The 57,671-nt window shown below is 57.7% G+C and carries 48 protein-coding genes and 1 riboswitch (2 of these 49 only partly in view); of the genes, 34 read left to right on the forward strand and 14 right to left on the reverse strand.

Annotation, left to right across the window (positions count from 1 at the left end):
* From HRR99_RS13220 to HRR99_RS13230, 3 genes are all read left to right on the forward strand, one after another.
* Positions 1-933, forward strand: partial view of an efflux RND transporter periplasmic adaptor subunit gene (locus tag HRR99_RS13220; RefSeq protein WP_111840363.1) — the 3' portion only. The gene continues 276 nt to the left of window position 1, outside the view; 933 of the gene's 1,209 nt are visible here — the last part of the coding sequence; its start codon lies beyond the left edge, outside the window; its stop codon occupies positions 931-933.
* A gap of 44 nt (positions 934-977) precedes the next feature.
* Positions 978-4,067, forward strand: a complete 3,090-nt coding sequence (locus tag HRR99_RS13225) for an efflux RND transporter permease subunit (RefSeq protein WP_111840364.1) — start codon at positions 978-980, stop codon at positions 4,065-4,067.
* A gap of 144 nt (positions 4,068-4,211) precedes the next feature.
* On the forward strand, positions 4,212-5,663 hold the full coding sequence (locus HRR99_RS13230) for an efflux transporter outer membrane subunit (protein WP_233122051.1): 1,452 nt from the start codon (positions 4,212-4,214) through the stop codon (positions 5,661-5,663).
* A 129-nt stretch (positions 5,664-5,792) separates the two neighbouring features.
* Here HRR99_RS13230 and efp read toward each other — a convergent pair whose 3' ends face one another.
* On the reverse strand, positions 5,793-6,362 hold the full coding sequence (gene efp, locus HRR99_RS13235) for an elongation factor P (protein ID WP_111840366.1): 570 nt from the start codon (positions 6,360-6,362) through the stop codon (positions 5,793-5,795).
* Between the two features lie 249 nt (positions 6,363-6,611).
* On the opposite strand from efp, the gene epmA reads away from it, so the two are divergent.
* The 3 genes from epmA to HRR99_RS13250 all read left to right on the forward strand — a co-directional run bounded on the left by epmA (position 6,612) and on the right by HRR99_RS13250 (position 9,299).
* Positions 6,612-7,676, forward strand: a complete 1,065-nt coding sequence (gene epmA / locus HRR99_RS13240) for an EF-P lysine aminoacylase EpmA (RefSeq protein WP_233122052.1) — start codon at positions 6,612-6,614, stop codon at positions 7,674-7,676.
* On the forward strand, positions 7,673-8,725 hold the full coding sequence (locus HRR99_RS13245; protein WP_233122053.1) for a lysine-2,3-aminomutase-like protein: 1,053 nt from the start codon (positions 7,673-7,675) through the stop codon (positions 8,723-8,725). Before epmA ends, HRR99_RS13245 begins: the two co-directional genes overlap by 4 nt.
* 382 nt (positions 8,726-9,107) lie before the next feature.
* The gene (locus tag HRR99_RS13250) at positions 9,108-9,299 is read left to right on the forward strand and encodes a hypothetical protein (protein WP_112499112.1); all 192 of its coding nucleotides are present in this window, start codon (positions 9,108-9,110) and stop codon (positions 9,297-9,299) included.
* Between the two features lie 121 nt (positions 9,300-9,420).
* Here HRR99_RS13250 and HRR99_RS13255 read toward each other — a convergent pair whose 3' ends face one another.
* Positions 9,421-9,657 carry an Lrp/AsnC family transcriptional regulator gene (locus tag HRR99_RS13255; protein WP_111840370.1) on the reverse strand — a complete coding sequence of 79 codons (237 nt, stop codon included), beginning with the start codon at positions 9,655-9,657 and terminating at the stop codon, positions 9,421-9,423.
* Positions 9,658-9,897: 240 nt separating this feature from the next.
* Here HRR99_RS13255 and HRR99_RS13260 point away from each other — a divergent pair, with 240 nt between their 5' ends.
* The 5 genes from HRR99_RS13260 (at position 9,898) to modC (ending at position 14,816) form a co-directional block, all read left to right on the forward strand.
* The gene (locus HRR99_RS13260) at positions 9,898-11,181 is read left to right on the forward strand and encodes an NAD(P)/FAD-dependent oxidoreductase (protein WP_233122054.1); all 1,284 of its coding nucleotides are present in this window, start codon (positions 9,898-9,900) and stop codon (positions 11,179-11,181) included.
* A 187-nt stretch (positions 11,182-11,368) separates the two neighbouring features.
* Positions 11,369-12,022, forward strand: a complete 654-nt coding sequence (locus HRR99_RS13265; RefSeq protein ID WP_233122055.1) for a histidine phosphatase family protein — start codon at positions 11,369-11,371, stop codon at positions 12,020-12,022.
* Between the two features lie 152 nt (positions 12,023-12,174).
* The gene (gene modA, locus HRR99_RS13270; RefSeq protein ID WP_233123504.1) at positions 12,175-12,945 is read left to right on the forward strand and encodes a molybdate ABC transporter substrate-binding protein; all 771 of its coding nucleotides are present in this window, start codon (positions 12,175-12,177) and stop codon (positions 12,943-12,945) included.
* Positions 12,946-13,041: 96 nt separating this feature from the next.
* Positions 13,042-13,743 (forward strand): molybdate ABC transporter permease subunit, encoded by a 702-nt coding sequence (gene modB, locus HRR99_RS13275; RefSeq protein WP_233122056.1) that lies wholly within the window; start codon positions 13,042-13,044, stop codon positions 13,741-13,743.
* On the forward strand, positions 13,740-14,816 hold the full coding sequence (modC, locus tag HRR99_RS13280; RefSeq protein WP_233122057.1) for a molybdenum ABC transporter ATP-binding protein: 1,077 nt from the start codon (positions 13,740-13,742) through the stop codon (positions 14,814-14,816). Before modB ends, modC begins: the two co-directional genes overlap by 4 nt.
* On the opposite strand, the gene HRR99_RS13285 is transcribed toward modC, so the two are convergent.
* The 6 genes from HRR99_RS13285 to thiC are packed head-to-tail and all read right to left on the reverse strand — an operon-like array spanning position 14,810 to position 19,993.
* The gene (locus tag HRR99_RS13285) at positions 14,810-15,175 is read right to left on the reverse strand and encodes a winged helix-turn-helix domain-containing protein (RefSeq protein WP_233122058.1); all 366 of its coding nucleotides are present in this window, start codon (positions 15,173-15,175) and stop codon (positions 14,810-14,812) included. The genes modC and HRR99_RS13285 overlap by 7 nt on opposite strands.
* Positions 15,172-16,188 carry a P1 family peptidase gene (locus tag HRR99_RS13290; protein WP_233122059.1) on the reverse strand — a complete coding sequence of 339 codons (1,017 nt, stop codon included), beginning with the start codon at positions 16,186-16,188 and terminating at the stop codon, positions 15,172-15,174. Before HRR99_RS13290 ends, HRR99_RS13285 begins: the two co-directional genes overlap by 4 nt.
* Before the next feature lie 41 nt (positions 16,189-16,229).
* The gene (locus HRR99_RS13295) at positions 16,230-17,003 is read right to left on the reverse strand and encodes a thiazole synthase (protein ID WP_233122060.1); all 774 of its coding nucleotides are present in this window, start codon (positions 17,001-17,003) and stop codon (positions 16,230-16,232) included.
* 3 nt (positions 17,004-17,006) lie between these two features.
* Positions 17,007-17,204, reverse strand: coding sequence for a sulfur carrier protein ThiS (thiS, locus tag HRR99_RS13300; RefSeq protein ID WP_111840378.1), 198 nt, complete (start codon positions 17,202-17,204; stop codon positions 17,007-17,009).
* The gene (gene thiO / locus HRR99_RS13305; protein ID WP_233122061.1) at positions 17,173-18,168 is read right to left on the reverse strand and encodes a glycine oxidase ThiO; all 996 of its coding nucleotides are present in this window, start codon (positions 18,166-18,168) and stop codon (positions 17,173-17,175) included. The genes thiS and thiO overlap by 32 nt, the downstream gene beginning before the upstream one ends.
* Before the next feature lies 1 nt (position 18,169).
* Positions 18,170-19,993, reverse strand: a complete 1,824-nt coding sequence (thiC, locus tag HRR99_RS13310; protein ID WP_233122062.1) for a phosphomethylpyrimidine synthase ThiC — start codon at positions 19,991-19,993, stop codon at positions 18,170-18,172.
* Positions 19,994-20,099: 106 nt separating this feature from the next.
* A riboswitch (TPP riboswitch) is annotated at positions 20,100-20,211 on the reverse strand.
* Positions 20,212-20,380: 169 nt separating this feature from the next.
* On the opposite strand from thiC, the gene HRR99_RS13315 reads away from it, so the two are divergent.
* From HRR99_RS13315 to HRR99_RS13355, 9 genes are all read left to right on the forward strand, one after another.
* Positions 20,381-20,632, forward strand: a complete 252-nt coding sequence (locus tag HRR99_RS13315; protein WP_233122063.1) for an acyl carrier protein — start codon at positions 20,381-20,383, stop codon at positions 20,630-20,632.
* Complete coding sequence (locus HRR99_RS13320) at positions 20,632-21,813, forward strand: acyl-CoA dehydrogenase family protein (RefSeq protein WP_233122064.1); 1,182 nt, start codon at positions 20,632-20,634, stop codon at positions 21,811-21,813. Before HRR99_RS13315 ends, HRR99_RS13320 begins: the two co-directional genes overlap by 1 nt.
* A gap of 4 nt (positions 21,814-21,817) precedes the next feature.
* A complete protein-coding gene (locus HRR99_RS13325; protein ID WP_112499100.1) occupies positions 21,818-22,726 on the forward strand; it encodes an amino acid--[acyl-carrier-protein] ligase in 909 nt (302 codons plus the stop codon).
* Between the two features lie 7 nt (positions 22,727-22,733).
* Positions 22,734-23,720, forward strand: a complete 987-nt coding sequence (locus HRR99_RS13330; RefSeq protein ID WP_233122065.1) for a DUF1839 family protein — start codon at positions 22,734-22,736, stop codon at positions 23,718-23,720.
* Positions 23,717-26,182: a glycoside hydrolase family 2 protein gene (locus tag HRR99_RS13335; RefSeq protein ID WP_233122066.1), complete on the forward strand. Its 2,466-nt coding sequence runs from the start codon at positions 23,717-23,719 to the stop codon at positions 26,180-26,182. The genes HRR99_RS13330 and HRR99_RS13335 overlap by 4 nt, the downstream gene beginning before the upstream one ends.
* 199 nt (positions 26,183-26,381) lie before the next feature.
* Complete coding sequence (locus HRR99_RS13340) at positions 26,382-29,099, forward strand: ABC transporter ATP-binding protein (RefSeq protein ID WP_233122067.1); 2,718 nt, start codon at positions 26,382-26,384, stop codon at positions 29,097-29,099.
* A gap of 41 nt (positions 29,100-29,140) precedes the next feature.
* Positions 29,141-29,596, forward strand: coding sequence for a cyclic nucleotide-binding domain-containing protein (locus tag HRR99_RS13345; RefSeq protein ID WP_111840386.1), 456 nt, complete (start codon positions 29,141-29,143; stop codon positions 29,594-29,596).
* 192 nt (positions 29,597-29,788) lie between these two features.
* Positions 29,789-30,649 carry an MBL fold metallo-hydrolase gene (locus tag HRR99_RS13350; RefSeq protein WP_233122068.1) on the forward strand — a complete coding sequence of 287 codons (861 nt, stop codon included), beginning with the start codon at positions 29,789-29,791 and terminating at the stop codon, positions 30,647-30,649.
* A gap of 150 nt (positions 30,650-30,799) precedes the next feature.
* A complete protein-coding gene (locus tag HRR99_RS13355; protein ID WP_233122069.1) occupies positions 30,800-32,458 on the forward strand; it encodes an adenylate/guanylate cyclase domain-containing protein in 1,659 nt (552 codons plus the stop codon).
* Between the two features lie 5 nt (positions 32,459-32,463).
* Here the strand turns inward: HRR99_RS13355 and HRR99_RS13360 are convergent, their stop codons facing one another.
* Both HRR99_RS13360 and HRR99_RS13365 read right to left on the reverse strand, forming a co-directional pair.
* Positions 32,464-32,946, reverse strand: a complete 483-nt coding sequence (locus HRR99_RS13360) for a class I SAM-dependent methyltransferase (RefSeq protein WP_233122070.1) — start codon at positions 32,944-32,946, stop codon at positions 32,464-32,466.
* Between the two features lie 16 nt (positions 32,947-32,962).
* Entirely contained in the window at positions 32,963-34,303 is a 1,341-nt protein-coding gene (locus tag HRR99_RS13365) for a nucleotide sugar dehydrogenase (RefSeq protein WP_338422819.1), read from the reverse strand.
* A gap of 123 nt (positions 34,304-34,426) precedes the next feature.
* Between HRR99_RS13365 and HRR99_RS13370 the strand changes: the two genes are divergently transcribed.
* Complete coding sequence (locus tag HRR99_RS13370) at positions 34,427-35,524, forward strand: glycosyltransferase family 4 protein (RefSeq protein ID WP_233122072.1); 1,098 nt, start codon at positions 34,427-34,429, stop codon at positions 35,522-35,524.
* Positions 35,521-36,264 carry a polysaccharide deacetylase family protein gene (locus tag HRR99_RS13375; RefSeq protein ID WP_233122073.1) on the forward strand — a complete coding sequence of 248 codons (744 nt, stop codon included), beginning with the start codon at positions 35,521-35,523 and terminating at the stop codon, positions 36,262-36,264. Before HRR99_RS13370 ends, HRR99_RS13375 begins: the two co-directional genes overlap by 4 nt.
* On the opposite strand, the gene HRR99_RS13380 is transcribed toward HRR99_RS13375, so the two are convergent.
* On the reverse strand, positions 36,256-37,218 hold the full coding sequence (locus HRR99_RS13380; protein WP_233122074.1) for a glycosyltransferase family 32 protein: 963 nt from the start codon (positions 37,216-37,218) through the stop codon (positions 36,256-36,258). The two genes, HRR99_RS13375 and HRR99_RS13380, sit on opposite strands and share 9 nt — an antisense overlap.
* A gap of 199 nt (positions 37,219-37,417) precedes the next feature.
* On the opposite strand from HRR99_RS13380, the gene HRR99_RS13385 reads away from it, so the two are divergent.
* The 7 genes from HRR99_RS13385 to HRR99_RS13415 all read left to right on the forward strand — a co-directional run bounded on the left by HRR99_RS13385 (position 37,418) and on the right by HRR99_RS13415 (position 47,112).
* Positions 37,418-39,310: an ABC transporter ATP-binding protein gene (locus HRR99_RS13385; RefSeq protein ID WP_233122075.1), complete on the forward strand. Its 1,893-nt coding sequence runs from the start codon at positions 37,418-37,420 to the stop codon at positions 39,308-39,310.
* On the forward strand, positions 39,307-41,208 hold the full coding sequence (locus tag HRR99_RS13390; protein WP_233122076.1) for an ABC transporter substrate-binding protein: 1,902 nt from the start codon (positions 39,307-39,309) through the stop codon (positions 41,206-41,208). The genes HRR99_RS13385 and HRR99_RS13390 overlap by 4 nt, the downstream gene beginning before the upstream one ends.
* Position 41,209: 1 nt before the next feature.
* On the forward strand, positions 41,210-42,208 hold the full coding sequence (locus tag HRR99_RS13395) for an ABC transporter permease (RefSeq protein WP_111840394.1): 999 nt from the start codon (positions 41,210-41,212) through the stop codon (positions 42,206-42,208).
* On the forward strand, positions 42,205-43,380 hold the full coding sequence (locus tag HRR99_RS13400) for an ABC transporter permease (protein WP_233122077.1): 1,176 nt from the start codon (positions 42,205-42,207) through the stop codon (positions 43,378-43,380). The genes HRR99_RS13395 and HRR99_RS13400 overlap by 4 nt, the downstream gene beginning before the upstream one ends.
* 70 nt (positions 43,381-43,450) lie before the next feature.
* Positions 43,451-44,659, forward strand: coding sequence for a glycosyltransferase family protein (locus HRR99_RS13405; protein ID WP_233122078.1), 1,209 nt, complete (start codon positions 43,451-43,453; stop codon positions 44,657-44,659).
* 36 nt (positions 44,660-44,695) lie between these two features.
* Entirely contained in the window at positions 44,696-45,943 is a 1,248-nt protein-coding gene (locus tag HRR99_RS13410; RefSeq protein WP_233122079.1) for a glycosyltransferase family 4 protein, read from the forward strand.
* A complete protein-coding gene (locus tag HRR99_RS13415; RefSeq protein ID WP_422387272.1) occupies positions 45,925-47,112 on the forward strand; it encodes a glycosyltransferase family protein in 1,188 nt (395 codons plus the stop codon). Before HRR99_RS13410 ends, HRR99_RS13415 begins: the two co-directional genes overlap by 19 nt.
* On the opposite strand, the gene HRR99_RS13420 is transcribed toward HRR99_RS13415, so the two are convergent.
* Together HRR99_RS13420 and HRR99_RS13425 are read right to left on the reverse strand one after the other, a co-directional pair.
* Positions 47,102-48,328 carry an FAD-dependent oxidoreductase gene (locus tag HRR99_RS13420; RefSeq protein ID WP_422387273.1) on the reverse strand — a complete coding sequence of 409 codons (1,227 nt, stop codon included), beginning with the start codon at positions 48,326-48,328 and terminating at the stop codon, positions 47,102-47,104. The two genes, HRR99_RS13415 and HRR99_RS13420, sit on opposite strands and share 11 nt — an antisense overlap.
* Positions 48,325-49,017 (reverse strand): phosphatase PAP2 family protein, encoded by a 693-nt coding sequence (locus HRR99_RS13425; protein ID WP_233122081.1) that lies wholly within the window; start codon positions 49,015-49,017, stop codon positions 48,325-48,327. The genes HRR99_RS13420 and HRR99_RS13425 overlap by 4 nt, the downstream gene beginning before the upstream one ends.
* Positions 49,018-49,244: 227 nt before the next feature.
* Here HRR99_RS13425 and dxr point away from each other — a divergent pair, with 227 nt between their 5' ends.
* Both dxr and HRR99_RS13435 read left to right on the forward strand, forming a co-directional pair.
* Positions 49,245-50,441: a 1-deoxy-D-xylulose-5-phosphate reductoisomerase gene (gene dxr, locus HRR99_RS13430; protein WP_233123506.1), complete on the forward strand. Its 1,197-nt coding sequence runs from the start codon at positions 49,245-49,247 to the stop codon at positions 50,439-50,441.
* Positions 50,442-50,625: 184 nt separating this feature from the next.
* Positions 50,626-51,270, forward strand: coding sequence for a ZinT family metal-binding protein (locus HRR99_RS13435; protein ID WP_233122082.1), 645 nt, complete (start codon positions 50,626-50,628; stop codon positions 51,268-51,270).
* A gap of 72 nt (positions 51,271-51,342) precedes the next feature.
* On the opposite strand, the gene hemA is transcribed toward HRR99_RS13435, so the two are convergent.
* On the reverse strand, positions 51,343-52,560 hold the full coding sequence (gene hemA / locus HRR99_RS13440) for a 5-aminolevulinate synthase (protein WP_112499086.1): 1,218 nt from the start codon (positions 52,558-52,560) through the stop codon (positions 51,343-51,345).
* A 372-nt stretch (positions 52,561-52,932) separates the two neighbouring features.
* Between hemA and HRR99_RS13445 the strand changes: the two genes are divergently transcribed.
* From HRR99_RS13445 to HRR99_RS13455, 3 genes are all read left to right on the forward strand, one after another.
* Positions 52,933-53,184, forward strand: a complete 252-nt coding sequence (locus HRR99_RS13445; RefSeq protein ID WP_042620082.1) for a YMGG-like glycine zipper-containing protein — start codon at positions 52,933-52,935, stop codon at positions 53,182-53,184.
* A gap of 168 nt (positions 53,185-53,352) precedes the next feature.
* Entirely contained in the window at positions 53,353-55,278 is a 1,926-nt protein-coding gene (locus tag HRR99_RS13450; protein ID WP_233122083.1) for an autotransporter assembly complex protein TamA, read from the forward strand.
* 44 nt (positions 55,279-55,322) lie between these two features.
* Positions 55,323-57,671, forward strand: partial view of a translocation/assembly module TamB domain-containing protein gene (locus tag HRR99_RS13455; protein ID WP_233122084.1) — the 5' portion only. 1,812 nt of this gene lie beyond the right edge of the window; only the first 2,349 of its 4,161 coding nucleotides appear in the window; the start codon lies at positions 55,323-55,325; the stop codon falls past the right edge of the window.

Genomic DNA, 57,671 nt, shown 5'->3' on the forward strand with positions numbered 1-57,671 from the left:
GATCTGTTGTACAAGATCGATGACGACACCTATCAGGCATCGTTTGCAGAAGCGCAGGCCGCCCTGGAACGAGCAGAGGTCAGCGTGCCCGCTGCGGAAACCAACCTTCAGCGCTATGAGCGTCTGGCCAATTCCGGCGCCTCGCAAAAAGAATTCGAAGACGCGCGCACGACACTGCTGCAGGCGAAGGCCTCCGTGGCCGAGGCCCGCGCAACCTTGCAGACGGCCCAGATCAATCTGTCCCTCACCGAAGTGCGTGCGCCCTTCGATGGCGTGACATCCGCCACCAACTTCTCGATCGGAAACGTGGTCACGGCCAGCCAGGCCGACTCGTTGATGACGCTGCGCAAGATCAATCCGATCTACATTCAGCTCAACGAATCGAGCGTCAACCTTCTTCGTTTGCAGGCTGCGATCAAAACCGGAAAACTGGAGCGGAGTGACAATAGCGAAACGACGGATATTCGGCTGAAGCTGGAAGACGGCTCGGAATACCCTGGTGTCGGTAAGCTCGACATGTCCGAAATGGCCGTCAGCACCACGACTGGCACCGTTTCGATCCGCACCCTCTTCGATAATCCTGACAACATCATCCTTCCGGGCATGTATGTTCGCGCAACCATCACGATCGGCAAGGAGATCGGTTACCTCATTCCGCAACGCGCAGCAGGGCGTAACGCCAGTGGCGAACTGACCGCGAAATTCGCGACGGCGGAAAACAAGGTGGAAACCAGAACATTTCCGACCAGCCAGCTCTCCGGCAACAACTGGCTCGTGACCGAGAATGTGTCTGATGGCGACAAGCTGATCGTCGATGGATTTCAAGGCATTGCCAACAACGCTGTGGTCAATCCTATCCCAGCCGAGATCGACGACAAGGGATTCATAATAGAAAAGCAGAGCGCCCAGCCCGCTCCGGCGCCGAAATCATGATGTCTCAAGACATGCTCGGCAACATCGTGATCAGGAACTAGATTATGGCACACTTCTTTATTCGGCGACCGATCTTTGCTTGGGTCATCGCCATCGTCATCATGCTGGGCGGTGGCCTTGCAATCACCACGCTGTCGATTTCCCAATATCCGGAAATTGCGCCCCCGACGGTGCGCATCAGCGCAAGCTACACCGGGGCAAGCGCCGACACTGTGCGCAAAACCGTGACGCAGATCATCGAAGACGCAATGACCGGCCTTGACGGGCTGACCTACATGACATCGTCGTCAACCACAGGGTCTGCAAGCGTCACCCTGACATTCGACAACAGCGTCAACTCCGACATTGCCCAGGTTCAGGTTCAAAACAAACTGCAACTTGTTACCTCGCAGTTGCCTTCCGTGGTTCAGGACCTCGGCATTTCAGTCACCAAATCCACGTCGAGTATCCTGCTCGTCGGCGCACTTGTGTCGACGGATGGCAAGCGCTCTTCCGCTGATCTCGGCGACATCTTCTCCACGCAGATCGAAGATCAGGTGAAGCGCCTGGAAGGCGTCGGCGACATCAATGCGTTCGGCTCCGCCTATGCCATGCGCATCTGGCTCGATCCGTTCAAGCTGAGGAAATTTCAGCTGACGCCAGCCGATGTGACCTCGGCGATCCAGTCGCAGAACACCCAGGTTTCCGTTGGTTCGGTCGGCGGGCTTCCCGCCGTGGAAGGCCAGCAGATCAACGTCACGATGACGGCACAGAGCCAGTTGACGACGGTACCTGATTTCGAGCGCATTCTTCTCAAGGCGGACACGACGGGTGCAAATGTCCGCCTCAGCGACGTTGCACGCGTCGAGATCGGTCAGGAAACCTACTCATCGACGTCGCGCTCGAACCGCCAACCCGCGTCTGGTTTTGCGGTGAACCTTGCAACAGGAGCCAACGCGCTCGATACGGCGGCACTCGTCAAATCCAAGCTGGACCAGCTCGCACCGGCGCTGCCGCAGAACGTCAAGATCATCTATCCCTACGACACCACGCCTTTCGTTTCGCTTTCCATCGAGAAGGTCGTTCACACGCTCATCGAAGCCATCGTGCTCGTCTTCGTCGTGTTGCTCGTTTTCCTCCAGAACCTGCGCGCCACCTTCATTCCGATGATTGCCGTTCCAGTGGTACTGCTGGGTACGTTCGGAATTTTGGCCCTGACCGGATATTCGATCAATACGCTGACGATGTTTGCGATGGTGTTGGCTATCGGCCTTCTGGTCGATGACGCAATCGTCGTCGTCGAAAACGTCGAGCGCATCATGTCGGAAGAGGGCCTGGGGCCGCTCGAAGCGACTGAAAAGTCGATGGGGGAAATTACCGGTGCCATCATCGGCATCGCCCTTGTTCTCACCGCCGTGTTTATTCCGATGGCCTTTTTCGGCGGCTCGACGGGTATCATCTACCGCCAGTTCTCCATCACCATCGTTTCGGCGATGCTGCTGTCTGCACTGGTTGCCATCGTGCTCACGCCTGCGCTTTGCGCAACGATGCTGAAGCCGATCAATCACGACAAAAAGGGCCGAGGCCCCGGTGCATGGTTCAACAGGGGATTCGATCGCACGACGAACGGATATGTCGGTTCGGTTGGGTATTTGCTGAAGCGGCCTTTGCGTGTCCTCATCATGTTCGCAATCGTCATGGGCGGATGCGCATGGTTCTTCACCCGCCTCCCCACGTCCTTCCTGCCGCAGGAAGATCAGGGCGTCTTGATGACGATCGTCCAATTGCCGAATGGTTCGACCAGCCCGCAGACCGCCAAGATCATCGAAAAAGTCGAGAACTATTATCTCGACGATGAAAAGGACGTCATTGAAAGCGTGTTTGCGGTCAATGGCTTCAGCTTTACCGGCAGTGGCCAGAGCTATGCGATGGTTTTTGCCAAGCTGAAGGACTTCGATCTGCGCACCGACCCGAAAATGGCGGCCTCCGCCATCGTGCAGCGCGCCATGGGTAAATTCATGACCTTCCGCGAAGCGCAGGTCTTCCCGATTCTGCCGCCAGCGATCCAGGGAATGGGCAACTCCAGCGGCTTCTCCATGTATCTGGTCGATAGCGGAAACCAAGGCAGCGACGCGCTCGTTGCCGCCTCCAAGCAGGTCATCCAGACTGCAAATTCCAGTGGCAAGGTGGCCGCAATGCGCGCCAACGACCGCGATCAGGAAAGCCAAGTAAAGCTTGATCTGGACCAGGAGAAGCTCGGCGCGATGGGCCTGAACATTTCCGAGGTCAATTCCATGCTGACCACGATTTTCGCCGGTAGCCGGGTCAACGACTTCACGCTCAACAACAAGATCAAGAAGGTCTACGTCCAGGCGGACGCGCCTTACCGTATGCAGGCGGAAGATCTGAAATACTGGAATGCCCGCAACGCGGGCAGCGAGATGGTGCCGTTTACGTCCTTTGCGACGGCGAAATGGGTGAATGGTCTGCCATCGGTATCCGCTTTCAACGCGGCCAACGCCTTCTCGATGGAAGGGGCAGCACCTCCTGGCGTCAGTTCGGGCGATGCCATGAACGAGGTGGAAAAGATCGTTTCGCAGATGGAGGGTGGTTACTCGGTTGCATGGACCGGCATTTCCTATCAGGAACGCCTGTCGGGCTCGCAGGCGCCGTTGCTTTACGCCCTCTCCGTTCTCATCGTCTTCCTCTGCCTTTCGGCGCTTTACGAAAGCTGGTCGATCCCGTTCTCCGTCATCATGGCGGTGCCGGTCGGCGTGTTGGGTGCGCTTTTTGCAGCCGATATCTTCGGTCAATCCAACGACGTCTATTTCAAGGTTGGACTGCTGACGACAATCGGGCTTGCGGCGAAAAACGCGATCCTGATCGTGGAGTTTGCGAAAGAGCGGCAGGAACATGGACTGAGCTTGCTGGATGCCACTCTGGAAGCCGCAAAGCTGCGTCTGCGACCGATCATCATGACGTCTTTGGCCTTCATTCTGGGCGTCGTGCCACTGGCAATCGCCAGCGGCGCGGGCTCTGCGGCGCAGAATGCGATCGGTATTGGGGTGTTGGGTGGTATGCTTTCTGCAACACTGCTCGGAATTTTCTTCATTCCGTCGTTTTTCGTCATGATTCGACGCCTATCTAAACGTTAACAAACCAAAAATGTGCTAGCAAAGCAGGAATAGGCTGTTAGAAATGTCGCGAATTATGAACCGCAATTTCTGCAGCACATAAGCAGCGCTACGCTCATTTCGACTGAGGGTGCAATGTGCGCCAAAATAAATTGGGATAACTTCATGCCGTCTATTCGCGCTACCATTCCTCTGACGTTGCTTCTCCTGTCAGGCTGTGTTGTCGGCCCGGACCATAAAGCACCGGACATTCAGCTTCCCGCCAAATTTGCCGAGGGCGGAAAAGCCTCCAACGGTGATGTTGCGACAGTGGCCTGGTGGAACGCGTTCAACGATAGCCGCCTGAACGGATATGTCTCGACGGGTCTGGCGCAGAACCTGACCGTGTTGCAGGCGATCGAGCGTATCAATCAGGCTGAGTCCCAGATCACTGTTGCTGGTGCGGGCGCTCTTCCAAGCCTGACCGGTTCCGGCAGCCATACGACGTCGCAGACGAAGGGCAGCTTCCCAGGCACGAACCGCAGCGTCCAGAACACATCGAGCGGTGCGCTTGATGCGTCATGGCTGCTCGACCTGTTCGGCCAATACCGCCGCGCCAAGGAAAGCGCTTCCGCTTCGCTCGACGCCGCCTATTCCACCGCAGACGTCCAGCGCCTGACGCTGATCTCGTCGGTGGTATCGGCTTATATCGACGTTCGCTACTATCAGGAGCGCCTGGCAATCGCCCGTGCAAACCTGAAGTCCCGCCGCGAAACGCTTGATCTGACCAAGCTTCAGCTGGAAGCTGGCGCAGCGTCGCGTCTCGATGTCGTCCAGTCCGAAGGTCTGGTCAACTCGACACTTGCCGACATGCCGGGTCTGGAAACAAGCTTCCGTCAGGCGGCCCACCGCATCGCGACATTGCTCGGCATGCCGGCATCGTCGCTGGTTGTCGAATTGCAGCGCGGCGCACGTCAGCCTGTCGCCCGCAAGACGCCGCTCACAGGCATTCCTGCAGATCTCATTCGCAACCGTCCTGACATTCGTGTGGCCGAGCGCAATCTCGCAGCTGCCGTCGCAGAAATCGGCGTTGCCGAATCGCGCCTCTATCCAAGCATCACGATCAGCGGCTCGATTTCGCCAAGCTACGTGAACCTGTCCAACAACGGTTCGCGCGGCACATCGAACTCTTGGTCCTTCGGCCCAAGCCTCGTTCTGCCGATCTTCGATGGCGGTAGCCTGCGCGCCAATGTCGACATCGCCAAGTCGTCTGCTCGCGAGCAGTATCTGGCATGGAAGGCAACCGTGCTGAACGGCATCGAGGAAGTCGAAAACGCGCTTGCCGCAGTCACTCGCGACAAGCAGACGGAAGATGCGCTTCGCAGAACCGTCAAGTCCTACCAGGAAGCCCTCTCGCTCGCGACAGCAAGCTACCGCGACGGCGCGTCTTCTCTGCTCGACGTTCTCGATGCGCAGCGCCAGGTCTCGACAGCCCAGGCCAATCTCGCAACTGCGGTTCAGACGACAGCTCAGGACTATGTGCGGTTGAGCGTAGCGCTTGGCGGCGGTTATGCCGTCGGCGCGCCGACGACATCGTCGAACAGCATCATGGCAGCCAACACGCCAAAGGGAATGTAAGAGCCGCCATCAGCGTCTCAATCACATCGATCCCGCAACGAAAGTTGCGGGATTTTTTGTGCCCGATGCAGACAGCAAAAAGCCCCGGATCGCTCCGAGGCTTTTTTCAAAACAACGATGGTCGAATAATCAGTTCTTGGCGCGTTCGACGTAGGAATTGTCTTCCGTCGCGATAACGACGCGAATACCGGCGTCGACATGCGGAGGCACCATGGTGCGGATGCCGTTGGACAGCATGGCAGGCTTATAGGACGACGATGCCGTCTGGCCCTTGACGACCGGTTCAGTCTCGACGATCTCAAGAGTGACATGGCGAGGAAGAATGACGGCCAAAGGCAGACCTTCATGGATCGACAGAACGCAGGTCATGCCTTCCTGAAGATAGGCCTTCTGGTCACCCATTGTTTCCGCGTCAACGACGACCTGGTCGTAGTTTTCCGGGTTCATGAAGTGGAAGCCTTCACCGTCTTCGTAGAGGAACTGGAAATTCAGGTCTTCAACGAACGCGCGCTCAACCTGCTCGGTCGTGCGCCAGCGCTCGGAAACCTTTACGCCGTCCGAAATGCGGCGCATATCGACCTGCGTCACCGGCGTGCCCTTGCCGGGGTGGAAGTTGTTGGCGGTGAGAACGACATAGAGCTTGCCATCGACGTCGATGACATTGCCCTTGCGAACGGATGAGGCGATAACCTTGACCATATGATTTCCTTGTCACTCAATGAAATGCGTCGTAAAGGACCGCGCGGCTGCACCGGTCCGATGGACGTTTTGTATGTTTTCTGGGGCGCAACTACCTTAAATCCGGGCCGAACGCCAGCCTTGTGCAGCATCGAAGCGAAAACTGTGGTGCTGTTTTCTGATAAAACACGCTAAGGAAAACGTTTGAAGCTGCCGCGACAGCATATTTTCCGCCGCTGAGCAAAGAACCGACCGTAAAGAAGACCGCCGATGGGTAACAGCCTCAACATGACGTCTCCCTGGTGGACACCGGATGTCCACATGGATCGCCGTCCGTTTCTTTTGGGGCGCAACGCCATTCAGGCCGCGTTCCGGGGCTTTTTTGCGAGACACGATTTCATCGAGGTTGATACTTCGACCTTGCAGGTTTCGCCCGGCAACGAAGCCAATCTTCACGCCTTCGCAACAACGGGCATTACGACCAGCGCCGAACACGCCCCGCTTTATCTCCACACCTCGCCGGAATTCGCCTGCAAGAAACTGCTGGCTGCCGGCGAAAAACGGATTGCCTGCTTTGCCCATGTCTATCGTAACCGGGAGCGCGGGCCGCTGCACCACCCGGAATTCACCATGCTGGAATGGTACCGTGCAGGCGAAACCTATCAGACGCTGATGAATGATAGCGCACAGTTGCTGGGGCTTGCGGCTGAAACTGCGAAGACCAAAACGTTCAGCTACCTCGGGCGCGAGGTCGATCCCTTTCTGGAGCCGGAACGCGTCAGCGTCGCCGAAGCCTTTCAGCGCTTTGCCGGTATAGATATTCTGGCATCCGTCGATCATTCCGGCGAGACCGATCGCGATCATCTCGCCCTCCTCACAAAAGCTGCAGGCATCCGCGTCTCGGATGATGACAGCTGGGCCGATATCTTCAGCCGCGTCATCGTGCAGCGCGTCGAGCCGCAACTCGGCTTTGGACGTGCGACGATACTGGATGAATATCCGACCAGTGAGGCGGCGCTTGCGCGGCGATCTCCCGGCGACAGCCGCGTGGCAGAGCGTTTCGAGCTTTACGCGTGCGGTGTGGAACTGGCCAACGCATTTGGTGAACTGACCAATGCTGGCGAGCAACGCCTTCGCTTCGAAACGGAAATGCGTGAGAAGCAGCGTATCTACGGAGAGACCTACCCCATCGATGAGGACTTTCTGGCCGCTCTTGCCATCATGCCGGAAGCGAGCGGCATCGCCCTCGGCTTCGACCGTCTGGTGATGCTGGCCACGGGCGCACCGCGCATCGATCTGGTCATGTGGGCACCCGTTGCGGCTTACGGCTCATGACGACACGCGGCCTGAAATCAGCGCAGGACTTGTTTGACGCCGGTCTGGTGGACGAAGCCGCCTTGTCGCGCATCCGTCCTGTGGCCGATCGTTACGCCGTGGCCGTCACGCCTGCGATGGCCAACCTTATCGACATCAAGGATGAGGCCGATCCTATCGGCTTGCAGTTCATTCCAAGCGAAGAAGAGCTTCATCACACACCGGATGAGCGCGCCGATCCCATCGGTGACGAGGCCCATAGCCCAGTACACGGCATCGTTCACCGTTATCCCGACCGCGTGCTTCTCAAGGCTGTTCATATCTGCCCGGTCTACTGCCGCTTCTGCTTCCGTCGCGAAATGGTGGGGCCGCAGGGCAACGGCACGATGACTGGCGACGAACTGAATGCTGCACTCTCTTACATCACGGCGCATGAAGAAATCTGGGAGGTCATTTTGACCGGTGGGGACCCGCTCGTGCTGTCGCCCCGTCGGTTGGCGTCCATCATGGAAGGCCTGCGGGAAATACCGCATGTCAAAATCGTTCGTTTTCATACCCGCGTTCCCGTGGTCGAACCTGACCGTATCGATGCAGACCTGATCGCAGCGCTGAAATCCAGCGGCAAGACCATTTACGTCGCGCTCCACGCCAACCACGTGAGGGAACTAACGGATGATGCGCGGGCAGCCTGCGGGCGGTTGATCGATGCCGGTATTTCCATGGTCAGCCAGACCGTGCTGCTGAAGGGTATCAATGACGACCCGCAAATCCTGGCCGACCTGATGCGTGGTTTCGTGGAAACCCGTGTGAAGCCCTATTATCTCCATCACCCCGATCTTGCGCCCGGCACCAGCCACTTCCGGGTCGATATCGAGGAAGGGCAGCGCATCGTTGCCGCCATGCGCGGGCGTGTGTCGGGTCTGTGCCAGCCAACCTATGTTCTTGATATCCCCGGCGGACATGGAAAAGCCGTCATCGGTCCGAATGCGGCAACGAAACATGCCGACGGTTGCTATTCGGTTTCGGATTTCAACGGCAGGGATCATGTCTATCCCCCACAAGAAAATTAATCGCGAGCGCAAAACTGCGGATTTCCGGGGGCTTTAACGCAACCGGCCCAAAGAAACAAAAATTTCACAATTCCGCCCCCGTCCTGTCATCATAAAGAAAAATATTCTACCTATATTGATAATCATTGATTACGCCGGGATTCTGGAGTATCAGTTACTCAACCGGAGAGTGATTCTCCGGTGTTCCGGTTCAATACCAAAGCAGGGAGAGTGCCATGTATGACTTTAAACGCATTGCCGCGATCCTTGATCCGCGGTTTTCAGATGCCGGACACACAGCCATGTGTTCCCGCTGCTGTCGAATGTGACCTGACGGTCAACCCATCTTTCAAAATTCGATTCGACGAAATGCTGTGAAACAAGCCACAGCGGGAGTACGACTATGCAAAAGCAAGTTATTGAATTCGCGGGTGAACCCGTAGGTATCGTGGTGCCGGACGAAAACCGTCTGAAGTTCATTGCAGTAAAGTTTCACGTTCATGATCTTGACGATCAACGCTTCGATAGCGCCGACGACGTTCGTCGTGCCATCGGCAATCTGGTCAGAAATCGTAACGTGGCAGCACTGGTCTGAAAGTCGTCCGGGCGCTTCACAAGCTGACGATTGGGTGCTCTGAGTCATCGCACCATTCAAGAAACAACAAAAGCGTTGCCTGCAAACCGTGTCAACGCCTTTCGTATGTTTGGACGAGGCGTCAGAACGCCGTAAATGTCAGCGTCGTCAAGGACCGCACGATGCCGGGAATGCTGACGATATGCTCGTTAATGAACTTCCCGGTGTCCTGTTCGGGCGACAGGTAAACCTTCAGCAGAAGATCGTATTCTCCGCTGGTGGAATAAATCTCGGACACGAGTTCCGTCTTGTAAATGGCATCGGCGACTTCATAGGTCTTGCCGGGCGTGCACTGAAGCTGAACGAAAATAGGCTTCATGATCTTTTTCCCGTCATCAATTGGTATGTCCCACGCAGGGCTAGTGCCCCTGTTCCCATACACTATTGGCCGAGCAGCGCAGATGTTTCAAGCCTGTGCTGCCACCACCGGCGAAAACCGCTGTGATATTCCTCGCTTGCATCACATGATGTCGATATGTCGGTTTTCACACCGTGTTAGCGGCTGTAGACTGCCGTTCGCGCACCGCGCATGACCTCTCCGCTTTCTCGGGTGTTTTCGATGTACAATGATCCTCGCTCCCACGGCCTGTGGGAAAAAACCGCGCCGAAACCACCCGTCACAACGCCGCTGGAAAACAACGCAACAGCAGATGTCGTCGTCGTAGGCGGTGGTTTTACCGGCCTTTCTGCAGCATTTCATCTGGCGCAACGTGGCATCCGCGTCACGGTTCTGGAGGGCAAGGAGATCGGTTTTGGCGGCGCGGGCCGCAATGTCGGTCTGATCAACGGCGGCATGTGGGTTATGCCCCAGGAATTGCCGGGTGTGCTAGGCCCTGTCTATGGCGAGCGGCTGCTGGATCTCTTGGGCAACGCGCCGTTTGTCGTTCGCGAGCTGATCGAAAAAAACGACATCCAGTGCGAACTGGAAAAGAACGGAACGCTCCACTGCGCCGTGGGTGACAAGGGTCTCGCGGAAATTCGCGAACGCTGCGCTCAATGGGCCGCGCGCGGTGCGCCGGTGCGTGTTCTGAATGCCGAGGAAACCGCAGACCGCATCGGCTCTCACGCCTATAGCGGCGCCCTTCTCGATGAGCGTGCCGGAACACTCCAGCCCCTAGCCTATGTCCGAGGGCTGGCACAAGCGGCACAGCGCGCGGGCGTCACCATCCACACGTCCAGCCCGGTCATCGATGCGCAACCGGACGGAGACGGCTGGACCGTCAAAACTGCCAGAGCATCTGTGCGGGCCGACTGGATCATCGTCGCAACCGAGGCCTACAGCACCGGACCCTGGAAAATCATTCGTGAGGAACAGGTCTACCTCCCCTATTTCAACATCGCGACGCGGCCTCTTGGCGACAATCTAAGAAAGACCATTTTGCCGAACCGTGAAGGCTGCTGGGACACCAGGGAAATCCTTTCCTCCTTCCGCATGGATCAGGCCGGACGACTGGTCTTCGGCAGCGTCGGCGCGCTTCGCAACACCGGCACCACCGTTCATCGCGCATGGGCCCAACGCTCGCTCAAGCGCCTCTTCCCGCAACTCGGTGACATCGATTTCGAATGCGAGTGGTACGGCCAGATCGGCATGACGGATAACGCCGTGCCGCGCTTTCATAGGTTCGCGAAAAACGTCATCGGCTTTAGCGGCTACAATGGCCGCGGCATCGCACCCGGCACCGTCTTCGGCAAAACCCTCGCTGCCCACGTCGCAGGCGACATCAAGGAAGACGATCTGCCCCTTCCAGCCACGGAGCCCAGGGCGCAGAACCTGCGCGCCATCAAGGAAGCTTACTACGAAACCGGCGCGCAGATCGCGCATTTTACCGGCGAGCGGTTTTAGCATTCATATCGATGCGGCGGCGCTTGCCCTGCAAGATTGCCTTGGTGTTTCACAGCCTTGGTGCCGCCATTGGCGTAAAGCGAGTCAGACTGTCGCAAATAGCCTGATTTTGTAGCATTGCAAAAATCGGGCTGACATTCCGGGCAAATGTCGGCGCATTGCGACAGGAAATTTATGGGAGACCTCCATGAAAGACCTTTTTATCATAACCCACACCGAATCCATCCATCATGTAGAGAACAAGGTCGGAGGCTGGTATGACACTGACCTGACTGCTCGTGGCATGCGGGATGCAGACGCCACGGCTGACCGTCTGGCAACGTTGATTGGCCAGAGAGAGATTGAAATCTACAGCTCCGACCTTCGCCGGGCATCTCAAACAGCGGCTACGATTGCCCGACGTTTCGGTCTCCCTGTGACGGAAACTGCCGATCTGCGTGAAATCAGCTACGGCGTTGCGGGTGGACGACCGCAGGAATGGCTCGATGCTCGCTACAGTCCCGCTCCGGATGACAATCGGCTGGACTACGATTGCGGGATCGAAGGCGCAGAAACCCGCCGCGATGTTGCAACCCGCGTATTTCCTTGCGTGAATGCGATCCTAGATCGACCGTGCGAGACTCAGATCATTGTGACCCACGGCTTCACGCTGAGTTTGGTCATCGCAGCTTGGATGAAGATACCCATTGATGCATGCGGCTTCATAAATTTCCCCGCGAAGTCGGGGAGCATTACCCATCTGCGCCAAGACAATTTTTTCAGGAACCGAGCCGTGATGGGGCTGGCTGACATATCCCATCTGACCGACGCCTGCGCCCCGGAAAGAACTGGTCCAAAATAACCGCCCTGAAAGGCGATCTCGCCCGGCAATCGACACTCTTTTCCGCGCCAATCGATATATTCTTGAAAATATAATGAATGACGTTTATGAGCGATATATTCTTTTGGATATGACGACTGGAGCGGGCTATGGGGATTTTTCAACGTATTGTAATGAAGGGCGCCTTGGCGGCCATGACCGGCGTATGGCTTGGCGCCATCACGCTTTCCAGCCCTGCACTGGCGCAGGATAAGGTGACCGTATTTGCCGCTGCCAGCATGAAAAATGCTTTGGACGCGGCCAATGCCGAATGGGCCAAGGAGACCGCCAATGAGGCGACCGTGTCCTATGCCGCAAGTTCGGCGCTTGCCAAGCAGATTGAAGCGGGTGCGCCCGCTGATGTCTTTATCTCTGCCGATCTGGCATGGATGGATTATGTCGCAGGCAAGAAGCTGATCAAGGATAGCACACGCGTCAACCTTCTCGGCAACCGTCTCGTGCTCGTTGCCCCCTCGGACAAGGCAAAACCTGTCGATATCAGCCAAGGCTTCGACCTTGCGGGCCTCGTTGGTGAAGGCAAACTGGCCATGGGCGCCGTCGACTCCGTTCCCGCCGGAAAATACGGCAAGGCGGCTCTGGAGAAACTTGGCGTCTGGTCTGCCGTGCAAAGCAAGGTGGCCGGTGCGGAAAGCGTGCGCGCCGCGCTAGTGCTCGTCTCGCGCGGCGAAGCTCCCTACGGCATCGTCTATCAGACGGATGCGGCAGCAGACCCCGGCGTGAAGATCGTCGGCACATTTCCGCAGGATAGCCATGAACCGATCATCTACCCGGTCGCCATTCTGTCCGAATCCAAAAGCCCTGCCGCAACGGCCTATCTCGATTTTCTGAAATCTGCAAAAGCCGCCCCCTATTTCGAAAAGCAGGGCTTTACCATTTTGAAGTAATATCGAAACAGTGCATGCAGGTTTCCCGTGTTCGAAAAGACAAGAAGCCTGCGTGTTAATGCGCAGATTGCAATATCATTCAACTGGAACGCCGATTTGGACCTGATAGCGCTGAGCGCGGAAGAATGGACGGCGATACGCTTGAGCCTTTGGGTGTCCAGCATCGCCATGTTGGCAAGTCTTCCCTTCGGCATTCTTATTGCGCTTCTGTTGGCGCGCGGTCAGTTCTGGGGAAAATCGCTGCTGAATGGTATCGTTCACCTGCCGCTGATCCTGCCCCCCGTCGTGACCGGTTTTATCCTGCTGGTGTTGCTGGGTAGGCGCGGTGTTATTGGCCAATTTCTTGATCAGTATTTCGGCATCGTCTTTTCCTTTCGCTGGACCGGGGCCGCGCTCGCCTGCGCAGTCATGGCATTCCCCTTGATGGTCCGTTCCATTCGCCTTTCGATCGAAGCGGTCGATCAAAAGCTGGAGGAAGCTGCCGGGACGCTCGGTGCCAGCCCTTTCAAGGTGTTTCTAACGATTACCCTACCGCTCACCCTGCCCGGCATTATTGCGGGCATGATTCTAGCCTTCGCCAAGGCCATGGGTGAATTCGGCGCGACCATTACCTTCGTCTCCAATATTCCCGGCGAAACACAGACACTGTCTGCCGCGATCTATACCTTCACGCAGGTTCCGGGCGGCGATGCTGGGGCGATGCGACTGACGCTCGTGGCCGTGGCGATCTCGATGATCGCGCTGCTGGCATCGGAATTTCTGGCGCGCGTCGTCGGCAAGCGGGTGGCAGCCGAATGACGCTTCTTGTGGATATCAGACATCGGCTTGGCTCCTTTCATCTGGAGGCAAAGCTGACGGCGGGGGAAGGTGTGACGGCGCTTTTCGGGCGTTCCGGCTCCGGCAAAACCTCCGTCATCCGCATCATCGCAGGCCTGACGCGACCGGACCACGGCAGAATCGAGCTGGATGGAGAGGTGTTGACCGACAGCGCCATCCGCACCTTCATCCCCACCCATAAACGGCGCTTTGGATATGTTTTTCAGGAAGCACGCCTGTTTCCCCATCTGAATGTGGAGCAGAACCTGCACTATGGCCGCTGGTTTTCAGGCGTATCGGACAACCCGGCAGAAGCGGCCAGAGTGATCGAGATGCTCGGCATCGGAGACCTGCTGAAGCGTGGGCCTGAAAAACTTTCGGGTGGGGAAAAACAGCGCGTTGCCATCGGTCGCGCATTGTTGTCATCGCCGCGCCTGCTGCTGATGGACGAACCGCTGGCGGCGCTGGATGAGGCCCGCAAAGCCGAGATCATCCCCTATCTGGAGCGCATGCGCGACGAAACGAAGATACCGATCATCTATGTCAGCCACGCGGTTGGCGAGGTCTTTCGCCTTGCAGACAGGGTGGTGGTGATGAAGGATGGCAGGGTGGATGCGCAAGGCCCCGCCTCGGAAATTCTGTCCCGCCCCGCCTTCAGCTCACATCTGGAGCGAAGGGAAGCGGGAAGCATTCTGTCGGGACGGGTGGAGACCTTTGACCAACGCCATGGCCTTGCCACCGTCCGCCTGACGGGAACGGCTTTACAGGTTCCAGCAAAATCGGCAGAGGTCGGAAAGCCGGTTCGCGTTCATATTCCTGCGCGCGATGTTTTGCTTGCGACGGTCCTTCCAGAAGGATTGAGCGCGTTGAATATTTTGGAAGGTACCATCGCGGAGATAGAACTCTCTGACGATGGCATGGCCATGGTGCATGTGGATTGCGGCGGTGACATCATCATGTCACGCATCACGAGCCTTTCCGTAGAGCGACTGTTGCTTGCAACCGGAAAAGTAATTTTTGTCATCGTCAAATCTGCGGCACTTGATCCTTACTGATCGTCTTGTTGGCGATTGGCCTCCAGCCAGTCGAGATCAGCGCCAAGCGCATCTCTCATACGGCTCTCCATGCCGCGATATCGCGCTAGCAATTCCACGCCAAACGCCGTCAGCCCCGCACCTCCCCCCTGTTTGCCACCCCGCTGCGATTCGATTACCGGCTGCGTGAACATGTGGTTCAAGGCGTCCACTAACAACCATGCGCGGCGATAGGACATATCCATGGCGCGACCGGCAGCAGAAATCGAGCCGGTGGAAGCGATCCGTTCCATCAGTTCTATCTTGCCACGTCCCAGGCGTTCACCGGGCGGGAAGTCGATACGCAGGATCGGTTTCAGGGGTAGCGCCTTGTCGGTCATAGGCGCCCATCTCCGAAACTGTCTTTCCATGATGGCTGGGCACCCTCATGTGGAAGTGCTGCAGCCTCGAAAATGCCTCGTGCAATGGCGCGGGCGGTGACGAGTGTCGCCAGATGGCAAAGCTCGGAAAAATCTGCCGCAGCGCGCAGAGGCTTGCGCCCCGTTGCGGCTGCAAACATCGTGTCACCATCGCTGGACAGATGAGACGGCAGAATGGCCCGCGCCAGACCATCATGCGCCATGATGGAAAGACGATGCGCCTGCGCTTTCGTCAAGATGGCATCGGTGACGACGGCGCCAATGGTGGTCGCGGTCAGCGTGACCCCCTTGATCCGCATTGCTGTATCAGTGCCTGTAAACACGCTCGGCAAGCCATGCCCGCCAAATTCGCCGCTGTCTTCAAAGGGCGCTGCCCAGAAATGCTGACCAGCACCGACCGTTGCCGAGCCCATGGCATTGACGGCAACGATGGCGGCGACACGAAGACCGTTGGATGTTTGAGCGCTGGCAGAACCAAGGCCTCCTTTAAAGGTTGCCGTGGTGCCACCCGTTCCGGCACCCACTGTGCCAAGCGCAAAAGGTGTGGCTGAAGCGGCCTTGAATGCTTCATATCCCATGTCGCGGTATGGCGAGTGCAGGCCCCAATTCTTGTTTCCGCCATTCAGGAGGTCCATCAGGATCGCCTGCGGCACGATGGGAACCTTGGCGGGACCGACCTGAAAACCACGACCGATCTCGCGCAAACCCGATTGGACGCCACCCGCAGCATCCAGCCCAAAGGCCGAACCACCGGAAAGAACGAAGGCATCCACGGCCTCGACGGTCATGGATGGATCGAGTAGTGCAGTATCACGACCACCCGGCGCACCACCCAGCACCGAGCCGGACGCGATGGCAGGCGTATCGAAAATGATCGCCGTAACGCCGGATCCCAAAACGAAATCCGTCGCATGGCCGACGGCAACGCCATCGATATCGGTCAGAAGATTATGCAAGAGCGGGCATCCCTCCATGTCATGCCGGTATCCCGCCCTTGGCCTTCCTTGTCAACGGATCACGAAAACACAGCCGTTCCAATCATCGGCGTGGATGGAACCGCCATGTCACGCGGTTCCAGCATGCCGGAAAGACAGGCCTCGCGGCCTGCCGTGACGGCTTTCGCAAAGGCTCCCGCCATCAGCACCGGATTGCCGGCACCCGCCACCGCCGTGTTGAGCAGCACAGCATCGAAGCCGAGCTCCATCACCGTTGCGGCATGGGAGGGACGGCCAAGGCCCGCATCCACGATCATGGAGACATCGGGAAAATGGGCGCGCATGGAGCGCAACGCACTGATGTTGAGCGGCCCCATGGCACTGCCGATGGGCGCGCACCATGGCATCAGAACCTTGCATCCGGCATCCACCAGCTTTTCGGCAACCACCAGATCATCGGTCGTATAGGGAAAGACATCAAAGCCGTCATCGGAAAGAATACGTGCCGCCTCCACCAATGCGAAGACATCCGGCTGGAGTGTATCGTGGTGGCCAATCACCTCCAGCTTGATCCAGTTTGTCTTGAAAACCTCCCGCGCCATCCTCGCCGTCAGCACGGCTTCCTTGGCCGTATGGCAACCGGCGGTATTCGGCAAAACCAGTCGATCCAGCTCACGGATCATCTCGAAAAACTGCCCGCCCGTTTTCCCGCCTGCAGTTTCACGGCGCAGCGAGATGGTCAGAATATCCGTGCGGCTGGCGCGAACGGCATCTGCCAGCACTGCCGGAGACGGATAGCGCGCCGTGCCGAGAAGAAGCCTGGAACTGACCTCGCGTTCATAAAGCGTCAACATCGATCAGCCTCCCTGCATGGGTGAGAGAATTTCGATCCTGTCAAAATCCTTCAGACGAAAATCAGAGCGATCTTCTGCGTGGACGAGATCGCCATTGACGGCGGTCGCCAGCCAGTCGCCCTCGTAGTCAAGCATCGCCAGCAGCTGTGACAGCGTCGCTGTGGCAAGATCACGCTCTTGCCCGTTCACCAGAACTCGCATGGGAAACCTCCTTGTTTTCTATGATGTCGGCAGCCTGTTGCGCCATGGCAGGCGAAAGCAGGAAGCCGTGCCGATAGGCACCATTGATGTGCAGCGTCTTGCCGTTCTCTTCGATCCCGGGGAGATTGTCAGGAAAGGCGGGACGGATGCCTGTTCCCATCTCTATGATTTTTGCCTCCCCGAAGGCCGGATGCAGCGCATACGCGGCGTTGAGGAGTTCCATCAGCGACCGTGCCGAGATCGGCCCGCCATCCTGCGATTCGATCATCGTCGCACCAACCATGAAGCGGCCCGGCTCACGCGGCACGATGTAATGGGGAATACGCGGGTGCAGCAGCCGGACGGGACGGGAAAGCGATACCTCGCCGGTGGAGAGATAAAGCATCTCGCCCCGCACCCCGCGGAGCGCTGGAAGCGTGCCGACTTGGGCGTGCCCTGTGCAATCGATGACCCTGTCAAAGTCTGCTTCCGCCACGCCGTCTTCTCCGAGGTGGAAAGCCACGCCCTTGGCAACCAAGCGCTGCTGCAAGGCCAGCAAAGCGAGCCTCGGATCGAGATGGCCTTCATCCGCAAACAGAAGTCCCTGCCGGAAGCGGCCCGCCAGATCCGGTTCCAGTTCGCCGATCTCGTCCTCAGCCATGAGCCGGTGGTTGCGCGTGCGCGCGGCAAAGCGGGAGAGTTCCGCACGGTCACGGGCCGGAGCCACGACCAGCGTGCCGTTTCGCACCACGAGACCCGGCGTGGCCTCATCCCACCAGTCGAGCGCAGACCGCCCCAGCGCGATGACGGCCTCATCAGCGCTTTCCCGTTCGCACCAGGGCGCCAGCATGCCACCGGCATACCAGGACGCGCCGCGACCGACCTCGGTGGAGATGTCGAAGACCTCCACCGAAAAGCCGCGCTCTGTCAGTTCAAGCGCAGCCGTCAAACCGACGACGCCTGCGCCTTTGATGAGAACACGCATGTCACTCACCCGGTGTTGGTTGCGCAAGCGGCAGATAAAGCTCACCGCCTTGCTTGAATTTCTCGGCCATAGCCTCGAGTCCTTCCTTCTGAGCCTCGGCGCGGATGTCGTGCGAAATGCGCATGGAACAGAATTTCGGCCCGCACATGGAGCAGAAATGGGCAACCTTGTGCGCTTCCTTCGGCAAGGTCTCGTCATGGAAGGACCGCGCCGTCTCGGGATCGAGCGACAGGTTGAACTGGTCTTCCCAGCGGAACTCGAAGCGGGCACGCGACAGGGCATTGTCGCGGATTTGCGCCGCCGGATGGCCCTTGGCGAGATCGGCCGCATGCGCCGCGATCTTGTAGGTAATCACACCCACCTTCACGTCGTCTCGATCCGGCAGACCGAGATGTTCCTTCGGCGTGACGTAGCAAAGCATGGCCGTACCGAACCAACCGATCATGGCCGCCCCTATGCCGGAGGTGATATGGTCATAGCCGGGGGCAATATCGGTCGTCAGCGGCCCCAGCGTATAGAAGGGTGCTTCACCACAAACCTTCAACTGCTTGTCCATGTTCTCCTTGATCTTGTGCATCGGCACATGGCCGGGGCCTTCGATCATGACTTGGCAATCCTTAGCCCAAGCGATCTGCGTGAGTTCGCCCAGAGTTTCCAGCTCGGCAAACTGTGCGGCGTCGTTTGCATCGGCGATCGAACCGGGGCGCAGGCCATCGCCCAGCGAAAACGACACGTCATAGGCCCGGCAGATGTCGCAGATTTCTTCGAAATGCTCGTAGAGGAAAGATTCCTTGTGATGATGCAGGCACCACTTGGCCATGATCGAGCCGCCACGCGAGACGATACCTGTGACGCGATTGACGGTGAGCGGTATGTAATGCAGTCGCACACCGGCATGGATGGTGAAGTAATCGACGCCCTGCTCGGCCTGCTCGATCAGCGTATCGCGGAACACCTCCCAAGTCAGGTCTTCGGCAATGCCGTTCACCTTTTCCAGCGCCTGATAAAGCGGCACCGTACCGATGGGAACCGGCGAATTGCGGATGATCCACTCGCGTATATTGTGGATGTTGCGCCCGGTCGACAGGTCCATGACCGTATCTCCGCCCCAGCGGATGGCCCACACCATTTTCTCCACTTCTTCCGCCATGGAAGAGGTGACGGCAGAATTGCCGATATTAGCGTTGATCTTCACCAGAAAGTTCCGACCGATGATCATCGGTTCGGCCTCGGGGTGGTTGATGTTGGCCGGGATGATGGCCCTGCCCGCTGCCAATTCTTGGCGCACGAATTCCGGCGTGACGAAATCGGGAATGTGAGCGCCGAAGCTCTCGCCATCGCGCACCATCTTTCCTTTGAGGGCTTCCCGGCCCAGATTTTCGCGAATCGCGACAAATTCCATTTCGGCGGTAATGATGCCCGCCCGCGCGTAGGCGAGCTGAGTGACGGCCTTGCCATCGATTGCGCGCAGCGGCTGGTTTCGAACGGGAAATTCCGGCGTGAGACGTTCGCCTGTGGCAAAGCCGTTGTCTTCGGGTTTGACGTGTCGGCCCTCATAGGCCACGACATCGCCGCGTGCCAGAACCCAGTCATGGCGAAGGCGCGGCAAGCCGCCTTCGATATCGAGGCGGTGACTTGGATCGGTGTAGGGACCAGAGGAATCGTACACCGTGACAGGCGGTTCGCCTGCGGTCGGATGCACGGCAATTTCGCGCATGGGAACGCGAATGTCAGGGTGAAGAACGCCCGGCTTGTGCACCTTAGTGGAGGCGGGCAGCGGACCGGTGGTCACGTTGGGCGAGATGGTTTTGGCAACAATGTTCATCGTGAGGCTCCAAAGCAAAACAGTGGAGACCCAGTTCGAGCATGAAAGACGAAAAAATCACGGAGGAGTGGATGAGGGAACATCATCCGTCACAGCCAAGCTGCGCTTTTCCGTGTTTGCACCGTCCCTACGCCAGTATGAACTGGATCAGGTTCAACGGGTCACTGCGCATCGTAGCAGTATCTCAGCCCCTTGACGGGACACCCCTGGTGAATGCCTCAATCAGAAACCCGACACCGGCTTTTGTCAAGTCGATATCTGAAAGGTGTATGGCCGTGGAGCGCGGTCACGACAAATTAACCTAAGCGTTTATTCGAATGTTATTTTTTGAAGCGTAATTCGGAGAATGAGCTATGATGGCAGCCATTCGACTGGAGACTACTTGAGATGAATTCAACTATTCGTGAAATACTATCGAAATTCGGTCAACTTCCCGTGCCTGTCGATACAATTGCCGATGATGCCGATCTTTATACAGCAGGCCTTTCTTCCTTTGCGTCCGTCCAGTTGATGCTTGGATTGGAAGAGGCCTTCGACATCGAATTCCCTGACAGCATGCTCAACCGCAAATCCTTCGCCAGCATCGCCGCCATCGAAGCGACGGTCAAAGCCATTCTCGACGGCAAAGAGGCAGCCTGATGGACGCGTCCGTCGCGTCCACTGAAGCGGCATTGTCCGCGCGGGCAGCGCGGGTTGCAGCAATAGCCGCAAAGCACGCCGACGATGTCGATGCAGCCGGACGCTTTCCGAAAGAGGCCATCGACGCTCTGCGTGCCGAGCGGCTGCTTGGCATTCAAATTCCGCCCCATCTCGGTGGCGAAGGCGCAAGCCTTCTCCAGATAACGGATATATGCTGCACCCTCGGGCAGGCTTGCTCGGCGACGGCGATGATTTTCGCCATGCACCAGATCAAGACGTCGAGCCTGGTCGAGCACGGTGAAGACAGCGCGTGGCACAGCGCTTTCATGCGCCGCATGGCGGCTGAGCAATTGCTGCTGGGCTCCGCCACGACCGAAGGCGGTATCGGCGGAAATCTGCGAAATTCCATTTGCGCCATCGAAATCGATGGCGAGCGCTGCCGCTTGCAAAAAGACGCCACCGTCATTTCCTACGGCAGTGAAGCAGATGCGATCCTCATCACATCTCGCGCCAACGCGGATGCTTCACCGACCGATCAGGTGATGACCGTTTTCCTGAAAGACCAGTACCAGCTCGAAAAAACACACGTCTGGAATACGCTGGGCATGCGCGGGACCTGTTCGGATGGCTTTCTGTTCAACGGCGAAGCACCCGCCGAGCAGGTCTTTCAGAAGCCCTTTGCCGAAATCGCCGCGCAGTCCATGCTGGCCACATCGCATCTGTTCTGGAGCGGTGTGTGGTACGGAATTGCAGCCGATGCGGTTGCCCGCGCGCAGGCATTCGTTCGCGCCGCGGCCCGTAAGTCCCCAGGCGTTTCCCCTCCCGGCGCCATCCGACTGGCAGAGGCTTCCAACAAGCTCCAAATCGTCAAATCGAATATCATTGCAGGTCTGAAAGCCTACGATGAAACCAGAAATGACTCCGAAAAGCTGATGTCCATGGCCTTCGCAATCGCCATGAACAATGTGAAGATCTGCTCGTCGGAAACCATCTTGGAAATCATCAATCATGCCATGCTGATCTGCGGCATCATGGGTTACAAAAACGGGACGCCGTTCAGCCTGGGAAGACACTTGCGCGATGCGCATTCGGCGCAGTTGATGATTTCGAACGACCGCGTATTGGGCAATTCCGCCAACCTCTTGCTTGTTCAGAAGCAGGACACGAGCCTTTTGGGATAAGACCATGGACATGCAACCTTCCTTTCTTGATCGCCTGTTCGACAAGGGGCTGCTGATAGACACCGGCGTGGATGGTCTCTATGGCCGCAGCGGCCAGTTCGAGGACGTCATCGTGGCTTTCGAGCGACTGATCGACACCGTCGGTGGCCCCGACAAGGCCGAAGCCATTCGCTTTCCGCCCGGCATCAATCGCGCCTATTTCGAAAAAAGCGGATACATGAAAAGCTTCCCGCAGCTTGCAGGAACGGTGCATTCCTTCTGCGGCTGTGAACTGGACCATATCAGCCTCATCAAGAGCATGGATGAAGGCACGGACTGGACGAAAGACCAGAAGATCACGGATATCGTGCTGACGCCTGCCGCCTGTTACCCGCTGTATCCGACAATCGCAAAGCGCGGAAATCTGCCCGCCACCGGTGGCCTCTACGATATTCAATCCTACTGCTTCCGCCATGAACCATCGAAAGATCCCGCCCGGCAGCAGCTTTTCCGCATGCGCGAATATGTGCGCATGGGCACGGAAAGCGACGTGACAGAGTTCCGTCAGCTCTGGATGGATCGCGGCGTCGAGATGATGGAAAAAATCGGCCTCGACGTGAAGATCGATATCGCGAACGATCCCTTCTTCGGGCGTGCGGGCAAGATGCTAGTCAACAACCAGCGCGACCAGAACCTGAAATTCGAACTGCTGATCCCGGTGACTTCCGACACCAACCTGACGGCCTGCATGAGCTTTAACTACCATCAGGATTCGTTCGGCACGAAATGGGGCCTGAACCTCGACGATGGCGCGGTTGCGCACACCGCCTGCGTCGGCTTCGGGCTCGAGCGAATCGCGCTGGCGCTGTTTGCCAAACACGGGCTGGATGTGGATCAATGGCCGCAAGCGGTTCGCGAAACGCTCTGGGGTTGAGGCTTGCATGACGGCAGTATTCCCGGCCTTGAGCGATGACACCTATGTTCCGCATCCGCTGCATTCATCTGAGCGGATGTGGCCGGAAACAAATTGCTATGTCGATCTGTGGATCGAGCTTCTGTCGTCGAGCGGACTTCCACCGGAAGCCATGCTCGGCTTCACGCTGACACAGGATTTCGAGGGCGATCAGTTCACCTTTTTCAAGGTGCCGCTGGAAGACCTCGAAGCGCTCTACGGCATTCGCGTCACCGAACTTGCGATCTTCGACAGGCTGGAAAGCCACATTGCGACCCAGTTGCAGCGTGGCCGCATCTGCCTGATCGAGATGGACAGCTTCTACATGCCCGACACGCACGGCACCGCCTACCGTAGGGAACACGGCAAAACGACGGTTGCGATCAACCGGATGGATGTGGAAAACCGCAGACTGGAATATTTCCACAATGGCGGCTACTTCGCGCTTTATGGAGACGACTTCTCCGGCATTTTTCAGCACCATCTTGGGGATGCCGACCTGCCTTTCCTTCCCTATACCGAGTTTGCGAAATTTCCAGAGACGCCCTCGAAGGAGCCTGATATCCGCAAGGTGGCGGAAGGCCTGCTCTCTGTCCATTTCGCACGTCGCCCCAAACACAATCCCATCCGTGCTTTCGCTGATGTCTTCCCGGCACAGGTCGCGCAGGTTGCCGACCGGCCCTTCGACTATTTTCACAAATACGCCTTCAACACGTTGCGCCAGTTCGGTGCTAATTTCGAGTTGTCCGCCAGCCATCTGGAATGGCTGGGTGGCGAAAGCCGCTTCGCCGATGCAGGGCTGCATGCTCTTCGCATATCGGAAGTCGCCAAAACCGTGCAGTTCCAGCTCGCCCGCGCTGTTGCTCGCCGAAAATTCGATACGCTCGTTACAGCGCTTGATCCCGCCATCGCAGCCTGGGACGCCATGATGGGCGCGTTGGAAACAACTCTTGCTAAGTCGAGTGAGGCGGCGTGACTGCGCCGTCCGGCATTCTCCTGAAGCAGGGACAATGTCTCAGCGAAGGCTGGACGCTGACCCTCACGGAGGCGGATGCTAGCCAGACGCCTGCAGACATACCGCTCGACGCGGAAGAGATGACGGCCCCGGTTCCCGGCACTGTCGCGCAGGCACTGGAAGCGCTTGGTCGGTTCGATCGCCACAATCCGCACCCGCTCAACGGACATGACGCATGGTACCGATTGACACTGGTGTCCGACCAGACTGGCCCCGCCATTCTGCGTTTTCACGGGCTGGCAACGGTGGCAGAAATATTTCTGAACGGTCAGCTCGTCGCCAACGTTACCAGCATGTTCGAAGCGCTGGATGTGCCCTTCGATCTGACCGGTGTCGATGAGCTCGCGCTGTGCTTCAGGGCCCTTGCCCCGCGTCTGGAAAGAACCGGCCCGCGTGCGCGCTGGCGTCCGCAGATGATGAACTCTCAAGGATTACGGCTGATCAGGACGACGGCATTGGGCTACATGCCGGGCTGGTGCCCGGAAATCCATGCTGCTGGCCCCTGGCGCGGGATCAGTCTGCTGACGAAGCCCGTTTTTGAGGTACTCTCGTTCCACTGCGAACTGGACGGTGACGGAACGGGCCGGATTCAGCTTAGCCTTCGTGCAGAAAATGAGAACTCGCGTGTCAGCATCACGTGCAACGGCGTCTCGGCAACGTTGGAGCACCGCGGAGAAAATGTCTTCGAGGGCAGCTTGGCGCTTCCCGATATCGAGCCATGGTGGCCTGCGACCCATGGCAAGCCTGCGCTGTTTAACGTCTACATCGACATAGACGGGCAGAGCCATTGCCTCGGCAAGACAGGGTTTCGCCGGATCGAGATCGACAAGGGTCGTGACGGCAGAGGTTTCGGCCTGAGGATCAACGGCCAATCCGTCTTTTGCCGCGGCGCCGTCTGGACGAACGCCGACATCGTCCGCCTGCCGGGCAACCGGGCAGACTACGAACCGTGGCTGCGCCTTGCCGCCGAGGCGGGCATGAACATGATTCGCATCGGTGGAACCATGACCTATGAGACGCCCGAGTTTTTCGCGCTCTGCGACGAACTCGGCATCATGGTCTGGCAAGACATGATGCTGGCCAATTTCGATTATCCGGCTAAGGATGAGGCGTTTCTCGCACATATCGAGACCGAGATAACGCAACTTCTGAAAGCGACAAGCCTATCGCCTTCGCTTGCCGTGCTGTGCGGCGGCAGCGAGATGTATCAGCAAGGGACGATGCTGGGGCTGTCAGAGCAATTCTGGAAAGGCCCGCTGACGGAAGAGATACTGCCGGCACACGTCAAGCGGCTGCGCCCTGATATCGCCTATGTCCCGAACTCCCCTTTCGGTGGCGCACTGCCGTTCTTTCCAAACGCGGATGTCGGCCATTACTACGGTGTCGGCGCCTATTGCAGACCGCTGGATGATGCAAGGCGGGCAGACGTGCGCTTTGCCGCTGAGTGTCTGGCTTTTTCCAATGTGCCGCAGCAACGCACCCTGGAAAAGCACTTGCCCGCAAAGCCGGTTCACGACCCCAGATGGAAGGCGCGTGTCCCGAGAGACCGGGGCGCTTCCTGGGATTTCGAGGACGTCAGAGACCACTATATCAAGCTGCTCTACGAGCTCGATCCTGCCGTTCTTCGACGGGAAAACGCAGATCGCTATCTTGATCTCTCACGAGCGGTAACCGCAGAAGTCATTGACGCCGCATTTGCAGAATGGAGGCGTTCCGGGTCCAGTTGCCAGGGTGCTCTGGTCTGGACATTGCAGGATTTGCTGCCGGGTGCCGGCTGGGGCCTGATCGATTCGATCGGCGAGCCGAAGTCGGCATGGTACGGTTTGAAACGGGCGTGTCGCGCCCTACAGATCAGCCTAATAGATGAGGGCACGAATGGCCTCGATATCCATGTCATCAATGAGGGACCGGAACCTGTTGACGTGGACGTCGAGATCGTCTGTCTGCGGGACGGTAATCAGCCTGTCGTTTCTGGCAAACGCGCGCTGACACTTGCATCCCGCGACAACCTCGCTATCCCCGCGACCGATCTGTTCGGCGCGTTTTTCGACACGACCTACGCCTATCGCTTCGGCCCGCCCTCCCATGACGTGACATTGGCGACACTCCGTGACCGGATATCGGGCACGTTGCTGGCGGAGGCTTTTCACTTTCCAATCGGGCGCAAAGCGGCGCAGCATGCAGCCACACTTCAGGCCACACCTTCGCAACATGGTGAACGCTGGTTTCTCAACGTGACGGCTGACCGGTTTGCCCAATCCGTGCATATCAGCGTCGATGGTTTTCGCCCTGCCGACGACTGGTTTCATCTGACGGCTGGCGAAGGGCGAAATATCGAGTTACTGCCATTGAGCCCATTGCGGACCGAAAAGCCCCATGGCGAAATTCGCGCGCTCGGCAGCGCCCATGTATTTCGTTTTTAAGGAATTGCGCTATAACGCGTTGTTCGTAATACCAGCGACGACAGGGGCCGCGCCTGTGGCAGCGCCCTATCCCGCCCCTAGTCTGTAAAATACGCATATCATTCATTTTCGACAGGACAATCGCCGCCATTCCCCAGCGGCTTTGACGCCATCGAAAACATCAATTACCTTCCAGTCCGGCAAGGCGCAGAAATCCTACATGGAAAAAAGTTTAACCCGCTATATCTGGAACCACACGCGGCGGCAGCAGCTTTTCATTCTGCTGATCGTGGCGCTGTCGATGATCCCGTATTTCCTGGCTTTCGACCTGCCCAAACAGATCGTCAACGGGCCGATACAGGGTGATGGTTTCGAGGGCGTCAACTCTACCCAGCTCTTCATGCATCTGACGCTCGATCTACCCTATATGGGCGCGATCACGCTGTTTCCGGGTATCGAGCTGACCCGTCTCGGCATGTTGATGGGTCTGAGCCTGACGTTTTTAGCACTCGTCATCATCAACGGCCTCTTCAAATATTACATCAACACCTACAAGGGCCGCCTTGGCGAACGCCTGCTGCGCCGCATTCGTTTTCAGCTGATCGACCGTATTCTTCTGTTCCCCCCGTCTCATTTCAAGCGGGTGAAGGGGGCGGAAATATCCAGCATGATCAAGGACGAGGTGGAGCCCCTCGGCGGCTTTACCGGCGATGCTTTCGTTCAGCCTGCGCTTCTGGGCGGACAGGCGCTGTCGGCACTGTTCTTCATTATCGTACAGAATTTCTGGCTCGGCCTCATCGCCGCTTTCATGGCGGCCATTCAGGTCGGCATCATTCCCAAGATGCGCCGTCGGCTGATCGAACTCGGCAGACAACGCCAGCTCAGCGCCCGCCAACTGGCGGGACGTATCGGGGAAATGGTCGATGGCATTGGCACGATCCATGCCTATGATACCTCCAATTACGAGCGAGCCGATGCTGCCCACCGTCTCGGCGAAATCTTCAAGATTCGCTACGACCTTTACCAGTGGAAGTTCATCGTCAAGTTCATCAATAACTTTCTGGCGCAGCTGACACCCTTCTTCTTCTACGCGCTGGGCGGCTACCTGACGCTGCGCGGCAGCCTCGATGTCGGTCAGCTGGTAGCGGTCATCAACGCCTATAAGGAACTTCCCGGCCCGCTGAAGGAACTGATCGACTGGGATCAGGCCCGTCAGGACGTTCAGGTCAAGTATGAGCAGGTGTTCGAACAGTTCGATTCACCGACCATGATCGACGGCAAAATCCAGGCACTGTCGCCGGAAGCGGCTGCGGCCATCACCGGACCGCTGGTCATCGCCGGACTGTCGCTCGATGACGATAGCGGCACGCGCCTGCTGGATCAGGCATCCCTGACGATCAATCCGGGTGAAACCATTGCCATCGTCGGCGGCTCCGGTGCAGAAGCCCTGGCGGATGCGCTGGGCAGAACGCTCTGGCCGACATCCGGCAAGATTACATTCGGCGATGCCGACTTGCACGAACTGCCCGAATCCGTGACGGGGCGGCGCATTTCCTATGTGTCTGCCGATACGTATTTCTTCCATGCAAGCCTGAGGGAAAACCTTGTCTATGGCCTGAAACACGCGCCCTTGAAAGCAAGAGATTACGAGGGCGCGGAGCTGGAGCATCGGAAATGGGAGATACGCGAAGCGAAACTGGCGGAAAATCCTGACATCGATATCAACAGTGACTGGATCGATTATCAGTCCAGTCCGGCTGGCAGTGATGACGAAGAGCAGTTCCTGAAAGCCATGCTCTCGGTTCTCGATACGGTTCAGCTATCGCCGGATATTCTCGAATTCGCCTTGCGCTCTTCCATCGATCCGCTGACCGACCTGCATCTGGCCGCCCGTATCGTTGAGCTGCGACAAGCCCTGCGCGCCGAACTGGAACAGGAAAATCTGAGCGGCCTCATCGTGCCCTTCGAGCCCAGCAGCTACAACGCCGAGGCGACGGTTGGCGAAAACATCATGTTCGGCACCTTACGCAACGGGTCTGCCTCAAGCCGGCAGATCATCGACAGCGACTATTTCCGCTCGCTGATGCGCGGCAGCGGCCTGTCGGAAACGCTGTTCGACATGGGCTACACGATTGCGGAAAACGTCGTTGAAATCTTCAGCGACCTGCCATCGGATCACCCGTTCTTCCAGCAACTGACCTTCATGAACGCGGACGACATTCCCGGCTATCAGCAGATGCTGCAACGCCTCCAGGGCAAGAGTTACTCGGAAGCGACAGAGACCGAACGGCGCGCCATGCTGCGACTGGCTTTCTTCTACATCGAACCACGCCAGCGTTTCGGCCTGTTGACGCAGGAGGTGATGGACAAGATCATCGAAGTCCGTCACATGTTCCACCAGAACCTGCCGGACGATCTGCGCAGCTGGATCGAGCCCTACGATCCCGAACGCTACGCGACATCGACCAGCCTTCTGGACAATATTCTCTTCGGCAAGATCAGCCATCGTTATGCGGATGCATCGCGCCGCATCACCAAGATCGTGGCCGACGCCATGAAGAAGCAGGGCCTTTACGAGAAAGTGCTGGCCGTTGGTCTGGAATTCAACCTCGGAGCGGGCGGCAAGCGGCTGGGACCATTGCAACGCCAGAAGCTCAATCTGGCACGCGCTCTGATCAGAAAATCGGATTATTACGTGCTGAACCGACCGCTGCCCGGTCTCGACCATCGTCTCCAGCAGGAAATCGTCGATAACGTCATCGCTTTCCTCAGAACCGATGGCGCTAACCCGGCAGTGCTGTGGGTTCTGTCCAATCCGTCGCTGGCGAAAATGTTCGACCGGGTGATCGTGGTCAATCACGCAACGGTTGTCGCAGATGGAACATACGAGACTCTTGTGGAAGAAAACGGTACATTCAAGGAAATGATCGCCGCCTGAGTGGTTTAGCGGTCAAACAGGAACACGAACAGGACAAGGCGATGCTTTTCAAAGACGAAATTCAGATGCTGAAGCGCGTTCCCTTCTTCAGCGGGATGGAACCATCGAAGCTCAAGCTTCTTGCTTTTGCATCCGACCGGGTTTCCTACCACGCGGGAGACGAGCTTTTCCGCCAGGGCGATCTGGGCGACGCGGCCTATGTGTTGCTGACGGGCAAGGTGGATGTCCTGATCGATTCCCCCTCCGGCCAGATCAAGCTGACTGAAATGAGCGGCAATGCCATCGTCGGAGAAATCGCTATCCTTTGCGACAGCGTCAGAACGGCGACCGTGCGCGCTTCCACTTCGGTAGAGGCACTGCGCATCGGCAAGGAACAGTTCTTCAAGCTGATGTCCGACTTCCCCGACGTAACGATCAAGGTGATGCGCGTTCTGGCCGAGCGTCTGACACAGACGACAACCGAACTCAGCAAAGCGCGATCCGGTTCGAATGTTTAGTTGGAACAGCGTTCTGCAGCACTGCTTTTGAAAAGAAAAATAAAAGTGGTGCTTCTGTAATAAAACTGAAATGCTGAGTGGACTAAAGGCGGAGGCGAATATGTCCTCCGGGAATTTGGGGCAAGGACAAGAAAGATAACACGACACCTACCGGAGGATAGTTCGGGTGTACGTGGTAAATTGGGGTGTGTCATGGCGTTGCATTCCGACGATTTCAGTCGGGACGAAAAACAGGAATTTCGGGTTAAGATTTGGGGAGCACGGGGGACGCTTCCCGTCTCGGGAGACAAGTTCCGAAAGTACGGCGGCAACACGATCTGCATCGAAGTGAGATGCGGAAAACACGTCTTGCTGTTCGATGCAGGATCGGGCCTGTTACCCGCCGGTCAGGCCTTGAAGGCCGAGGGCATCGGCGACGTCAATATGTTTTTTTCCCACTGCCATTACGACCACATTGTCGGCTTTCCCTATTTCAAGCCATTCTTCAATCGCGAAAATGACGTGCGCATCTGGTCCGGCCATCTCGCAGGGCAGAAGACGACGCGCGAGATGCTGAACGAATTCATGAGCCCACCGTGGTTCCCCGCTCCTCTCGACATTTGCTGCGCCCAGATCGTCACCAAGGATTTCAAGGCTGGCGACGTGCTCGCTGTTCATCCCGATCTCGATATCACCACTGGCATGCTGAACCATCCCGGCAATGCCATCGGTTATCGCATCGACTGGCAGGGTCGCAGTTTCGCAATCATTACCGACACCGAACATGAAAATGGCAAGCTCGACAAATCCGTTTTGAAGCTGATCGATAATGTCGACTTGTTTCTCTACGATGCGAGCTTCACCGATGCGGAGATGGAAACCTATCGGGGCTATGGCCACTCCTCATGGCAGCAGGCCGTTCTTTTGGCAAAGCAGGCCAATGCAAAGAGCGTCGGCCTGATCCATCACGCGCCATTTCGCACCGATGACGAGCTCGATGTCATCGAGGCAGACGCCCGCAAGGAATTCGACGGTGTCTTTGCCGCCCGTGATGGCCAGACGATAGAGCTGTAAGCGCCAAGCCTCACGAATGCCGATGACGTGATCCTTGATCTCTTCTGCTTTTCGCAGCATTGACGTATAGCCATGAAAGGCAATTGGCGGGGCCGTCTCCCCCGGTCATGCGCCCGAGGCACATAAGCGAGCCAATCGGAGACAGCAAGCATGGTGAACATCGTGTCGGAAACGTCGCTCAGACGTGCACGATTGCTGTCTGGCCTCATCATGCTGAGTTTCGTTTTTACTCATCTATCCAATCACGCTTTGGCACTGATCTCGATCGACGCGGCAGAATACGGACGCGCCTGGTTCACGCTCGTCTGGCTCAACCCGCTGAGCAGCCTTGGTCTTTACGGCTCTGTCCTGACCCATATCGCGCTGGTTTTGCGCGCGATCTATGTCCGACGCTCGCTCAAAATGCCGCTGCGCGAAGCATTGCAGATCATTATCGGCCTCGTCATTCCCTATCTGATCATCGATCACGCGAGCGGCATTCGGCTGGCGCGGATGCTCTACGATGTAGATATCGGCTACGACACCGTCATCTACAATTACTGGATACGCAATCCGATACTGGGGTTGCGTCACAGCATCGCGCTGGTTCTGATTTGGGCGCATGGTTGTCTGGGCGTGTTTTTCTGGCTGCGCTACCGCGACTGGTACAGGAAGATTTCGCCCTATCTTCTCACCATCGCCGTTCTGCTTCCCATTCTGGCCTTGCTGGGCTTCAGCGATGCAGGCCGCATTATGGAAATTAATCCGCCTCTGCCTCGTCCTGTCAGGCCCCATCAAGCTGAGATGGATGCGACAGTCGATCTGTTTACCGGCACGTTGAAAGTCATCTTTGGCAGCTCCATTCTGCTGATGTTTGCCTTGCGCGGCGCACGCAGCTGGCGGCAGAGATCGAGCTCGTTCGAAATCCGCTATGATCACGGAGCGCTGGTCCGCGCACCCGCTGGGCTGAGCATACTCGAAGCCAGCCGGTTTGGTGATGTCTCGCATTTTTCCGCCTGTGGCGGAAAAGGACGCTGCTCCACGTGTCGCGTGCGCATCGTTGGAACAGATGGTCCGTTGCCGGAGCCGTCCACGATGGAAAGAGCCACCCTCCAGCGTATCCACGCCGATTCTGACGTTCGCCTCGGCTGCCAGTTACGGCCCAAATATAATCTTCGCGTGGCTTTGCTGCTGGCCTCCAAGCAACAAAGCGACATTCCGGCCAGCGGCGAAACCATTCGTCCAGGTCGTGAAGAGGAGATCGCAGTCATGTTCTGTGATTTGCGTAGTTTTACGGCGCTGTCCGAAGCACGGCTGCCCTATGACATGGTGTTTCTGCTCAACCGCTATTTCACCGTTGTCGGTCAGGCGGTCGAGCAGGCTGGTGGCAGACTGGACAAATTCATCGGTGATGGCGCGATGGCCTTGTTCGGGCTGGATGGCAACGGCAGCACGGCGAGCCGAGATGCGCTGAAAGCGGCGGCTCTTATCTTGCGCAACATAGAGACGTTGAATGAGGAACTGGAAAAGCAGTTTGCCGTCAAACTGCACGTCGTCGTCGGCATTCACGCGGGGCCATCCATCGTCGGCGTCATGGGCTATGGCGCAGCGAAGACGCTGACGGCTATTGGCGATACTGTCAATGTGGCGAGCAGGCTGGAAAGTGCCGCCAAGGAATTCGGCACTGATATCGTGGTGTCGGAACCGGTGCTGGCACAATCCGGCCACGACGCCGCACTCTTACAAAGCAGGACCATCCCCATCCGCGGCAAGAGCTCGCAGATGAAGGTCTTCCTGATTTCACGAGCAGAAAGCCAGCTGTTTTTATAGTCGGCCTAGACCTTGCGGTAGAGAAAATACCGGTCTTCCGGCACCGAGGCCGGGACAGGAATGGGGTTCAGGCTGTTCTCTTCCAACGGAAGCCCCGAGACGGCCACCCCACCCTTGGCAAGCATTCCCGCGACGAGTTGAGGCAGCCATGTCAATGTCACCGCATCCTTTTCCGGGTACCCCGTGCCGATATCCGCATGCACCAGCGATGCCTCGCCCCCGAGATAGTCCTGCGCTGTCTCTGCGATCTCGCCAATGACAAGATCCTTTTCATCCGGCACGGAGGACGCGTGGGCGCCCATGGCCCGGTCGAAAGCCACGATGCGGCGGTCCGGGAACAGCTCGCGAAGATGGTTGAAGGTGCGCCCGTTGCCAAGCCCGATCTCCATCACCGCACCTTGCGCTGGTAGATCGAGATCGGCGTGCACGTGGTTGAGGATATCACGCTGCGCCGTCAGGCGGCGAATGAAGCTGTCCAGTCTGCTCATCTGTCGAATACTTCCGTCAGGCTTTGATGATGTGGCTTGCGACGATGCCGCGTCGGGCAAAGGCGTTGCGCGTATCGATGATCAAGGGTGCCCATTCGCTGAGGCTTTGGTAGTCGATGTCGTCGTGATCGGTTGCGATGAGAACGGCATCGAAAGCGCCAATCGTCTGTGCGTCCCAGGTCACGGACTTCATGCCCAAGAGATCGCCATACTCACGCGTCTTTGGAATCTCCGAAACGTAGGAATCATAGTAGGACGGCTGGCCGCTGCGTTCCTTGATGAGTTCGATCAGCTTCAGCGACGGGCTTTCTCTGATATCAGGGACGTTCTTCTTGTAGGCGAGGCCAACGATCAGGACCTTCGAGCGGCTCAATGCCTTGCCGCGATGGATATCGAGCGCCTCTGCCAGCCGACCGACGATATGGCGCGGCATGCCAGTATTGATCTGCCCGGCAAGCTCTATGAAGCGCGTCGGCAGTTCATATTCGCGGGATTTCCACGTGAGATAAAAGGGATCGATCGGGATGCAGTGGCCGCCAAGGCCCGGGCCCGGATAAAACGGCATGAAACCGAACGGCTTGGTTTTTGCCGCATCGATCACCTCCCAAATATCGATGCCCATCGCTTCATAGACGACCTTCAACTCGTTGACGAGCGCGATGTTGACGGCCCGAAAGACGTTTTCGGTGATTTTCACGGCCTCTGCCGTTGCGTTCGTGGACACAGGTACAACTGTCTTGACGACTGCGCCATAAAAGGCCGCCATCAACTGGCCCGCATCCTCACCGTCGCCCGCCACCACTTTCGGAATGGTCGAAGTCTGGAAATCACGATTGCCGGGGTCTTCCCGTTCTGGAGAAAAGCCGAGGAAGAAATCCGTAGCGGACCGGAGCCCGGTCTTTTCGAGAATGGATTTGACGATACCATCCGTGGTGCCGGGATAGGTGGTCGATTCGAGAACGATCAATTGCCCAGGGCGCAACGTGGCGGCGATTTCCCGGCAGGTGTTTTCGACATAGGACAGATCGGGATCGCGGTATTTCGTCAGCGGCGTCGGCACGCAGATCGCGATCACATCGCATTCGCCAAGCTTTGCGAAGTCGCAGGTCGCGGTGAACAGGCCGTCAGCGCGCGCGCCGTTCAAAACATCGTGTGAAACGGCCTCGATGTAGCTTTCGCCCGCATCGATGGCTGTGATCTTGCCCGGATCGATATCGAAACCCACGACCTCGAAGCCGGAACGGGCGATGGTCATGGCAAGCGGCAGGCCGACATAGCCGAGGCCGATAACACCGGCCTTCGCCTTTTTAGATTGGATCAGATCAAGAAGTTGCTGTGCGTTTGAAGAGGAAGTCAAAGCTGATTGCGCTCCGCGCATGAAAAACATGCCCTTCAGTTGGGCGAGAACCAACACAGTGTCAAGGTTGACGCGGCCAAATTCCCATTGACGAGACGCGCAGTCGCACCGCACAACACGACGATGAAAATCGCATTCTATGCACCGCTGAAATCGCCACATCATCCGGTGCCATCCGGCGACCGTTTGATGTCACGCCTTCTGATCAAAGCGATGCAGCTTTGCGGACATGAGGTAACTGTCGTCTCGGAGTTGCGCAGTTTTCTGCGCGAGCCCGACGGAGATGCAAATACCTCATTGCGGGTGACAGCCAGTGCTGAGAAAGAGCGCATCATCGCCGATTGGCGAGCGAATGGCAGGCCGGATATCTGGTTTTGCTACCACCCCTATTACAAAGCGCGGGACCTTCTGGGACCGGATCTGTGCAGGCGCTTCGAATTGCCCTATGTTACCGCAGAGGCGTCCTATTCCGCGAGACGCAACGCGTCGGGCTGGTCTGAGACACAGGCAGAGCTCCTCGACGATCTGCGTTTTGCCGCTGTGAATATCTGTTTCACACGCCGGGACCGCGATGGGCTCATCCACGCGGATCCAAACCTCGCATGCACCATGCTCCCTCCCTTCATCGACGCCTCCAGATTCGTCACAACGGCTCCAAACCCGACGGACAACCACCTCGTCACGGTGGCGATGATGCGTTCCGGTGACAAGTTCAGCAGCTATCAGGCGCTAGCCAGCGCGCTTGCTCTTGTGCCAAAGAATTTTACCTGGACGCTTAATATCATAGGCGATGGCCCGGAGCGCGACGCGGTGCAGCGTCTTTTCGAAACCTTCGATCCCAACCGTATCGTCTGGCATGGCGAGCAAAATCCGACCAATGTCGCAGACATTCTGTCGCGCTCATCGCTCTATGTCTGGCCCGGCCATGGCGAAGCCTATGGGCTCGCCTATCTGGAGGCGCAGGCGGCTGGCTTGCCGGTCATCGCAGAGAATATCGCGGGGGTTCCAGAGGTTGTGCGAGACGGCGAGACCGGTCTACTAACAGCATCAGGAGATATCAAAGCCTATGCCGACGCGGTTATGACACTGCTTACGCAGCATGATCTACGCCGGGACATGGCACGCAAAGCGCGCCAGTTTGCGACGGAAGAACGCTCGCTCGAAAATGCAGCAGCCACGTTGAACGGCATCCTCACAAACCTGCCGGAGCAGACATCATGACGGAAAGACTGTTGCTCGACACGCTGGATGAGTTCGCCAGCCGAGGTGTTGTCGCCGATCTTTGGCTGCGGGATGACGATGCCACGCAGCCGAGCGCAGCGCTTGACCGCCTGCTTGCCCTTTCGGCTGAATTTTCTGTTCCTATGACCCTCGCCGTCATTCCCGAGCCCACAGACATATCGCTGGCATATCGTCTAGCGCAGACCAGCGGGATCGACGTTGCGGTTCATGGCTGGGCGCATCGCAACCACGCCACCCCCGCAGAGAAAAAACGCGAACTCGGACTCCACAGGCCGCTCGACGCCGTCATGGACGATCTGCGCCTTGGATTTGACAAGCTGACCTCGCTGCATGAAGCACGCTTCGTGCCCATGCTCGTGCCACCATGGAACCGCATCGATGACGCGGTGATCGCCGAACTACCCCAAATCGGGTTTAAAGCCCTGTCGGTCTACGGTCCTGAAAAAAGCAACGTGTTCCCCCTCTTCAACACCCATGTCGATGTCATCGACTGGCGCGGGACGCGGGGTGGCAAAGACCATGACCTGCTGTTTGCCGAAACGGCGGAGCGGATGCGGGAAGCGCTGGCGACGGGCGGAATGACCGGCATCCTCACCCATCATCTTGACCACGACGAGAGCGTTTGGGCGTTTCTTCATCACCTGTTTTCACTGACCGCCGATCACCCCGGTTGCCGCTGGCGGTCTTCGCGTCAGTGGCTTGCTGGCATCTCACCATGATTTCCAGGCGATCAGCAGGCCATCGCCATTCGCATCGCCGCGTTCCCTGATCGCTTCGACTTCGCTGAGAGGAGACCTGTCGGGGACGTTGGCAGCAACGAAATCGCCGCCTGCGAGACAGACCGAACCCGCACGTGCAACGACGGTAAAGATAAGCGGACCCGTTGCCCACCAGGCCGGTGCTTTCGGCAGTCGTTCAAAGATTTCGGGAAACGCATCCAGCATGCGCTTGAAAACGGGATGGCCCGGCGGCGTTGCTATGAACGAGTTGGCCAGGAGGATGCTACCCGTTCCGGTCTGACGCGGCACATCCTCGCCAAAGGCCGTCAACCCGATCATCGGCAGGACGTCGCTAAAGCTGATATCGTCACGCGCCGGGTAAAAATCACAATCCAGATAGATACCACCGAACGCATGCAGAATGATGTAGCGCGCAACGTCGACGGCACCGGGATAATCGCCATCAGCCAGCATGCGCGCAAAAATGGGGTGAGCCAGAATCCCGGCCGCTTCAAGATCTGCCTCACGCCACAGGCGATAATCAAGACCGTGATGGGCAGCGTGGGCAGCCCAGGCAAGGGTCGATACAGGGACTTGCTTGTCTCCGATCCATATCTGATGGAGGATTTTCGGGACCGGCTCCCGGTTTCTGGCGGCGATCTCGCGCCGGTCCTCGAGCGAAAATCGGCCATAGAGTTCGAACACGTCAGGGGGCGGAACCAGCAGATATTGGTAGCCGGTTTTTGTGACCGCATCACCTTGCGTCTTGGCCAGTCGAAGATAGGCAGAGTGAAGCTTGCGCGGCAAACCGAGCGCCGTTTTCTCACCCATCAGGTGTTGCTCGCTCGCCTGCGAAAGCTGCCCGAGAATATCGCGAGCGTTCTCGAAATTCGCCTGCTCGATTGCCCGTCTGGCACGTGCCAGCATTTCGTCGAAATAGGCCTTGTCGGGCATGACAGCTCCTTAGATATTCATCACCAAGACATATCTTCGAAATAGACGTTTCCGCGCAAGTCCGACCGCTTTGGAACTTCCTGATATTTTCGATGTTTCAGGAGCATAGACAGAACTAAAGGCCTGCGATAACGTAAATTTTGATGGCCCTTAAATACATGCCACAGCAAAATAAGAAAACGGTGAGGACACCCTTGGCATGAGTTCAGGCGCCGATCTGCTTCGCATTGAAGACCTGCAGGTTTCGTTCTCTCTGATGGGCGGAAAGATCGATGCCGTCAGGAACACCAGCCTGCGTATTTTGCCAGGAAAGGTCACCGCACTCGTCGGCGAATCCGGCTCCGGCAAATCCGTCATCGGCCAAACCATCATGGGCATTCAGCCACGCACTGCGAGCGTCAAAGGCCGCGTGCTGTTTTCCGATCCCGCGCGTCCCGGCAAGGAGCCGGTGGATTTGCTGCGACTGGAACAGGACGGCAAGCCGATGCGCGCCATCCGGGGCAACCGCATCGGTCTGATTTTTCAGGAGCCGATGACATCGTTTTCCCCGCTCCACACGGTCGGCAACCAGATCGATGAAGCCTTGCGCATTCATTCGGTGCTGACGCCAAAAGAGCGGCAGGAAAAAATGGAGGAGACGCTCGACCTCGTCGGCTTCTCCAATCCGGTTAAGATTTGCACGATGTACCCGTTTGAACTGTCTGGCGGCATGCGGCAGCGCGCCATGATCGCCATGGCGCTCATCTGCCGGCCTGCCCTTCTGATTGCCGACGAGCCGACAACGGCGCTCGATGTCACCATTCAGGCGCAAATCCTCAAGCTGCTGCGTGACCTGCAAAGCCGCCTCAATATGGGCATGTTGCTCATCACCCACGATCTCGGCGTTGTCGCCAATATCGCCGATGAGGTCGCCGTGATCTATCAGGGCGAGATCATGGAAGCGGGTCCGGTGAGCGAAATTTTCCGCTCACCGTCGCACCCCTATCTCAAGGGCCTGATGGCAGCGGTTCCGCATTTCGACATGAAGCCGGGCGAGCGGTTGAAGGCTCTGCGTGAAGTCATCGTCGACAAGGAAAGCCTCATCGGCAAGAAATCGGCGACGGTCGACAAGGCACAAGGAGTTCTTCTCAGCGTCAAGAATGTCAGCAAGACCTACACCACCCGCAAATCGAGCTGGTTCACATCCGGCAAATCCAGCGCCACCAAAGCCGTGGACGGCGTAAGCTTCGATATTCTGCGCGGCGAATGTCTGGGTCTTGTGGGTGAAAGTGGAAGTGGCAAGACCACCGTCAGCAAAATTCTGATGCGGGCCGTCCGCCCGGATGAAGGCTCCATCATTTTCCACAGCCGCAATGGCGACATTGACGTTCTGGATGCGAAGAAAGACGATCTGCGCGAGTTGCGCACCAAAATCCAGATGGTGTTTCAGGACCCGATATCGTCTCTGTCGCCGCGCATGACGATCAGCAACATTCTGAGTGAGCCTCTCGAAATCCACGGTCGTGGCGACGCGAAATACCGCGCCGAGAAAGTTCGCAATCTTCTGAAGGCCATCGGTCTGGGAGAAAGCGCGCTCAACCGCTATCCGCATAGCTTCTCCGGTGGCCAGCGCCAGCGCATCGGCATTGCCAGGGCCCTGACACTGGGGCCGGAGCTGCTCATTTGCGACGAGCCGGTGTCTGCATTGGACGTATCCGTGCAGGCGCAAATCCTCAATCTGCTGAAGGATTTGCAGAAAGATCTCGGCCTGACCTATCTGTTCATATCCCACAATCTGGCCGTGGTGGATTATATGGCGGACCGCGTGGCGGTGATGTGTGAGGGCAAGATCGTGGAACTGGCACCGCGTGAGACGCTGATGCGTCATCCCGTCCATCCCTATACGAAATCCCTGCTGGCTGCCGTTCCCTTCCCTGATCTGGACAGACCGCTGGATTTCAGCACCATCGCCAAGATCAGCGCTACCGGCAAATTCGACTGGGGCAAGCAGTTCCGCGACAGTGACGACGGTGGCTTGATCACAGCCGATCTCGGCGGTGGACATCTGGTGCTGGCCAATGGAAATGTCGATGTAGCGGAGTTACGCTCGTGATCACGCGCCGCACAACCCTCGCCCTGCTGGCTTCCGTTTTCGCACCGTGGAAGGCACTCGCTGCCTATACCGATTCCGATTTCTTCAAGGACAAGCGTGACAAGGGCGATCTGCCACCGGTCAATCAAAGGCTGCCCAAAAATCCCCGCGTCATGAACATGCAAAATCTTGGGCGTCAACCGGGCAAGCACGGTGGGTCGGTCCGTATGCTGATTGGCGGTCAACGCGATATCCGGCTGATGCCGATCAACAGCTATGCCCGGCTGGTGGGTTACGACGAGCAGTTCAATTTCCAACCGGATATTCTCGAAAGCTATACGGTCGATGAGGAGCGCGTCTTCACGCTGAAACTGCGCGACGGTCACAAATGGTCCGACGGCAGCGATTTCACCACCGAAGACTTCCGATATTTCTGGGAAGACGTGGCGCTGAACCTTGAAATACACAAGGGCGGTCCGCCCATCGAGTTGCTGGTCTACAACAAGCCGCCTGTGGTCGAGGTTATCGACCGCCTGACGGTTCGCTACACTTGGGAAGGCCCCAACCCCGACTTTCTGGCGAAACTGGCAGGCGCCTCACCCGCGCGCATTTCTCTGCCCGCAGCCTATATGAAGCAGTTCCACGCCAAATATCAGACGGCGGAGAAGCTTGCGAAATTCATGAAGAAGAACAAGGTCGAGGATTGGAGCAGCCTGCACATCAAAATGTCGCGGCAGGTGCGCCCGGAAAACCCGGATCTTCCGACACTGGATGCCTGGCGCAACGTTACGGCGCCGCCAGCGGAACAGTTCATTTTCGAGCGCAACCCATATTACCACAGGGTCGATGAGAATGGGCTGCAACTGCCCTATCTGGACCGCTTCCTGCTCAACGTGACATCATCGGAAATCATCGCCGCCAAAACGGCATCGGGTGACAGCGACCTCCAGTTTATGGGGCTCGATTTCAACGACTACACCTACCTCAAGGATGCCGAAGACCGTTTTCCTTTGAAGGTGAATTTGTGGAAGCGCAGCCAGGGTTCGCGTGTCTGCCTGCTTCCCAACCTCAACTGCGGCGACGACGTCTGGCGCAACCTGTTCCGCGACGTACGCATGCGCCGCGCTTTGTCGGTGGGCATCGACCGGCATGAGATCAACATGGTCTGCTTCTATGGGCTCGCCAAGGAAAGCGCCGATACGGTTCTGCCGGAAAGCTCGCTTTTCAGACCGGAATTTGCAAAAGCCTGGGCCGATTTCAATCCTGCCATGGCGAATGCGCTGCTGGACGAGCTAGGGCTGACGAACCGCAATGAGCGGGGTGTGCGCCTGCTGCCCGATGGGCGACCTGCTCACATCATTGTCGAAACTGCGGGCGAAAGCACGCTGGAAACCGATGTGCTGGAACTGGTGACCGACCACTGGCGTAAGATCGGCATATCCCTGTCCAGCAGACCAACCCAGCGCGACGTGTTTCGCAAGCGCGCCATGGGCGGCGAGGTCATGATGTCGGTCTGGTTCGGCATGGACAATGCCGTTCCAACGCCAGATATGCTGCCGGCCGGGCTTGCACCCACGGGTGACGATCAGCTTCAATGGCCAGTGTGGGGCGTGCATTACCTCTCGGGCGGTCGAGAAGGCAAACCACCGGATCTGGCGGAAGCGAGCCAGTTGCTTGCACTTTTGAAAAAATGGCGCATTAGCGTGACCGATGAGGAACGCCGGGACATCTGGCTTGAAATGCTGTCGCTTTATTCGCAGCAGGTCTTTTCCATTGGCATCGTCAACAGCGCGCTTCAGCCAATCGTCCACACGGCGAAAATGCGCAACGTGCCGGAAAAGGGGCTCTACGGCTTCGAACCCACCTCCTATCTCGGTGTCTATATGCCAGACGCGTTCTGGTACGACGGAGACGCATGACATGCTCAGATATATTCTAGGGCGCCTGCTCGTGATGATCCCGACGCTCATTTTGATCTCGATGCTGGTTTTCACCATCATCGAATTGCCGCCTGGTGACTACTTCGAAAGCTACGTTGCCGAAATGCGGGCAATGGGCGAGACCGCCAACCTTCAGGAAATCGAAGACCTGCGCGTGCGATATGGTTTCGACCAGCCAGCGCCGATCCGGTATTTCCGTTGGGCAACCGGCATGCTGGTGGGCGATTTCGGCTTCTCGTTCGAGTACCAGCTGCCCGTCAACGAAGTGGTGGGCGACCGCCTGTGGCTGACTATGCTGGTGTCTTTCGTCACCATCATCGTGACATGGATCATCGCGTTTCCCATCGGCATCTATTCGGCCACACACAAATACAGCTGGGGCGACTACGGCCTGACGTTCCTCGGCCTGCTGGGCATCGCCATTCCCAACTTCATGCTGGCGCTGATCCTGATGTATTTCGCCAACATCTGGTTCGGCACCTCCATCGGCCACCTGATGGACCGCGAGTATCTGAACCAGGCGATGAGCTGGGCGAAGTTCAAATCCATTCTGGAGCATCTCTGGATACCCGTTCTCATCATCGGCACGGCAGGAACGGCGGGCATGATCCGCCGCTTGCGCGCCAACCTTCTGGACGAGTTGCAGAAGCAATATGTCGTCACCGCCCGCGCAAAGGGTCTCCACCCGTTCAAGGTGCTGACGAAATATCCGCTGCGCATGGCACTGAATTTCTTCATTTCCGACATTGGCTCCATCCTGCCAGCGATCATCTCGGGCGCGGAAATCACCGCTGTCGTCCTGTCACTGGAAACGACCGGCCCGATGTTGATCCGCGCGCTGCAAAGTCAGGACATGTATCTGGCAGGCTCCTTCCTGATGTTCCTCGCATTCCTGACGGTGATCGGCGTGCTTATCTCCGACATTGCCCTTGCCATTCTCGATCCGCGCATCCGCTTTGGAGGTGGTAACATCAAATGACCACGTCCCTTCCAAAGCCTGGCGAAGCCCTGCCGCACTACGTATCGACGGCACCGTTCGATCCCAATCTCGTGGAACCGACGACATCGGGACTCGCTGCCTTCAGCAAGGCATCGCAATTCAAGCTCATGTGGTGGCAGTTTCGTCAGCACAAGCTTGCACTCTATTCCGGTGCGTTCCTGCTGTTCGTTTATCTGTCGATCCTGATCTGCGAGTTTCTGGCGCCCTATAATCTGCACACGCGCAACGTCGAAAACATCTATGCGCCACCGCAGGCGATCCATCTGTTTCACGATGGCCAATTCGTCGGTCCGTTCGTCTACGGACGGTCGATGAGCCTCGACATGGAAAACCTGCGCCGCGTCTATTCGGATGTTCCGACCGATGTGCAGAGGCTGCGTTTCTTCTGCCGTGGCGATGATTACCGTTTCTGGGGCCTGTTCGACAGCAATGTGCATCTGGTCTGCCCGGCACAGGGTGGCGAGATGTATCTTCTGGGAACCGACCGTTTGGGTCGCGATGTCCTGTCCCGCATTATCTACGGCGCACGTATTTCGCTGACGATCGGCCTGCTGGGCGTTGCCATGAGCTTTGTTCTCGGTATCGTGATCGGCGGTCTTGCCGGTTACCGCGGCGGCATCTTCGATCTGATCGTTCAACGCATCATCGAGGTTCTGCAATCGATCCCAAGTATACCGCTCTGGCTGGCGCTGGCCGCCATCATGCCGGTCACGTGGAGCCCGATCCTCGTCTATCTCGGTATCACCATCATTCTGGGTCTTCTGGATTGGACCGGGCTTGCCCGTGCGGTGCGCTCCAAACTGCTTGCGTTGCGCGAGGAAGACTATGTGCTGGCGGCACAACTGATGGGTGCCAGCACGCCGCGCATCATAGGGCGGCACCTTATCCCCGGCTTCATGTCACACCTTATCGCGTCAGCGACATTGACGATACCAGGAATGATTCTGGGCGAGACGGCATTGAGTTTCCTTGGCCTCGGCCTGCGTCCACCGATCACAAGTTGGGGCATTCTGCTCACAGAAGCGAGAAGCGTCAGCGTGATTGCCCTGTATCCATGGCTGCTTTTGCCAACCGTACCTGTGGTACTTGTCATATTGGCCTTTAATTTCTTCGGCGATGGACTACGTGATGCGGCAGACCCTTTCAAATAACCACGGACGATCCATTGATACATCGACCCGCCAAGACGAGCAGCCGCAGCATGGACAAGAGGTGCAACAAGTGAGCACTCGTCTGAACGACGCCCGCATCCTCATGTACAGCCACGATTCCTTCGGGCTTGGCCACCTGCGCAGATGCCGCACCATTGCCCACGCGCTGGTTGAGGATTACCGCGGCCTCAATGTGCTGATCATCTCAGGCGCGACCATTGCCGGAGCATTCGATTACCGCGCCCGGGTCGATTTCGTCAAAATCCCCAGCGTCATCAAGCTGCGAAACGGCGAATATACTTCGCTCGACCGACATATCGATCTTCAGGAAACGCTGAAGATGCGTCGCTCGATCATCTATCACACGGCCGAAAGCTTTCAGCCGGATATCTTCATCGTCGACAAGGAGCCGATGGGTCTGCGCGGCGAGGTGGAAGAAACGCTGACCTATCTGAAGAACAAGGGCACCAAGCTGGTCATTGGCCTCAGGGATGTTATGGATGCGCCCCAGCTTTTGGAAGCCGAGTGGAAGCGCAACGATGTGCTGAGCAAGATCGAACGCTATTACGACCACGTCTGGGTCTATGGCCCGCCCGATTTTCACGATCCGCTTCTCGGTCTCGATGTGCCGCCGAAAGTCCGTGACAAGATGGACTTCGTCGGTTTTCTCCAGCGCTCGAAAACGCAGTCAGAAAACCCGTCACAGCGTGCCGACGGTGATTACATTCTGGTGACGACCGGCGGCGGCGGTGACGGTAGTGAACTGATCGACGATGTGATCAATGCCTATAAGTCCGACCCGGAACTGACGCAGAAGGCGTTGATCGTGCTCGGCCCCTATATGCCGGGCGAGCAGCGCCAGCGCTTCATGCAGAACACCTCCGACATTCCCTATATCGAAATCATCGAATTCGATAACCGCATGGAGGACATCGTTGCCGGCGCGAAAGCTGTCGTTTCCATGGGTGGCTACAACACCGTCTGCGAAATCCTGTCCTTCGACAAACCGGCGCTGATCGTACCGCGCATCGTGCCACGCGAAGAACAATTAATCCGGGCAACCCGCGCTTCGGACCTCGGCCTCTTCGACATGCTATTGCCGGAAGAAGCCGAAAATCCGTTGCGTATGGCGCAGGCGCTCAAGGACCTCCTGAAACGCGCGCCGCCATCGGCCAACGGCAGAAACCTCAAACTCGACGGGTTGGAAAACATTTCCAAACGGATTGCCGAGTGGTTGCAGCCGGATGACGCCCAGACCGCACTGCCCGCCACCGCCTGATTGCCAGTCGCCGAGACTGAGAGAGGCACGCATATCGTGACCGCCAAAAAGAAAATTCTGGTTCTTCTGAAGGGCTATCCACGCCTTTCGGAGACCTTCATCGCACAGGAATTGCTGGGCCTTGAGAAAGCCGGGCTGGAGCTGGAGCTCATCTCCATGCGCCGCCCAACGGACAAGAAACGCCATCCCGTGCATGACGAAATCCGGGCCAGCGTTTCTTATCTGCCTGAATATCTGCACGAAGAGCCCATACGCGTTCTAAAAGCACTCTGGGCCTGCCGGAAAAAACCCGGCTGCGGCAGAGCTCTGCGACAGTTTTTCCATGACCTGCGCCATGACGTGTCGCGCAATCGCTTCCGGCGCTTCGGGCAGGCTGCGGTTCTGGCGCACGAATGGCCTAGTGACGGCGGGTGGCTGCATGTGCATTTCATCCACACACCGGCATCGGTTGCCGCTTACACGCACCTCATCACCGATATTCCCTGGACGATTTCCGCCCACGCGAAAGACATCTGGACATCCAGCGACCGGGATTTGAGCCACAAGCTGGACAGTGCGAAATGGGCCGTCACCTGCACCGCGAGCGGTTTCCGGCACCTGCAAAATCTCGCCGCCGACAAATCCCGTGTGCACCTCAGCTATCACGGTCTCGACCTCACACGGTTTCCGCATTTCGAGGGCCCGCGCGCTGAACGCGATGGCTCCTACGCGTCAGATCCCGTCCGTATTCTGAGCGTCGGGCGAGCGGTGAAGAAAAAGGGCATCGATGTTCTGCTGCGGGCACTGGCCGCGCTGCCCCCTTCCCTTCACTGGCATTTCACGCACATTGGCGGTGGGGACGAGCTCGCGAGGCTGAAGCCTCTTGCCGACGAACTCGGCATTTCCGACCGCGTGGTGTGGACAGGTGCAATGGACCAGAGACAGGTTCTGGACCATTACCGGCAGGCCGATCTATTCGCGCTTGCCTGCCGGATAACCAGCGATGGCGACCGGGACGGATTGCCCAATGTGCTGGTGGAAGCCGCAAGCCAGAACCTAGCGTGCATTTCGACCAATATATCGGGCATTCCCGAATTCTTCGTCGATGGCGAAAACGGCCTTCTGACCGCACCCGACGATCCATCCGCCTTTTCACAGGCGCTGGCGACGGCAATCTCCGATCCCGCCCTGCGCTCGCGGCTGGGTCATGCCGCCGAGCAGCGCGTGCGCACATCGTTCGACCACCGCAACAGCATCACCGAACTGAAGGCACTGTTTGAGCAAGAATGGGAGAAGAGCCCTTGACCGGCAAAAAATCCGCACCGCGTGTCTTCTTCTACGTTCAGCATCTTCTGGGAATAGGCCACATCGCCCGCGCCAGCAGGGTCGCTGCAGCACTCGTGGCCGACGGCTTCGATGTGACCTTGGTGACGGGTGGAACACCGGTGCCCGGATTTCCCGGCGAGGGTATCCGCCATATCGAACTGCCGCCGATTGCGGTCAGCGATGGCAGCTTTTCCGGGCTGGTGGATGCGACCGGACAGCCTGTTGACGATACCTTCAAGGATAACCGCGCCAGCATGCTTCTTGGCGCCTATCAGGGTACACGACCTGACATTGTCATCATCGAAGCCTTTCCCTTTGGCAGACGGCAGGTGCGCTTTGAACTGATGCCCTTGTTGAGCGCCATCGAGTACAGCGCGGAACGACCGCTGGTCATGACGTCGCTTCGGGATATTCTGCAGGAGCGTGCCAAGCCCGGTCGGGACGAAGAGACAATCACCCTCGTCAAGAAACATTTCGATGCCGTTCTTGTGCACGGTGACCCGAAATTCGTGCGGCTGGAAGACACATTCCCGCTTGCTGATAAGATCAGCCAGCGCGTGATCTATACGGGTCTCGTCGCGCCTGCAAAGCCATCCCCGCCACAGGAGCGTTTCGATGTCGTTGTTTCCGCAGGCGGCGGGGCTGTTGGCTCTGCGCTGATCCGCGCGGCACTCGACGCTGCACCCAAAATCGACCGCGTCAAAAGCTGGTGCCTGATCACCGGGCCCAACATGCCTAAGGCTGATTTCGAGGAGATTTCGGCACAGGCTGGCGATGGCGTTTCCATTTTCCGTTTTCGGAAGGATTTTGCCAGCCTGCTATCTGGTGCCCAGCTTTCCATTTCGCAGGCGGGCTACAATACGGTCTGCGATATATTGCAGGCGAAATGCCGCTCGCTGCTCATCCCTTTCGCCGCCGGTGGAGAGACGGAGCAAGGGGCACGCGCATCCCGCCTCGCGAAACTGGGGCTCGCCTACGTTCTGGAAGAGAGCGCAATTTCCCCTGACACGATGGCGCAGTCCATCGATGCCGCCTTGGATTTGCCGGAGCCTGATCGTGTCGATCTCGATTTGGATGGGGCGCAGGGAACGGCGAAAATTCTGCGCCGTCTCTACGACGAACGGGAATTCGACAGGCTTAATATCTGAGCTTCTCGCGCCGCAACCCAAGGCCGATCAAACGACCGGCGAGATGCGCCAGCAGTGGAAAACGCATGATGGCGAGCACGAAAGCAGGCGGCCCCTTGGATCGCTTCGCGTCGGCATGATCCTGCCTGTTGCGGCTGCGCATCATCAATTGCAGACGCTGTATCGCGCGTGTCGGGAACGACCGGCGCTTCTCGATGGCAGCGAGATCGGCATCGGTGATCGACTGACCTGACCCCAGGAGCGGTATGAGCACATTGGCGACCGCTACGGCATCCTGAATGGCCAGATTGACCCCGACGCCACCGATGGGCGACATGGCATGGGCGGCATCTCCGATGCAGATCACACCCGGCTTCCACCATTGCTTCAACCGGTCGATCCGAACCGTCAGCAGGCTCGCATCGTCCCAGCTGCGAATTTCCAGCAGACGATCACGCGGCAGCGGGCACACGTCTGCGACACGTGCGCGGAAGGCTTCCAGCCCTTTTGCCTTCAGATCGGCGAACGTTCCCTTGCGAACCACAAAGCCGCACTGCCAATAATCACCTCGATCAATCAGCACGAAACCCTGCTGGGGGCCTGCATGCCCCATGGTTTCGTTGGGATCACCGGGTTGTTTGGAAAGCCGCATCCACACCACTTCGGTCGCGATACCAAACCGCTGGATTTCCAGTCCGGCCTTATCTCGAATGATGGAATTGCGACCGTCGGCCCCGACAACTAGATCCGCCTCGATGGTCAAGGGGCCCCCTGGCGTCTCGACGCGAAGGCCGGACACTTTGCCTGCCTGCTGCACAAGGTCCATGACGGGTGCATTCATCAGCAGCCGAAAATTATCGAACTGGCCAGCCTTGCCTGCGAGGAAATTGAGGAAATCCCATTGCGGCATGAAGGCTATGAACTTGTGTTTCACCGGCAGCCAGGAAAAGTCGGCTATCGTGATTTTGCGACCAGCAATGTCCGCATGCAGCTTTTCCGCCCGCGTGTGCGGCAGGCTAAGAAATTCCCTGATGAAACCGAGTTGCTCGATGATGTCGAGTGTGGAGGGATGGATCGTATCGCCGCGAAAATCACGCAGGAAATCGCTGTGCTTCTCCACCACCACGACATCGACATTGGCCCGTGCCAGAAGCAGGCCCAGCATCATGCCCGCAGGCCCGCCACCGGCAATCGCAATCGTCGTCTTGATGGTGGTTTCCACAGGCGTCTCTCTCATCGCTTCGAGGGTGGGGCATTTTTCGGATGCGGCCAGCCGCTTTCATCATAGCGGAACAGCCACTCGGACCGGGCGAAAATGAAGGCAAAGGCCATGGCTGTCCAGGTGCCCAGCAAAAGTCCAGCCGCAACATCGCTGGGATAATGCGCCCCGACGATGACACGCGATACGCCGATAACAAGGGCAAGCCCGATAAAGACCACGCGGAAGCGCGGTACCAGCATCAGGAAAGCGCCGAAAAACGACCCGGCAGCGGCAGAATGTCCCGATGGGAAACTCTCATAGAGATTGTCACCGGTAAACGGCGTCAGGCTGTAGGCGCCCATATCCATGAAAAGTTCTGGCCGTGCACGCCCGATCAGAAATTTCAGAAGGTGAACAAGAACGCTTGCAGTGCCGATGGTCAAAAAGAAATACAACAACAACCGCCAGAGGGTCCTGACACGGCTGCCGTAGGACGAAGCGGTGAGAACGCGGGCCGCCACATAGGCGACGATGGCGAGCAGACCGGTGCTGTAGAGCATCCAGCGGAACGTGCCGAAGTCGGTTATGGCTTTGTTGAAACCTACGATGGTGCCTGGGAGGGCCTGGGCCTTTTGTGAAAGAAACGGATCAAGCGGAATGAACACCAGAACCAGAACGAATGTCGCTGCGAAAATCCAGCCGCTGGAAACGAAAAAACGCCGCATGCACAAGTCCTCTGCCTTCATTCATCGCGATCTCGAACCGCTAATGCAAACAGCACTAAAGCACGCCGTTTAACGCTTCGCAGCTTTTTTACGCCCGAACCATCGTAAATCCTTTTTGAACTGCATCGTGACAGCCACATATCATCCCAACCGGCTTTCTCCTTGTTCTGCTCACCTTTCGCGAGTAGACGCTTGGAGAGAAAAATAAGCAAATTCGGATCGACATGATGCAGCAGCCGGAACCGACATCGCCACACAGACTGACCGTGCTCGGTTCCACCGGGTCAATCGGCACCAGCACGGTGGATGTCATAAACCAGCTCGGCGGTCGTGACCGGTTCGAGGTGATGGCGCTCACAGGTGCCGGGAACATAGCGCTTCTGGCAGAGCAGGCGCGTGCGCTGGGTGCCAAGCTTGCCGTCACATCGCAGGACGACAATTATCAGGAACTTCGCGAAGCACTGGCTGGCACCGGCATCGATGTCGCATCCGGCAGAAGCGGTCTGCGGGAAGCCGCCAGCATGAGCGCCGACTGGGTCATGGCGGCCATCGCTGGCACGCCAGGTCTTGAGCCAACGCTGATCGCGGCACAGCGCGGTGCCAATATCGCGCTTGCCAACAAAGAATGCCTCGTTTCGGCAGGCGACGTCTTCATTCGGACCGTTGCGGAGGGCGGCGGCACGCTGATACCGGTCGATAGCGAACACAGCGCCATTTTCCAGTGCCTGGAGCCAGCCAATAAAGCCAATGTCGAGCGGATCGTCCTGACGGCATCAGGTGGCCCGTTTCGGACCTTCAGCCGCGAGCAGATGGCAGGCGTTACCGCCGATATCGCCCGCGCTCACCCCAATTGGTCCATGGGTTTGAAGGTATCCATCGGCAGCGCGTCGATGTTCAACAAGGCGCTGGAAATGATCGAGGCAAAGTATCTGTTCGATCTGAGGCCGGACCAGATCGAGGTCATCATCCATCCGCAATCGATCATCCATTCGATGGTTGCTTACACGGATGGATCGGTCATTGCCCAACTGGGCTGCCCGGATATGCGCACCGCCATTGCCTACGCCCTCACCTATCCGTCCCGCGGCGAGATCGACGTAGAACGGTTGGACTTTGCCAAACTGGCGCGACTGGACTTCGAAGCTCCCGATGAGACCCGCTTCCCCGCGCTTCGACTGGCCAGAACCGCGCTGGAGCGCGGCGGCGCACAGGGTGCCGTGCTGAATGCGGCGGATGAAACCGCTTTTCATGCTTTCGTAGATGGCCGTATAGGCTTTCTGGATATGGCAGATATCGTCGAAACCGTCATGGACAGGATCAATGACGGGCGAAGTGCCGAGACGATCGAGGACGTGCTCGCTGCAGACGCGCAAGCGCGTCAATACGCCGATGACGTCATCCTGCGCATGCAACAAGCCGCCTGACCAAGTCCTTAAACGTCGATTAATCGCTGCTCGGAAGAACGCGCGGTCACGTGTCGTATCTCCGCGCCGATTTTCTTTGAGAACTGCGGGTTGCCTCCATCGGCAATTGGCGCTAGATCATATTTGTAATGTTATTACATGACAATCTCTCATTGAGAGTACACGTGATTTAGGGACTGTTTACATGATCAGAAAAGCTCTCGCTCTTACCCTTGGCTCGATGTTGCTGCTATCGACCGTAGCAACCGCAGAAAACGCCAAACACAGCCACAACCATGACCATTCCAAGGAGTCGAAAGGCATTTACAACGGCTATTTTGACGACGCGCAGATCAAGTCGCGCGACCTCTCGGACTGGGAAGGCGACTGGCAATCCGTCTATCCCTATCTTCTCGACGGATCGCTGGACGCCGTGATGGAACATAAGGCCGAGCATGGTGATAAGACCGCTGCGGAATATCGCGAGGAATACGCGGTTGGTTACAAGACGGATGTGGACCGCATCGTCATCGACGGTGACAAGGTGACCTTCCACCGTGCAGCCAAGACCGCTGCGGCAACCTATGTTTCGGATGGCCACGAAGTGCTGACCTACAAGAAGGGCAATCGCGGCGTTCGCTACGTTTTCAAGAAGAGCAGCGGAGACGATGCGGCACCTCAGTTCATTCAGTTCAGCGACCACACCATCGCACCGACGAAAGCTGGCCATTACCATCTCTACTGGGGAAATGATCGCGGAGAAGTCCTGCGTGAACTCACCAACTGGCCGACCTATTACCCGGCATCCCTCAGCGCGAAACAGATCGTCCAAGAAATGAACGAGCACTAGGTACTGACAGAAAAAAGGTCGCGGCTCGATTAAGCCGCGACCTCCAATAAGGGTCTCAAAGGCACGTTGCTGTTAGGCGACCGCACGCGCCAGAGCGCAACGCGCCCAGAGTTGATGCAGCGCGTCTACCAACTGCGCCATATCGGCATCGCTGTGCAGCGGCGTTGGTGTGATCCGCAGGCGCTCCGTTTTGCGTGGCACCGTAGGATAGTTGATCGGCTGGACGTAGACGCCGTGATCATCCAGCAGGATATCGGATATCCATTTGCATTTGGCCGCATCGCCAACCATGACAGGCACAATGTGGCTTGGATTGTGGATATGCGGGATGCCTGTCTGATCCAGCAAGGTGCGCAGGGTGCGAACACGCTCCTGATGACGCGACCGCTCGAAGGGGCTGGCTTTCAGGTGCTGAATGGACGCGACCGCGCCAGCGGCCAGCGATGGCGGCAATGCCGTGGTGAAGATGAAACCCGAGGCAAAGGAGCGGATGAAGTCGCAGAGCGCTTCCGAAGCGGCGATGTATCCGCCCATGACGCCGATGGCCTTACCCAGGGTGCCCTCGATAATCGTCACACGGTGCATCAGACCTTCGCGCTCAGCAATACCACCGCCGCGTGGACCATACATACCAACCGCATGCACTTCATCGAGGTAGGTCATCGCGCCATATTTGTCGGCGAGATCGCAGATTTCCTTGATCGGCGAGATGTCGCCGTCCATGGAATAGACGGACTCAAAGGCAATCAGCTTCGGTGCAGAAGGATCGGCTGCTTTCAGCTTCGCTTCGAGATCTTCAAGATCGTTATGTTTCCAGATGACCTTTTCGCAACGCCCGTAGCGAATGCCTTCGATCATCGAAGCATGGTTGAGCGCATCGGAGAAAATGATCAGGCCCGGTATCTTCTGACCCAGCGTCCCAAGTGTGGCCCAGTTGGAAATATAACCCGACGTGAAGATCAGCGCCGATTCTTTTCCATGCAGGTCGGCAAGCTCGTGCTCAAGCTGCACATGGTGATGATTGGTGCCAGAGATATTCCGGGTGCCTCCCGCACCCGCGCCACAGTGATCAATCGCCGCTTTCATGGCTTCGATGACCTTCGGGTTCTGGCCCATGCCCAGATAGTCGTTGGAACACCACACGGTCACATCGCGCTTTTCACCTGTTGAAGTGTAGCGGGTCGCGCGCGGGAAATTTCCCTGCTGTCGCTCGAGATCGGCGAATACGCGGTATCGACCTTCCGAATGCAAACCATCCAGTTCAGTCTTGAAATATGCCTCGAAGTCCATTCCATGCTCCAGAATTCTTGCAGGCGTTGTCGGCTCACCTCCCTGAACCGTCAACCCCATCGACGCCATTTCGGAAAAGCTGCGTCAATTCGCCCCTAGTTTTGAACCATTCCAGGAACACCTATAAGATATTTAGCAAACAGCAAAATTGATTCACATCAAACCCGCGGCGAATTGGAACTTTTCCTTTTGAACCACGTTGAGAAGGGCACAATCGATTGGGGCGGGGAGCGCAGCCTGTAAGGGGAGGCTTCCATTAACACACTCGACTTGTTAGATATCTGTTGCGGTCGGAGGTAGCAGTCGCCGCAGATAACCTATGGGACGCCTACCAAGAGCCATAGAGCTCGTATGTAACGTTGGAGAGAGTTCATGAAAAAGGCTATTATTTTTGCCGTCATCGGTTTGACGCTTGCAGGCTGCACGCAGACTGAAAAGGGTGCTTCGATTGGTGCCGTATCCGGTGCCGTTATCGGTGGCGCAGTCACCGGCAACGTCCGCGGCGCAGCCGTTGGCGCAGCCATCGGTGGTGTCGGCGGTGCGCTGATCGGTAACGCTTCCGAGCCAGGCTATTGCTACTACCGCGACCAGTACGGTCAGCGTTACACGGCACGTTGCCGCTAACAGCTCAGTTTTGGTACACGAGAAAGCCCCGGTTCGCCGGGGCTTTTGCGTTTGCGTCGTAAAAAGTGCTTTTCAGGGTGCCATTCTTTCAGTTTATAACTAAGCTGGAATATTAACGGACGGGAAACCGGTGGGGCCGATAATAAATGCTCAACCATAAAGTAGCGTATGCCAAAACGACGGACTGACCCAAAGAAAAGTATTGCGTACTGGAAGGCAGGCACCGCCATGGCGGTAGCGGCAACGATTGCCCTGTACCCGGGTTTCGCCAGCAATGCCTATGCGTTCAAGCTCTTTGGCATCAATTTCTTTGGCTCAGACAAGGATGAGCAACAGGTTCTCGATCCGGTCACGTTCTCGATCACGCTCAACGCGCCTGGCGCAGATACCAAACTCACCGAGAGCCTGACCAATAGCTCGCTTCTGGCGTCAGAACCGGAAAAACCCGCATCAGGAGATCTTGGCCTGCTCATACGGGCGCGTGACGACCGTGAGCGGCTGATCGCTGCGCTCTACGAAAACGCCAGATATGGCGGAACGGTCAAGGTGACGGTTGCCGGGCAGGACATCGATTCCATCCCACCCAATCCGTCCTTCAACCGTTCAGGAACAGTGCCCGTCGTCATCGACGTCGCTCCTGGGCCGTCCTTCACGCTTGGAAATGTCAGGCTCGAAGGTGATGTCGCAGGGCGCGATCTCGAAAAATATGGATTGGTCACCGGCGGCGACGCTGGCTCGCTTGCCATCATCCGCGCCGGCAACAAGCTCATCGATGATCTCAAGGCCGAAGGTCGTCCGCTCGCGGAGTTGACGAAGCGCGAAGCCGTGGCCAATCACGCCACCAACACTGTTGATCTGACACTGTCTGCCGCAGGCGGACCCATCGCCCCCTTGGGTGCAGTGGCCGTCAAGGGTCAGCGCACGGTCGATCAGGACTTCATTCGCCGCTATTCGCGGCTGAACGGCGGCGAGCCCTATTCGCCTGAAAAACTGCGCAAGGCATCGGACCGGCTGCGAAAGCTTGGCGTCTTCTCCAGCATTACCATCAAGGAAGCCAGTGCTCTCGCTCCTAACGGGACGATACCGCTCACAATTGAGGTGTCGGAAGGAAAGCACCGCTATCTCGGCGTCGGTGCGCAATATTCGACGACCGAAGGCATTGGTCTTCAGGGGTATTGGGGCCATCGAAACCTGTTCGGAAAAGCCGAATCCCTTCGCATCGAAGGCGCTGTCTCGCGGCTGGGCGAGGCCTCGAATGTGCAGGATATGGACTATTCCGCCGGGATCATCTTCACGAAGCCCGGCGTCTTCAATCCGGCCACCACCTTTACCGCAAGCCTGAAGGCAAAGACCGAGCATCCCGACACCTATGATGCGCGATCCGTTACCGGATATGGCGGCTTCTCCTACGAATTCAACGATTACGACACCGCGTCTGCCGGACTTGAGGTCGAGTTTACCGATACGGACGATGCCTTCGGCAACAACCAGTACCTAACCACCTCGATCCCGCTGGAATTCGTGCGTGATATGCGTGACGACAAGCTGAACCCGACAGAAGGCTTCCGCGCCTCTGTTTCCGCAAAGCCGAGCTATGAAGCGCTGAACGGTACGTTCTTCTCGTCCTTCGAAGGATCGACCACCGGCTACAAAGGGTTGGGCGCGGACGATCAGGTCGTGCTGGCGGGAAAGATCGCGGGCGGCGTGCTGGTTGGCGCAAGTTCGCTGCAGGACGTTCCAGCCACGAGACGCTTCTATGCGGGCGGCGGCGGATCGGTTCGTGGCTACAGCTATCAGGAAATCTCGCCCTATAATGACGAGGGCAATGCGACCGGCGGACGCTCCTATGTGGTCAGCTCGCTTGAGGCACGCTTCAAGGTGACCGAGACCATCGGCCTCGTTCCCTTCGTCGATGCCGGCGTGGTATCTTCGGATTTGGCGCCCGACTTTTCCGATATCCGCGCCGGTGCGGGCATTGGTCTTCGTTACGCGACACCATTTGGACCCTTGCGTCTTGATGTCGCCATGCCACTCAAAAAATATGAGGGCGGAAGCAGCTTCGGCATTTACGCCGGTATCGGCCAGTCGTTCTGAGGCGCAATGCCTTTCTAGACAACCAGCAGAGTGAATTACGTTTGATGACCGCATTGATTCGACTGTTGACCTGGATCATCTACGTTGCGCTTGGCGGCGTGGCTTTGCTGGTGCTGGCGGTCATGTTCATCGGGCTGACGCGAACAGGGGCGCAGTTTACAGCCACGCAGGTTTCCTCACTGATCTCCTCCCCAGATCAAACCATCACCATTTCACCACCGTCGGGTCTGCTCACGGGTGCACTGCGGCTCGACACCGTCACGCTGGCGGACCGCGAAGGACGCTACGCCCAACTCAACGGCGTGGAAGTGGACTGGTCGCCGCTGGAGCTGTTGCGTGGCACGTTCCATGCCGAGCGAATCGGCGCTCTGAATGTCGATGTCGAAAGAACCCCTGCCCCATCGACCGAACCATCCCAGAAAAGCTCTGAGGGTTTTTCCCTACCCGTCAACGTCAGGATCGATGATCTGGCACTGCCGGATATCCAGCTTGGCGAAAAACTCGCAGGTCGCCCGTTCCAACTTGCGGCCAGAGGCAGCGGCACCGCAAGTACCGACACGATTGCGCTGTCTCTCTCCGCCAACCGCAAGGATGCGCCTGACGCGACAGTGACGGCGGATATCGCCTTCGTTCCCAACCAGAATGTGCTGAAACTGGATGCATCTCTGAACGAGCCGCAGGGCGGTCTGCTGGCTACGCTTTTGCGCTTGCCAGACGCTCCAGCCGTTGCCTTGAAAATCAACGGCGAAGGTGCGCTTTCGGATTGGACCGGAAAGCTGAACGGCGCAGTCGGCGGCAATGCTGTTCTAGAACTGACCGGTCGTCACCAGCTATCAACAGATGGCATGAGACGCATCGAACTTCATGGCGGCGGTCAGCCGGACATGCTGTTACCCCCTATGGTACGTCAGCTTTTCGAAGGTCAAACGAAGCTGGACCTCGTCGCGACTCTTGCGTCGAACGGACGTATCAGTGTCGAGAGCGGCAATCTGGAAACGGGAAAACTGCTCCTCACGGCATCGGGTGCCATCGATCAGCAAGGCCAGAACGACCTGTCCGCAAACCTGATGGGCACAAATGGTCCTGTCGATATCAGGCTGCCCCTGGAAGGTGGTGAGATTGCTGCACTGGTCAACGGCGTCGATCTATCCCTGCGAGGCAATGCGGACGCTGCTAAACTCAATCTGTCCGCGTCGTTGCGCTCCCTCGCGCTGCCGCAGGGTCGCGTTGACGATGTAAAACTGACGGCTGTCAGCGATGATCTCAACCTTGCCAGCCAGACCGGTACGGTGAAGACCTCTGTCAGTATCGCGCAATCGGCGCTGGTGGCACCGGAACTTGAAAGGGCGATCAAGGCTCCCCTGACCTTAAACGCGCCGCTTCGCATTTCACCACAAACCATCGCATTCGAAGGCGCTACGCTGGAAAGCGCCAGTGTTGGCGGCACCGGAAGCGGCACCTACGATCTGTCCGCAGGGACCATCGCGACAAATCTTCGCCTTTTCGTTCTGCCTGCCGTACTGCCGCCTGCGCTTGCAGAAAAATTCGACACCACCATCGCAATCGACGCCTATGTCAACAGCACTATTGGTGGCCGCACGAGTGTCGAGAACCTCGTCGTCAAATCCGGCACAGTAGAGGCCAATGGCGATCTCGCTCTGGAGAATGGCAACGTCACTGCAAAGCTCGGCGGTCGTCTGCCTGCACTGGAAAAACTGACTCCACAGGCGGTCGGAGCGCTGGGCTTCGCACTCGAAGCGAGCGGCCCCCTAACCGCCGCCGATTTCAAGCTCAACCTCAACGCAGCAAAAGCTACACTAGCAGGCCGCGCATTGGAGGGGCTGACGCTATCGGCAACAGGCAAAGCCGATGCAAACGCTCCGCAAGCCAAGCTTCAGGCCAGTGGTTCACTGGACGGCCAGGTCATCGATGCCTCCGGCGAGCTCGTCCAGGGCCAGAACGGAACAAGCGTTCCGCAACTCGATGTCAAGGTCGGGCGCAACGTGCTGACCGGCCAACTTCAATTCACACCGGAATTTTTGCCAACGGGGAGACTGTCCTTCGATTTCCCTGACGTCTCGCTGCTGGCAGCACTGGCCGCGCAACAGGCCAGTGGCGATATCAAGGGCAATGTCGCGCTGTCCAATGCCGATGGAAAAATCGCAGCGACGATTCGCGCCTCGGGCACCCGCATCGGACAGGGCACAACAGCGGTCTCAAAATTCGTCGCCGATCTGAAGGTCGATGACCTATTTTCGCTTGCCGCCAACGGCAAAGTGACGGCAGAAACGATCAATGCAGGTGCAGCCTCCATTTCAGGTATGAACCTCGATATCGACCATGCCGGGACAGCCACCACATTCGACCTCAATGCCCGCTACGACAATGCCCCT

This window comes from Agrobacterium vaccinii (assembly GCF_021310995.1).
GTDB lineage: Bacteria > Pseudomonadota > Alphaproteobacteria > Rhizobiales > Rhizobiaceae > Agrobacterium > Agrobacterium vaccinii.

Coding starts and splice junctions, on each gene's coding strand:
- HRR99_RS13225 (WP_111840364.1), top strand. CDS start 978: ATGGCACACTTCTTTATTCGGCGACCGATCTTTGCTTGGGTCATCGCC.
- HRR99_RS13230 (WP_233122051.1), top strand. CDS start 4,212: ATGCCGTCTATTCGCGCTACCATTCCTCTGACGTTGCTTCTCCTGTCA.
- efp (WP_111840366.1), bottom strand. CDS start 6,362: ATGGTCAAGGTTATCGCCTCATCCGTTCGCAAGGGCAATGTCATCGAC.
- epmA (WP_233122052.1), top strand. CDS start 6,612: ATGGGTAACAGCCTCAACATGACGTCTCCCTGGTGGACACCGGATGTC.
- HRR99_RS13245 (WP_233122053.1), top strand. CDS start 7,673: ATGACGACACGCGGCCTGAAATCAGCGCAGGACTTGTTTGACGCCGGT.
- HRR99_RS13250 (WP_112499112.1), top strand. CDS start 9,108: ATGCAAAAGCAAGTTATTGAATTCGCGGGTGAACCCGTAGGTATCGTG.
- HRR99_RS13255 (WP_111840370.1), bottom strand. CDS start 9,657: ATGAAGCCTATTTTCGTTCAGCTTCAGTGCACGCCCGGCAAGACCTAT.
- HRR99_RS13260 (WP_233122054.1), top strand. CDS start 9,898: ATGTACAATGATCCTCGCTCCCACGGCCTGTGGGAAAAAACCGCGCCG.
- HRR99_RS13265 (WP_233122055.1), top strand. CDS start 11,369: ATGAAAGACCTTTTTATCATAACCCACACCGAATCCATCCATCATGTA.
- modA (WP_233123504.1), top strand. CDS start 12,175: ATGAAGGGCGCCTTGGCGGCCATGACCGGCGTATGGCTTGGCGCCATC.
- modC (WP_233122057.1), top strand. CDS start 13,740: ATGACGCTTCTTGTGGATATCAGACATCGGCTTGGCTCCTTTCATCTG.
- HRR99_RS13285 (WP_233122058.1), bottom strand. CDS start 15,175: ATGACCGACAAGGCGCTACCCCTGAAACCGATCCTGCGTATCGACTTC.
- HRR99_RS13290 (WP_233122059.1), bottom strand. CDS start 16,188: ATGGAGGGATGCCCGCTCTTGCATAATCTTCTGACCGATATCGATGGC.
- HRR99_RS13295 (WP_233122060.1), bottom strand. CDS start 17,003: ATGTTGACGCTTTATGAACGCGAGGTCAGTTCCAGGCTTCTTCTCGGC.
- thiS (WP_111840378.1), bottom strand. CDS start 17,204: ATGCGAGTTCTGGTGAACGGGCAAGAGCGTGATCTTGCCACAGCGACG.
- thiO (WP_233122061.1), bottom strand. CDS start 18,168: ATGCGTGTTCTCATCAAAGGCGCAGGCGTCGTCGGTTTGACGGCTGCG.
- thiC (WP_233122062.1), bottom strand. CDS start 19,993: ATGAACATTGTTGCCAAAACCATCTCGCCCAACGTGACCACCGGTCCG.
- HRR99_RS13315 (WP_233122063.1), top strand. CDS start 20,381: ATGAATTCAACTATTCGTGAAATACTATCGAAATTCGGTCAACTTCCC.
- HRR99_RS13320 (WP_233122064.1), top strand. CDS start 20,632: ATGGACGCGTCCGTCGCGTCCACTGAAGCGGCATTGTCCGCGCGGGCA.
- HRR99_RS13325 (WP_112499100.1), top strand. CDS start 21,818: ATGGACATGCAACCTTCCTTTCTTGATCGCCTGTTCGACAAGGGGCTG.
- HRR99_RS13330 (WP_233122065.1), top strand. CDS start 22,734: ATGACGGCAGTATTCCCGGCCTTGAGCGATGACACCTATGTTCCGCAT.
- HRR99_RS13340 (WP_233122067.1), top strand. CDS start 26,382: ATGGAAAAAAGTTTAACCCGCTATATCTGGAACCACACGCGGCGGCAG.
- HRR99_RS13345 (WP_111840386.1), top strand. CDS start 29,141: ATGCTTTTCAAAGACGAAATTCAGATGCTGAAGCGCGTTCCCTTCTTC.
- HRR99_RS13350 (WP_233122068.1), top strand. CDS start 29,789: ATGGCGTTGCATTCCGACGATTTCAGTCGGGACGAAAAACAGGAATTT.
- HRR99_RS13355 (WP_233122069.1), top strand. CDS start 30,800: ATGGTGAACATCGTGTCGGAAACGTCGCTCAGACGTGCACGATTGCTG.
- HRR99_RS13360 (WP_233122070.1), bottom strand. CDS start 32,946: ATGAGCAGACTGGACAGCTTCATTCGCCGCCTGACGGCGCAGCGTGAT.
- HRR99_RS13370 (WP_233122072.1), top strand. CDS start 34,427: ATGAAAATCGCATTCTATGCACCGCTGAAATCGCCACATCATCCGGTG.
- HRR99_RS13375 (WP_233122073.1), top strand. CDS start 35,521: ATGACGGAAAGACTGTTGCTCGACACGCTGGATGAGTTCGCCAGCCGA.
- HRR99_RS13380 (WP_233122074.1), bottom strand. CDS start 37,218: ATGCCCGACAAGGCCTATTTCGACGAAATGCTGGCACGTGCCAGACGG.
- HRR99_RS13385 (WP_233122075.1), top strand. CDS start 37,418: ATGAGTTCAGGCGCCGATCTGCTTCGCATTGAAGACCTGCAGGTTTCG.
- HRR99_RS13395 (WP_111840394.1), top strand. CDS start 41,210: ATGCTCAGATATATTCTAGGGCGCCTGCTCGTGATGATCCCGACGCTC.
- HRR99_RS13400 (WP_233122077.1), top strand. CDS start 42,205: ATGACCACGTCCCTTCCAAAGCCTGGCGAAGCCCTGCCGCACTACGTA.
- HRR99_RS13415 (WP_422387272.1), top strand. CDS start 45,925: ATGGGAGAAGAGCCCTTGACCGGCAAAAAATCCGCACCGCGTGTCTTC.
- HRR99_RS13420 (WP_422387273.1), bottom strand. CDS start 48,328: ATGAGAGAGACGCCTGTGGAAACCACCATCAAGACGACGATTGCGATT.
- HRR99_RS13425 (WP_233122081.1), bottom strand. CDS start 49,017: ATGCGGCGTTTTTTCGTTTCCAGCGGCTGGATTTTCGCAGCGACATTC.
- dxr (WP_233123506.1), top strand. CDS start 49,245: ATGCAGCAGCCGGAACCGACATCGCCACACAGACTGACCGTGCTCGGT.
- HRR99_RS13435 (WP_233122082.1), top strand. CDS start 50,626: ATGATCAGAAAAGCTCTCGCTCTTACCCTTGGCTCGATGTTGCTGCTA.
- hemA (WP_112499086.1), bottom strand. CDS start 52,560: ATGGACTTCGAGGCATATTTCAAGACTGAACTGGATGGTTTGCATTCG.
- HRR99_RS13445 (WP_042620082.1), top strand. CDS start 52,933: ATGAAAAAGGCTATTATTTTTGCCGTCATCGGTTTGACGCTTGCAGGC.
- HRR99_RS13450 (WP_233122083.1), top strand. CDS start 53,353: ATGCCAAAACGACGGACTGACCCAAAGAAAAGTATTGCGTACTGGAAG.